This window comes from Knoellia sp. 3-2P3, from assembly GCF_029223115.1.
In the GTDB taxonomy this organism is placed as follows: domain Bacteria; phylum Actinomycetota; class Actinomycetes; order Actinomycetales; family Dermatophilaceae; genus Pedococcus_A.
On the sequence record NZ_JARGZE010000003.1, the window covers coordinates 336,267 to 393,937 of the forward strand.

At 72.7% G+C, this 57,671-nt stretch carries 46 protein-coding genes and 1 pseudogene (1 of these 47 only partly in view); 18 read left to right on the forward strand and 29 right to left on the reverse strand.

The annotated features are described in order from the left end of the window. The 5 genes from P0Y31_RS11745 to pgm form a co-directional block, all read left to right on the forward strand. On the forward strand, positions 1-950 hold the end of the coding sequence (locus P0Y31_RS11745; RefSeq protein ID WP_275869852.1) for an alpha-1,4-glucan--maltose-1-phosphate maltosyltransferase. Its footprint begins 1,102 nt before the window's first position; 950 of the gene's 2,052 nt are visible here — the last part of the coding sequence; its start codon lies off the left edge, out of view; it ends in the stop codon at positions 948-950. A gap of 6 nt (positions 951-956) precedes the next feature. Then, the gene (gene treS / locus P0Y31_RS11750) at positions 957-2,663 is read left to right on the forward strand and encodes a maltose alpha-D-glucosyltransferase (RefSeq protein ID WP_275869548.1); all 1,707 of its coding nucleotides are present in this window, start codon (positions 957-959) and stop codon (positions 2,661-2,663) included. Continuing rightward, entirely contained in the window at positions 2,656-4,089 is a 1,434-nt protein-coding gene (locus tag P0Y31_RS11755; RefSeq protein ID WP_275869551.1) for an aminoglycoside phosphotransferase, read from the forward strand. The genes treS and P0Y31_RS11755 overlap by 8 nt, the downstream gene beginning before the upstream one ends. Positions 4,090-4,331: 242 nt before the next feature. Beyond that, positions 4,332-6,560 (forward strand): 1,4-alpha-glucan branching protein GlgB, encoded by a 2,229-nt coding sequence (gene glgB, locus P0Y31_RS11760; RefSeq protein WP_275869853.1) that lies wholly within the window; start codon positions 4,332-4,334, stop codon positions 6,558-6,560. Between the two features lies 1 nt (position 6,561). Continuing rightward, positions 6,562-8,211 (forward strand): phosphoglucomutase (alpha-D-glucose-1,6-bisphosphate-dependent), encoded by a 1,650-nt coding sequence (pgm, locus tag P0Y31_RS11765; RefSeq protein WP_275869553.1) that lies wholly within the window; start codon positions 6,562-6,564, stop codon positions 8,209-8,211. Here the strand turns inward: pgm and P0Y31_RS11770 are convergent. Beyond that, positions 8,208-8,624 carry a hypothetical protein gene (locus tag P0Y31_RS11770; protein WP_275869556.1) on the reverse strand — a complete coding sequence of 139 codons (417 nt, stop codon included), beginning with the start codon at positions 8,622-8,624 and terminating at the stop codon, positions 8,208-8,210. The two genes, pgm and P0Y31_RS11770, sit on opposite strands and share 4 nt — an antisense overlap. A 55-nt stretch (positions 8,625-8,679) precedes the next feature. Here P0Y31_RS11770 and P0Y31_RS11775 point away from each other — a divergent pair, with 55 nt between their 5' ends. After that, the gene (locus P0Y31_RS11775; protein ID WP_275869558.1) at positions 8,680-8,850 is read left to right on the forward strand and encodes a hypothetical protein; all 171 of its coding nucleotides are present in this window, start codon (positions 8,680-8,682) and stop codon (positions 8,848-8,850) included. Here the strand turns inward: P0Y31_RS11775 and P0Y31_RS11780 are convergent, their stop codons facing one another. The 4 genes from P0Y31_RS11780 to P0Y31_RS11795 all read right to left on the reverse strand — a co-directional run bounded on the left by P0Y31_RS11780 (position 8,851) and on the right by P0Y31_RS11795 (position 13,112). Beyond that, entirely contained in the window at positions 8,851-10,164 is a 1,314-nt protein-coding gene (locus tag P0Y31_RS11780; RefSeq protein ID WP_275869559.1) for a hypothetical protein, read from the reverse strand. A gap of 140 nt (positions 10,165-10,304) precedes the next feature. Continuing rightward, positions 10,305-11,285: a tetratricopeptide repeat protein gene (locus P0Y31_RS11785; protein ID WP_275869561.1), complete on the reverse strand. Its 981-nt coding sequence runs from the start codon at positions 11,283-11,285 to the stop codon at positions 10,305-10,307. 34 nt (positions 11,286-11,319) lie between these two features. After that, on the reverse strand, positions 11,320-12,348 hold the full coding sequence (locus P0Y31_RS11790; RefSeq protein ID WP_275869563.1) for a hypothetical protein: 1,029 nt from the start codon (positions 12,346-12,348) through the stop codon (positions 11,320-11,322). Further along, positions 12,345-13,112, reverse strand: coding sequence for a hypothetical protein (locus P0Y31_RS11795; protein ID WP_275869565.1), 768 nt, complete (start codon positions 13,110-13,112; stop codon positions 12,345-12,347). Before P0Y31_RS11795 ends, P0Y31_RS11790 begins: the two co-directional genes overlap by 4 nt. 139 nt (positions 13,113-13,251) lie before the next feature. Between P0Y31_RS11795 and P0Y31_RS11800 the strand changes: the two genes are divergently transcribed. After that, positions 13,252-13,908, forward strand: a complete 657-nt coding sequence (locus P0Y31_RS11800) for a TetR/AcrR family transcriptional regulator (protein ID WP_275869567.1) — start codon at positions 13,252-13,254, stop codon at positions 13,906-13,908. A gap of 131 nt (positions 13,909-14,039) precedes the next feature. Here the strand turns inward: P0Y31_RS11800 and P0Y31_RS11805 are convergent, their stop codons facing one another. From P0Y31_RS11805 to P0Y31_RS11825, 5 genes are all read right to left on the reverse strand, one after another. Further along, positions 14,040-15,800 carry a methylmalonyl-CoA mutase family protein gene (locus P0Y31_RS11805; protein ID WP_275869569.1) on the reverse strand — a complete coding sequence of 587 codons (1,761 nt, stop codon included), beginning with the start codon at positions 15,798-15,800 and terminating at the stop codon, positions 14,040-14,042. A 145-nt stretch (positions 15,801-15,945) separates the two neighbouring features. Then, a complete protein-coding gene (locus P0Y31_RS11810) occupies positions 15,946-16,461 on the reverse strand; it encodes a MarR family transcriptional regulator (protein ID WP_275869571.1) in 516 nt (171 codons plus the stop codon). A gap of 9 nt (positions 16,462-16,470) precedes the next feature. Next, the gene (locus P0Y31_RS11815; RefSeq protein WP_275869573.1) at positions 16,471-17,175 is read right to left on the reverse strand and encodes an ATP-binding cassette domain-containing protein; all 705 of its coding nucleotides are present in this window, start codon (positions 17,173-17,175) and stop codon (positions 16,471-16,473) included. After that, a complete protein-coding gene (locus tag P0Y31_RS11820) occupies positions 17,172-18,029 on the reverse strand; it encodes an ATP-binding cassette domain-containing protein (protein ID WP_275869575.1) in 858 nt (285 codons plus the stop codon). Before P0Y31_RS11820 ends, P0Y31_RS11815 begins: the two co-directional genes overlap by 4 nt. Then, entirely contained in the window at positions 18,026-21,157 is a 3,132-nt protein-coding gene (locus tag P0Y31_RS11825) for an FtsX-like permease family protein (protein ID WP_275869577.1), read from the reverse strand. Before P0Y31_RS11825 ends, P0Y31_RS11820 begins: the two co-directional genes overlap by 4 nt. A gap of 146 nt (positions 21,158-21,303) precedes the next feature. Between P0Y31_RS11825 and adhE the strand changes: the two genes are divergently transcribed. Continuing rightward, the gene (adhE, locus tag P0Y31_RS11830) at positions 21,304-23,952 is read left to right on the forward strand and encodes a bifunctional acetaldehyde-CoA/alcohol dehydrogenase (RefSeq protein ID WP_275869579.1); all 2,649 of its coding nucleotides are present in this window, start codon (positions 21,304-21,306) and stop codon (positions 23,950-23,952) included. Positions 23,953-23,970: 18 nt separating this feature from the next. Here adhE and P0Y31_RS11835 read toward each other — a convergent pair whose 3' ends face one another. The 14 genes and pseudogenes from P0Y31_RS11835 to P0Y31_RS11900 form a co-directional block, all read right to left on the reverse strand. After that, positions 23,971-24,279, reverse strand: coding sequence for a thiamine-binding protein (locus P0Y31_RS11835; protein WP_275809512.1), 309 nt, complete (start codon positions 24,277-24,279; stop codon positions 23,971-23,973). Between the two features lie 93 nt (positions 24,280-24,372). Then, positions 24,373-25,431: pseudogene (locus P0Y31_RS11840) on the reverse strand (GNAT family N-acetyltransferase); the annotation flags it as partial. Between the two features lie 20 nt (positions 25,432-25,451). After that, positions 25,452-26,054, reverse strand: coding sequence for a GNAT family protein (locus P0Y31_RS11845; RefSeq protein ID WP_275869581.1), 603 nt, complete (start codon positions 26,052-26,054; stop codon positions 25,452-25,454). Between the two features lie 92 nt (positions 26,055-26,146). After that, the gene (locus P0Y31_RS11850) at positions 26,147-27,682 is read right to left on the reverse strand and encodes a serine/threonine-protein kinase (RefSeq protein WP_275869583.1); all 1,536 of its coding nucleotides are present in this window, start codon (positions 27,680-27,682) and stop codon (positions 26,147-26,149) included. Positions 27,683-27,803: 121 nt separating this feature from the next. Next, complete coding sequence (gene meaB / locus P0Y31_RS11855; RefSeq protein WP_275869585.1) at positions 27,804-28,766, reverse strand: methylmalonyl Co-A mutase-associated GTPase MeaB; 963 nt, start codon at positions 28,764-28,766, stop codon at positions 27,804-27,806. Between the two features lie 2 nt (positions 28,767-28,768). Further along, positions 28,769-29,974 carry an acetyl-CoA C-acetyltransferase gene (locus P0Y31_RS11860; RefSeq protein WP_275869587.1) on the reverse strand — a complete coding sequence of 402 codons (1,206 nt, stop codon included), beginning with the start codon at positions 29,972-29,974 and terminating at the stop codon, positions 28,769-28,771. Between the two features lie 99 nt (positions 29,975-30,073). Then, entirely contained in the window at positions 30,074-30,601 is a 528-nt protein-coding gene (locus P0Y31_RS11865) for a pilus assembly protein TadG-related protein (RefSeq protein WP_275869589.1), read from the reverse strand. Continuing rightward, a complete protein-coding gene (locus P0Y31_RS11870) occupies positions 30,598-31,107 on the reverse strand; it encodes a TadE/TadG family type IV pilus assembly protein (protein WP_275869591.1) in 510 nt (169 codons plus the stop codon). The genes P0Y31_RS11865 and P0Y31_RS11870 overlap by 4 nt, the downstream gene beginning before the upstream one ends. Then, a complete protein-coding gene (locus P0Y31_RS11875; protein ID WP_275869593.1) occupies positions 31,104-31,454 on the reverse strand; it encodes a TadE family protein in 351 nt (116 codons plus the stop codon). Before P0Y31_RS11875 ends, P0Y31_RS11870 begins: the two co-directional genes overlap by 4 nt. A 125-nt stretch (positions 31,455-31,579) precedes the next feature. After that, on the reverse strand, positions 31,580-31,789 hold the full coding sequence (locus P0Y31_RS11880) for a hypothetical protein (protein WP_275869595.1): 210 nt from the start codon (positions 31,787-31,789) through the stop codon (positions 31,580-31,582). Positions 31,790-31,828: 39 nt separating this feature from the next. Beyond that, positions 31,829-32,782 (reverse strand): type II secretion system F family protein, encoded by a 954-nt coding sequence (locus P0Y31_RS11885; protein WP_275869597.1) that lies wholly within the window; start codon positions 32,780-32,782, stop codon positions 31,829-31,831. Then, entirely contained in the window at positions 32,779-33,648 is an 870-nt protein-coding gene (locus tag P0Y31_RS11890; RefSeq protein WP_275869599.1) for a type II secretion system F family protein, read from the reverse strand. The genes P0Y31_RS11885 and P0Y31_RS11890 overlap by 4 nt, the downstream gene beginning before the upstream one ends. Before the next feature lie 3 nt (positions 33,649-33,651). Next, entirely contained in the window at positions 33,652-34,875 is a 1,224-nt protein-coding gene (locus P0Y31_RS11895) for an ATPase, T2SS/T4P/T4SS family (RefSeq protein WP_275869855.1), read from the reverse strand. A 449-nt stretch (positions 34,876-35,324) separates the two neighbouring features. Then, positions 35,325-37,412: a S8 family serine peptidase gene (locus tag P0Y31_RS11900; RefSeq protein ID WP_275869601.1), complete on the reverse strand. Its 2,088-nt coding sequence runs from the start codon at positions 37,410-37,412 to the stop codon at positions 35,325-35,327. Positions 37,413-37,932: 520 nt separating this feature from the next. Between P0Y31_RS11900 and P0Y31_RS11905 the strand changes: the two genes are divergently transcribed. Together P0Y31_RS11905 and P0Y31_RS11910 are read left to right on the forward strand one after the other, a co-directional pair. Continuing rightward, complete coding sequence (locus P0Y31_RS11905; RefSeq protein WP_275869602.1) at positions 37,933-38,715, forward strand: hypothetical protein; 783 nt, start codon at positions 37,933-37,935, stop codon at positions 38,713-38,715. Positions 38,716-38,843: 128 nt separating this feature from the next. Continuing rightward, on the forward strand, positions 38,844-43,262 hold the full coding sequence (locus tag P0Y31_RS11910; RefSeq protein WP_275869604.1) for an FtsK/SpoIIIE domain-containing protein: 4,419 nt from the start codon (positions 38,844-38,846) through the stop codon (positions 43,260-43,262). Between the two features lie 31 nt (positions 43,263-43,293). Here P0Y31_RS11910 and P0Y31_RS11915 read toward each other — a convergent pair whose 3' ends face one another. Continuing rightward, positions 43,294-43,701, reverse strand: coding sequence for a hypothetical protein (locus P0Y31_RS11915; protein WP_275869606.1), 408 nt, complete (start codon positions 43,699-43,701; stop codon positions 43,294-43,296). 376 nt (positions 43,702-44,077) lie between these two features. On the opposite strand from P0Y31_RS11915, the gene P0Y31_RS11920 reads away from it, so the two are divergent. Continuing rightward, positions 44,078-44,326 (forward strand): WhiB family transcriptional regulator, encoded by a 249-nt coding sequence (locus tag P0Y31_RS11920; protein ID WP_056882623.1) that lies wholly within the window; start codon positions 44,078-44,080, stop codon positions 44,324-44,326. 96 nt (positions 44,327-44,422) lie between these two features. Here P0Y31_RS11920 and P0Y31_RS11925 read toward each other — a convergent pair whose 3' ends face one another. The 3 genes from P0Y31_RS11925 to P0Y31_RS11935 are packed head-to-tail and all read right to left on the reverse strand — an operon-like array spanning position 44,423 to position 51,553. After that, positions 44,423-45,910 (reverse strand): PAS domain-containing sensor histidine kinase, encoded by a 1,488-nt coding sequence (locus P0Y31_RS11925; protein WP_275869608.1) that lies wholly within the window; start codon positions 45,908-45,910, stop codon positions 44,423-44,425. 38 nt (positions 45,911-45,948) lie between these two features. Further along, positions 45,949-46,644: an MOSC N-terminal beta barrel domain-containing protein gene (locus P0Y31_RS11930; protein ID WP_275869610.1), complete on the reverse strand. Its 696-nt coding sequence runs from the start codon at positions 46,642-46,644 to the stop codon at positions 45,949-45,951. A gap of 22 nt (positions 46,645-46,666) precedes the next feature. Then, positions 46,667-51,553, reverse strand: coding sequence for an NAD-glutamate dehydrogenase (locus P0Y31_RS11935; RefSeq protein WP_275869612.1), 4,887 nt, complete (start codon positions 51,551-51,553; stop codon positions 46,667-46,669). 242 nt (positions 51,554-51,795) lie between these two features. On the opposite strand from P0Y31_RS11935, the gene P0Y31_RS11940 reads away from it, so the two are divergent. The 6 genes from P0Y31_RS11940 to P0Y31_RS11965 all read left to right on the forward strand — a co-directional run bounded on the left by P0Y31_RS11940 (position 51,796) and on the right by P0Y31_RS11965 (position 55,225). Beyond that, positions 51,796-51,951: a DUF6131 family protein gene (locus tag P0Y31_RS11940; protein WP_275869614.1), complete on the forward strand. Its 156-nt coding sequence runs from the start codon at positions 51,796-51,798 to the stop codon at positions 51,949-51,951. A gap of 102 nt (positions 51,952-52,053) precedes the next feature. Beyond that, the gene (locus tag P0Y31_RS11945; RefSeq protein WP_275869615.1) at positions 52,054-52,368 is read left to right on the forward strand and encodes a hypothetical protein; all 315 of its coding nucleotides are present in this window, start codon (positions 52,054-52,056) and stop codon (positions 52,366-52,368) included. Further along, complete coding sequence (locus P0Y31_RS11950) at positions 52,365-52,886, forward strand: hypothetical protein (protein ID WP_275869617.1); 522 nt, start codon at positions 52,365-52,367, stop codon at positions 52,884-52,886. The genes P0Y31_RS11945 and P0Y31_RS11950 overlap by 4 nt, the downstream gene beginning before the upstream one ends. Positions 52,887-52,896: 10 nt before the next feature. Further along, a complete protein-coding gene (locus P0Y31_RS11955) occupies positions 52,897-53,667 on the forward strand; it encodes a 5-oxoprolinase subunit PxpA (RefSeq protein ID WP_275869619.1) in 771 nt (256 codons plus the stop codon). Further along, positions 53,664-54,329, forward strand: coding sequence for an allophanate hydrolase subunit 1 (locus P0Y31_RS11960; RefSeq protein WP_275869621.1), 666 nt, complete (start codon positions 53,664-53,666; stop codon positions 54,327-54,329). The genes P0Y31_RS11955 and P0Y31_RS11960 overlap by 4 nt, the downstream gene beginning before the upstream one ends. Then, positions 54,326-55,225 carry a biotin-dependent carboxyltransferase family protein gene (locus tag P0Y31_RS11965; RefSeq protein ID WP_275869622.1) on the forward strand — a complete coding sequence of 300 codons (900 nt, stop codon included), beginning with the start codon at positions 54,326-54,328 and terminating at the stop codon, positions 55,223-55,225. The genes P0Y31_RS11960 and P0Y31_RS11965 overlap by 4 nt, the downstream gene beginning before the upstream one ends. A gap of 336 nt (positions 55,226-55,561) precedes the next feature. Here the strand turns inward: P0Y31_RS11965 and P0Y31_RS11970 are convergent, their stop codons facing one another. After that, on the reverse strand, positions 55,562-56,887 hold the full coding sequence (locus P0Y31_RS11970) for an HNH endonuclease signature motif containing protein (protein ID WP_275869624.1): 1,326 nt from the start codon (positions 56,885-56,887) through the stop codon (positions 55,562-55,564). 249 nt (positions 56,888-57,136) lie between these two features. On the opposite strand from P0Y31_RS11970, the gene P0Y31_RS11975 reads away from it, so the two are divergent. Further along, positions 57,137-57,637, forward strand: coding sequence for a DUF2505 domain-containing protein (locus tag P0Y31_RS11975; RefSeq protein ID WP_275869625.1), 501 nt, complete (start codon positions 57,137-57,139; stop codon positions 57,635-57,637). Positions 57,638-57,671: the final 34 nt, after the last annotated feature.

A 57,671-nucleotide genomic window follows, 5' to 3' on the forward strand; every position in this document is an offset into this window, starting at 1 on the left:
ACCAGGACATCTACCCGCTGAACTTCGACAACGACCCGCAGGGGTCCTACGCGGAGATGCGCCGGATGGTCCAGGTCTGGATCGACCACGGCGTGAAGATCTTCCGCGTCGACAACCCGCACACCAAGCCGGTCGAGTTCTGGCAGTGGATCATCCAGGACGTCGCCAAGGACCACCCCGACGTCATCTGGCTGTCGGAGGCGTTCACGAAGCCGGCGATGATGCACACCCTGGCCAAGGTGGGCTTCCAGCAGTCCTACACGTACTACGCCTGGCGCAACCAGAAGTGGGAGCTCGAGGAGTACTGCCGCGAGCTGGCCGGCGACGCCGCGGCATACATGCGCCCGTCCTTCTGGCCGACCACGCACGACATCCTCACCCCCTACATGCAGTTCGGCGGCCCCACCGCCTGGAAGCTGCGCGCCGCCCTGGCGGCGATGCTCGTGCCGACCTACGGCATCTACGCCGGCTACGAGCTCGTCGAGCACGTGGCCCGGCCCGGCGTCGAGGAGCAGATCGACAACGAGAAGTACCAGTACAAGGACCGCCGGTGGCAGGACTACGAGCCGGGCGGGCCCAAGGAGGGCCAATCCCTCGCGCCGTACCTCACGCGGCTCAACGAGATCCGCAAGGCGCACCCGGCCCTGCACTGGCTGCGCAACCTGGTCTTCCACCACGTCGACGACGCCAACATCATGGCCTTCTCGAAGCGTCGCACCCTGCCCGACGGGAGCGAGGACGTCATCGTGGTCGTCGCCAACCTCGACCCGCACAGCACGCGGGAGTCCACCGTGCACCTGAACATGCCGGCGCTCGGCTTCGACTACGGCGACACGTTCGCGGCGCACGACCTCATCACGGATGAGTCCTGGCACTGGGGGGAGCACAACTACGTCCGGCTGGGCCCAGCCGGGGAGCCCGTCCACGTCCTCGCGATCCGGAGGTTCTAGCCAGTCATGCAGGGTCTCAACCTGTCCCAGCCCGGGCTCAAGCACGACACCGAGTGGTTCAAGACCGCCGTGTTCTACGAGGTGCTCGTGCGCGCCTTCGGCGACTCCAACGGCAGCGGGTCCGGCGACTTCACCGGCCTGATCAACCGGCTCGACTACCTCCAGTGGCTCGGCGTGGACTGCCTGTGGCTGCCGCCGTTCTACGCCTCGCCGCTGCGCGACGGCGGCTACGACATCGCCGACTACACCGCCGTGCTGCCCGAGTTCGGCACCCTCCCCGACTTCCAGGAGCTGGTGTCGCAGGCCCACGCCCGCGGCATCCGGGTCGTCACCGACCTGGTGATGAACCACACCAGCGACCAGCACCCGTGGTTCCAGGCCTCCCGCGCCGAGCCGGACGGCCCCTACGGCGACTTCTACGTGTGGTCCGACAGCGACGAGGGCTACCCGGACGCGCGGATCATCTTCATCGACACCGAGGTCTCGAACTGGACGTTCGACCCGGTGCGCCGGCAGTTCTTCTGGCACCGCTTCTTCTCCCACCAGCCGGACCTCAACTTCGAGAACCCGGCCGTGCAGGAGGCGATGTTCGACGTCGTCCGGTTCTGGATGGACATGGGCATCGACGGCTTCCGGCTCGACGCGGTCCCCTACCTCTACGAGGAGGAGGGCACCAACTGCGAGAACCTGCCCCGGACGCACGAGTTCCTCGCCAAGCTGCGCGAGATGGTCGACCGCGAGTACCCCGGGCGCATCCTGCTCGCCGAGGCCAACCAGCCGCCGGCCGAGGTCGTCGACTACTTCGGCACCGAGGAGGCGCCGGAGTGCCAGATGTGCTTCCACTTCCCGGTGATGCCGCGGCTCTACTACGCGCTGCGCGAGGAGAAGGCGTCGCCGATCATCGACGTCCTCGCCGACACCCCGCCCATCCCCAAGGGCACCCAGTGGGGCACGTTCCTGCGCAACCACGACGAGCTCACCCTCGAGATGGTCACGCCCGAGGAGCGGGCGGCGATGTACGGCTGGTACGCCCCCGACCCGCGGATGCGGGCCAACGTCGGAATCCGCCGCCGCCTGGCGCCGCTGCTGGACAACAGCCGCCCCGAGATCGAGCTGATCCACGCGCTGGTGCTGTCGCTGCCGGGCTCGCCCTGCCTCTACTACGGCGACGAGATCGGCATGGGCGACAACATCTGGCTCAACGACCGTGACGCGGTCCGCACGCCGATGCAGTGGACGCCCGACCGCAACAGTGGCTTCTCCGTGGCCGAGCCCGGCAAGCTCTACCTGCCGGTGATCTCCTCGCTCGTCTACCACTACAACAACGTCAACGTCGAGGCCCAGATGGCGCACAGCTCCTCGCTGCTGCACTGGGTCCGCGCCATGCTCGGCGTGCGCCGGCAGCACCCCGTCTTCGGCCTCGGCGACTTCGAGGTCTGCCCGTCCGACAACGACGCCATCCTGTCGTTCGTGCGCATCCACGAGCCCGACGACGGCTCGGCCGGCGACGCCGTGCTGTGCGTCAACAACCTGTCGTCGCGACCGCAGGCCACCGAGATCCGGCTGCCCGAGCAGTTCAAGGGCGCCCAGCTCGTCGACCTGTTCGGCGGCACGGGTTTCCCCAAGGTCACCGACGACGGCACGACCACCCTGACGCTCGGCTCGAGGGACTTCTTCTGGCTGCGCCTCGACACTGGTGCCGCTCGTGGCTGAGATCCACCAGGCGACCCTGGAGCCGACGAAGCTCGAGCTGCTCCCCGAGTGGATGGCCCAGCAGCGCTGGTATGCCGCCAAGGGCCGCGTCCCGAGGCTGCGTCGCCTGTGGTCGTGGCGGCTCGACGACCCGGCGGGCGAGGTGGGCATCGAGACCCTCCTCGTGGTGGACGAGTCCGGTCCCGAGCCGGTCGTCTACCAGGTGCCCCTCACCTACCGGGGCGCCCCGCTCGAGGGCGCCCACCACGCGCTGGTCGGCACGACGGAGCACAGCGTGCTCGGCCGGCGCTGGGTCTACGACGCCCCCCACGACCCCGTCTACGCCCGAGCGCTGCTCGAGCTGGTGCTCGGTCGCGCCGAGCCGCAGGCGGGCTCGGTCTCCCACACGCCCGAGCCGGCCGTGGTGGGGACGCCGCACCCCTCGTGGACCGCGCAGACGACGGTGCGCCAGACCCGGGTGCTCACCGGTGAACAGTCGAACACGTCGGTCATCTACGACTGCGTGGACGAGGACGGCGCGTCAAAGCCGTTGATCCTCAAGGTGTTCCGCACGCTCCAGTCGGGCGATAACCCCGACGTGGTCGTGCAGGGCGCGCTGGCCGAGGCCGGCACCGAGCGCGTCCCGGGCATGGTCGGCAGCATCAGCGCCACGTGGCCGGCGACGGTGGAAGGTGAGCCCGAGGCGCACGGCCACCTCGCGTTCGCGCAGGAGTTCTACCCCGGCACCGAGGACGCCTGGCGCGTCGCCCTGCGTGCCGTCGCCGCGGGCCACGACTTCAGCGACGAGGCCCGCGACCTCGGTGCCGCCACGGCCGAGGTGCACGCCCTGCTCGCCCGGGCCCTGCCCACCGAGCCGGTCTCCCCCGAGGCCGTCGCGCAGACCATCGCCAGCATGCGCTCGCGCTACGTCGCCGCGGCTTCCGAGGTGCCCGCCATCGCGGCCTACGACCAGGAGATCGCCGAGGTCTTCGACCGAGCGGCCCGGGCGCCCTGGCCGGTGCTGCAGCGCATCCACGGCGATTACCACCTCGGGCAGGTGCTCCAGGTGCCCGGTCGCGGCTGGGTGCTGCTCGACTTCGAGGGCGAACCCCTGCGGCCGCTGGCCGAGCGGGTCAGCCCCGACCTCACCGTGCGCGACATCGCCGGCATGCTCCGCTCGTTCGACTACGCCGCCGGCTCGTGGGAGCAGTCCCACCCCGACGGCTCCGCACGCGAGTGGGCCGAGGCCACCCAGGCGGCCTTCCTCGACGGGTATGCCGCGGCCGCCGGGCGGGACCCGCGCGAGGACGCCGACCTGCTGGCAGCCTTCCAGCTGGACAAGGCGCTGTACGAAGTGGTCTACGAGGCCCGCAACCGACCCACATGGCTGACGATCCCCACCGACGCCGTGGTCCGACTTCTCGACGAGGCCAGGAAGGCAACCTGATGAGCCCGATGCTGCCCAAGCGACCGAAGAAGGCCAAGCCGGAGGACGCGAGCTCCACCGAGCCCACGCCGCAGGGCACCGAGCCCGCGAACGAGACGGTCTCGCCCGAGGACGTCCTGCCTCCGCTCGGCGGGACCTCGGCCGCCGACGAGCCGCCCGCCCCGACCCCCGCGGACGCCGTGCAGGACGCGCCAAGCGACCCGGAGCCGCGGCAGGACCAGCCCGCTCCCGCACCGCCGGACATGTCGGGGGCGATCGAGGCCCTCGCGACCGGGCGGCACCAGCAGCCGCACGACCTGCTCGGCCAGCACCTCGAGCACGGCGGGCTGCGCCTGCGGGTGTTCCGCCCCATGGCGCGCAGCGTCGCCGTCCAGTTCGAGGACGGCGAGCGGCTCGACCTGCACCACGAGGCGCACGGCGTCTGGACCGCGGTCCGTGAGGGCTGCGACCGCACCCTGGACTACCGCGTCCACGTCGCCTACGACGACGGCATCGAGCACGAGCAGGACGACCCCTACCGCTTCGCGCCCACCCTCGGCGAGGTCGACCGGCACCTGATCGGCGAGGGCCGCCACGAGCAGCTCTGGACCGTGCTCGGCGCCCACGTGCGCGAGTACGACGGCCCGCTGGGCGCTGTGCGCGGCACCTCGTTCGCCGTCTGGGCGCCCCACGCCCGCGCGGTCCACGTCGTCGGCGACTTCAACGGCTGGGACGCGATCCGCCACCCGATGCGCCTCCTCGGCGAGTCGGGCGTCTGGGAGCTGTTCATCCCGGGCGTCGGCGAGGGCACGCGCTACAAGTACGAGATCCGCGGCTCCGACGACGTCGTGCGGTCCAAGGCCGACCCCATGGCCCAGGCTGCCGAGGTGCCGCCGGCGACCGGCTCCGTCGTGACCCGCTCGCAGTACGAGTGGGGCGACGACGCCTGGATGGAGCGACGCCGGGCCAACGACTCCCACAGCGGTCCGATGAGTATCTACGAGGTCCACCTGGGCTCCTGGCGCAAGGGGCACAGCTACCGAGACCTAGCGGAGCACCTGGTCAACTACGTCTCCGACCTCGGCTTCACCCACGTGGAGTTCATGCCGGTCATGGAGCACCCCTACGGCCCGTCCTGGGGCTACCAGGTCACCGGTTACTACGCCCCCACGGCCCGCTTCGGCACGCCCGACGACTTCCGCTACCTCGTCGACCGGCTCCACCAGGCCGGCATCGGCGTCATCCTCGACTGGGTGCCCGCGCACTTCCCGCGCGACGCCTGGGCGCTGGCCAAGTTCGACGGACAGGCGCTCTACGAGCACCCGGACCCGCGCCGCGGCGACCAGCCCGACTGGGGCACCCACATCTTCGACTTCGGCCGCATGCAGGTGCGCAACTTCCTCGTCGCCAACGCGATCTACTGGCTCGAGGAGTTCCACATCGACGGCCTGCGGGTCGACGCGGTGGCGTCGATGCTCTACCTCGACTACTCCCGCGAGGAAGGGCAGTGGCTGCCCAACCAGTACGGCGGCCGCGAGAACCTCGAGGCGATCGGCCTGCTGCAGGAGACCAACGCCACCACCTACAAGCGGGTGCCCGGCATCGTCACCGTGGCCGAGGAGTCGACCTCGTGGCCCGGTGTCACGAAGCCGACCGACGCCGGCGGCCTCGGCTTCGGCCTGAAGTGGAACATGGGCTGGATGAACGACACCCTGCGCTACATCGGGCAGGACCCCGTCCACCGGCAGTACCACCACAACCTGCTGACCTTCTCGCTCATGTACGCCTACAGCGAGAACTACGTGCTGCCCATCAGCCACGACGAGGTCGTCCACGGCAAGGGCTCGCTGCTGCGCAAGATCCCGGGCAGCCGCTACGACCAGCTCGCCACCCTGCGCGCCTACCTCGCCTACATCTGGAGCCACCCCGGCAAGCAGCTGCTCTTCATGGGCAGCGAGTTCGCCCAGGAGGCCGAGTGGGCCGACGGCCGCGAGCTCGACTGGTGGCTGCTCGACCACCCGGCTCACTACCGGGTCCACAACCTGGTCAAGGAGCTCAACCGCGTCTACCGGTCCAACCCCGCCCTGTGGGCGCTGGACTCCTCGCCGGCCGGCTTCGAGTGGCTCAACGCCGACGACAACGCCGGAAACACGTTCTCCTACCTGCGTTTCGGCACCGAGGATCGGCAGACCGGCCCCGTCGTGGCGGTCGCGGTCAACTTCAACGGCATGGCGCGCGAGAGCCTGCGGCTCGGGGTCCCGCGCCCCGGTCGCTGGAAGGTCGTCCTCGACACCAGCGGCTATGACGAGTTCGGCACCCCCAGCCAGGCCGACACCGTCCTCGAGGCGCAGCAGCAGCCGTGGGACAACCAGCCCTGGTCCGTCGAGGTGCGGGTGGCGGCCCTGTCGGCCGTGTGGCTGGCCCCGGTCGCCGAGCCGGCCCTCCCCGGGTCGGCGCAGGATCAGGACGCGCTGACCACCGGGGAGGGCTGACATGTCCGATGCAGCGTCACGCGCCGGGCAGCCGGCCCAGCCGTCCGACCTGGTGGACATCGCCCACCTCGTCACCGCCTACTACACGCTGACCCCCGACCCGGAGGACGTCGACCAGCAGGTCGCCTTCGGCACCTCGGGCCACCGCGGGTCGAGCCTGAGGACCGCGTTCAACGAGGCGCACATCCTGGCGACGACGCAGGCCATCGTCGACTACCGGCGCGAGCAGGGCTACGACGGGCCGCTGTTCGTCGGCCGCGACACCCACGGCCTGTCCGAGCCGGCCTGGGCCTCCGCGCTCGAGGTGCTGGCCGCCAACGACGTCACGGTGCTCGTCGACGACCGCGACGGCTACACGCCGACCCCGGCCGTCTCCCACGCGATCCTCACGGCGAACGGCGGCCGCACCACCGGCTCGGGGCTCGCCGACGGCATCGTCGTCACGCCGTCGCACAACCCGCCGGCCGACGGCGGCTTCAAGTACAACCCGCCGCACGGCGGCCCGGCCGACACCGACGCCACCAAGGCCATCGCCGCGCGCGCCAACGCGCTGATCGCGGGTGGCCTCAAGGACGTGCGCCGGATGCCGTTCAGCCGGGCCCGCGCGCACGCGCAGCCCTACGACTTCCTCGGCACCTACGTCGACGACCTGCCGAACGTGCTGGACCTGGGGCGGATCAAGGACGCCGGGGTGCGGATCGGCGCCGACCCGCTCGGTGGCGCCAGCGTCGCCTACTGGGCCGAGATCGCCGAGCGCCACGGCATCGACCTCACCGTGGTGAACCCGCTCGTCGACCCGACGTGGCGCTTCATGACCCTCGACTGGGACGGCAAGATCCGCATGGACTGCTCGTCCCCCTCGGCCATGGCGTCGCTGATCGACAAGCGCGACCAGTACGACATCGCCACGGGCAACGACGCCGACTCCGACCGGCACGGCATCGTCACGCCCGACGCCGGCCTGATGAACCCCAACCACTTCCTGGCCGTCGCGATCCGCTACCTCTTCGGTGGCGCACGTCCGGGCTGGCCCGCGGGCGCCGCCATCGGCAAGACCCTGGTCTCGTCGTCGATGATCGACCGGGTGGCCGAGGAGGTCGGCGGCCGCCTCGTCGAGGTGCCCGTGGGCTTCAAGTGGTTCGTGCCGGGGCTCCTCGACGGCAGTTTTGGCTTCGGCGGGGAGGAGTCCGCCGGGGCGTCGTTCCTGCGCAGGGACGGCCGGGTCTGGACCACCGACAAGGACGGCATCATCCTCGCCCTCCTCGCCTCGGAGGTCCTCGCCGTCACCGGCAGGACCCCCAGCCAGCACTACGGCGAGCTGACCGCGAAGCACGGCGACCCGGCATACGCGCGCATCGACGCACCGGCGAACCGGGAGCAGAAGGCGAAGCTGGCCGCGCTCTCCCCCGGGGACGTCACCGCCGAGACGCTCGCCGGTGAGCCGATCACGGCCAAGCTCACCGAGGCGCCCGGCAACGGGGCCGCGATCGGCGGCCTGAAGGTGACGACCGAGTCGGCGTGGTTCGCGGCCCGGCCGTCGGGCACCGAGGACGTCTACAAGATCTACGCCGAGTCGTTCCGCGGCCCCGAGCACCTGGCCCAGGTGCAGGCCGAGGCCAGGGAGGTCGTCAGCGCCGCGCTGGGAGGCTAGAGCGTCCAGCCCTTGGCGGCGTAGGCCTCACGACCACGCGCGGTCAGGTCTGCGAGCTCGTCGAACAGGCCGTCGTCGACCCGGGTGAAGTTGAAGCAGGACTTGCCCTGCATGCGCCGGCTCAGGTCGGGCGAGAGCGCGGCGGCGAGGTCGGGCTCGGTGTAGACCGGCATGAGGTAGTAGCTGACGTAGCGCTTCTGCTGCTTCACGCCGGCGAAGAACATCCCGTCCGGGTACTTCTCGTGCGGCGCCCCGAGCAGCATGTAGGAGTCCTCGGGCGAGGGCGCGTCCTCCTTGCGGGAGGTCGGCCGGTTCGCGTCGGTGGGGTTGGTGCTGGCGGTGAACGCGTCCTCGTGGACGGCCAGCCGCCGGCGGAGCTCGGCGAACACCGCGGGCAGGTCTGCTGGGGGCATGCCGCCAGCCTAGCCGCGGCGGAATATAGACCTACGTCAATTGGTTGATCCCTGCATGAGCCGCGAGAACCGAGACCCCAGCACCCCCGCCCGCGCCTTCCCCCGGTCCTCCTCCTCGGGCCCGAACCTGGCCACCCTCGACCAGCTCCGCGCGGTCCGCCGCCGGCGCGCCCTGCCGACGCACGCGCTGCGCCGCCCGGTCGCCGGCGAGAAGGTCGCCTGCTGACTACTCCGCCGGCACGGCAGGGGCAGGGCCCCCGACCGCGGCCTCGTCCGCCGCGGACTCCCCCGCCCCGAGACGCGACCGCTCGTCCCTGAGCCACAGCCGCACCAGGCCGCCGAAGTGCCCTTCGAAGCGGTCCCACTCGTGCGGCGGGTAGGTCTGCTGGATGGTGCTCGTGAGCAGCTTGCGGAAGTCGTCGGAGTCCACCCACTCGAGCACCATCTCGTCGACGTGCGGCAGCGCCGTCGCGCAGAACTCCTGGTAGCGCTCCGTCTCGAAGTAGTCGTCGGCCAGGCGCTGGTAGGCCGCGAGCTTGCCGGCGTAGTGGAGCGAGGCGTCGTCGGCCACCGCGAACCAGGGGCCCGTGTCGACCTGCGTGCGGGGCTTGCGGTCCGTCGCCAGGCAGTAGACCGACCAGCGCAGCAGCGCCTTCATGGCCCACGGGAAGTAGTAGTGCAGTGAGGTGACCGCCACGTCGGGGCAGGCGTTGGCGTAGTCGATCGGGTAGACCACGCCATCCTTGACGAGCATCTCGCAGGAGTTGAACTCCCAGCGGAAGAACGCGTTGACCGTCTGGGCGATGGTGACCGCCTCGGAGCCCACCTGCTCGCTGAGGAAGCCGTGCCGCACGGCATACCGGTTGTGCATCGGCTCGTCCGGCTGGAACTGCATCACCATCGTCTCGGGGCCGATGGTGAGAGCCCGGGCAAAGACCTCGAACCCGTCGACGGCCTTCTGCAGGTGCATGAGCATCTCGCCGGAGTCGTCGTAGGAGCGGTGCAGGTCGTCGCGGTTCCTGATCATCGACACCCCGCGCCAGGCGCCGCCGTCGAACGGCTTCATGAACATCGGGTAGCCGAGGTCGTCGGCGATCCGGTCGAGGTCGAAGCCCTTGTTGTACTTGGCCGACGTGAAGGCCCAGCGGGCGTTGTCGACGGGGTTCTTGTAGGGCACGAGCACCGTCTCCGGCACGTGCATCCCCAGTCGCATCATGGCGCAGTAGGCGGAGTGCTTCTCCATGGACTGGAACGTGAACGGGCTGTTGAGCAGGTAGACGTCGTCCATCAGCGCGACCTTCTTGAGCCACTCGCGCGGGTGGTAGTACCAGTGAGCCAGCCGGTCGATGACCAGGTCGTGCCGAGGCCTGTCGCGCAGGTTGAACGGCTCGATGGTGACCCGCTCCGTGCGCACCTGGTGGGCGCTGCCGTCCGGGGCGCTGACCACTCCCAGGCGGCTCGCCAGCGCCTCGAACGCGGTCGGCCAGTCCCCCTCCGCTCCCAGCAGCAGTCCGATCAGGTGCTCGTGCGTCGCAGGCATGGGGGTCTCCCGTCCGGTGTCAGCCGTCGAGGATCATCCTGTCGCGCCCCAGCATTTCCGCAAGAGATCGGCGGCCGGGGGGGCTCTGAGGTGGGCGTCGGTGACCAGGCGTGGCCTCCGACGCCGGCGCCGCGCCCGCCTCAGAACAGCGCGCTCATGAGCGAGCCGCGCGCCTTGCGCACGCGCTCGTCGTGCGGCCCCACCACCGCGAAGAGCTCGAGCAGGTGCGTGCGCACGCGCTCGCGGTCGTCGCCGCTGGTGGCCTTGACCAGGTCGATCAGGCGCAGGAAGGCGTCCTCGACGTGGCCGCCGAGCAGGTCGAGGTCGGCCACCAGCGTCTGTGCGTCGATGTCGCCCGGGTTGTCTGCGGCGGCCTGGCGGGCCTGCTGGAGGTCGACACCGGCGGTGCGCTGCATGAGCCCCACCTGCGCCAGGCCGAGCTCGGCGTCGGAGTCGGCCGGGTTCTGGGCCAGCGCCTTGCGGTAGGCGTCGGCAGCGGCATCGAGGTCGCCGCGCTCGATCGCGTCGTAGGCCTCCTGGTGCAGCGGCGGCAGCGGCGGCTCCTCCGGCTCGGCGTCGGCGGGCTCGCCGACCTCGATTCGGCCCGTCACGCCGTGCTGGACGGCCAGCGCGAGCAGCTCGTCGATGATCGGGCGGATCTCCTGCTCGCCCTGGACGCCGGCGAAGAGAGGCACGGGCTGCCCCTGCACGAGGCCGATGGTGACCGGCACCGACTGGATCTGGAAGGCGCGCAGCAGGCCGGGGTTGTCGTCGACGTCGACCGAGACGACCTGGAAGCGGCCACCGTAGCTGTTGGCCACCGCGACGACGGTGTCGAGGTAGGACCCCGACTCGGGGAGGCGGGCGGACCAGAGCACCACCACGGCCGGCACGCTGACCGAGCCGCTCAGCACCTCGGAGAAGTTGGCGTCCGTGCCCTGCACCACGAGGTTCGAGCCGGCGGCCCCGGGCCCGCCACCCGCGCGCTGCCCACCGGCCTCGGCGGCACCCGGCGCGCCCGCTCCCGAGCCGGCGGCTCCGGCGCCTCCCCGGGGAGCCTGGAGTCCGGACAGGTCGACCGCGCCCCGCAGGGCGCTGGGGTTGAACGGCTGCTCAGTCATGGGGCCGATTCTGCCGCAGGTCGGACCGGGGTGGTCACTCGCCCTTCGCGGAGACCAGCGTCTCGTCGACGGCGACCAGGCTCGCGGTGCCGGACTTGGGCGGCACGGTGAACACGACGGTCTCGTAGGTGCGCATCTGGGCCTGGTCGTCCAGGGCCTTCTTCCCGATCAGCTTCTGGAAGTCCTCGCTGGGCGTCAGGGACTTGCCGCTGGGCTTCAGGGCGATCGTGTCGGTGCGCTCGAGGAGGCCGAAGACCACTGCTCCCCCGTCCTTGAGCGAGATGGCGACCGTGCTCTCCGGCTGGGGCACGTGCTTCTGCGTCAGCGTCGCCAGCTTCGAGAGGGACTTCGCCTGGGACCTGGCGTTCGCCCGGACCGACTGGGCGAAGACATCCGAGCGGTTGACGTGTGGCGCAGCCGTGGCCTTGGGGTAGCCCAGGCTCGCGGCGTACTCGGCCAGCAGCGCCTCCGGGGTGATCGCCAGGCCCTTGCCAGAGGGGTTCAGCGGCGAGCCCTGGTCGAGGCTGTCGAGGGCAGCCACGCTCGTGCCCGGCTGCATGGGAGCGCTGGATGCCAGCTTGAACGGCTCGGTGGCGCTCTCGGAGACCAGCAGGTTGAGGGCGGTCCTGCCGTCCTCACGGCTGCTCTGCACGAGCATGACGCGCGGCCACGCGTTCCCACGCGAGATGCCGAGCACCTTCGGCGCCTCCGGCTTGGTGACCGGCTCGGTGGCGGTGGAGCCTGCCCTGGCGAGGCGGCTGTCGGCGTTGGCGACGGTGAGCGCGGCGCCGGTGAGCGCCTTGGCCCGCAGCTCCTTGGCCTGGGCGCCCGACGCCTCCCGGGCGCGGGCGGCGTCGGTCAGCACGCGGGCCGCGATGGCCTCGGCGGACTCCGCGCTGACCGGCGCGGTGTCACCCACCTCGCGGGGCGCGTCCTGCACCCCGACGAGGGCGTCGCCGACGCCGCATCCGGCGAGCGCGAGCGTGGTCAGGGCGCCGGCAGTCAGGCCGGCCACTGCACGGCGCGTCGGCCGCTGGGAAGCGATGCGGTTCAGGGGTTTCATGGGCGTCCCTCCTCGGAGGTGGGGCGGGCGGCTGCGGTCGGGGCGTCCGGCAGTACGGCGGTCGGGGCGTCCGGCAGTACGGCAGTCGGGGCGTCCGGCCGGTCCGCGGTCGGGGCAGGGGCGTCGGGCCGGGCATGCTCAGCGGCTCCGCTCCGCCGGCGTGCGGAGCCCGGCTGCCACAGGAACCCGACACCCGCCGCGGTCATGAGCAGCCCGAGCAGCAGTGCTGTGAGGGCCTCCACCGACCAGGCCTGCCGCTCCCACTCGACGGTGAGCTCGGCGAGGTCGGCGGGCTTGCCCGACGCGGTCGCGATGACGACGGCCTCGGGCGCGTCCTCCTGCCGCACCTCCATGCCGGCGCTGCCCTTGCCGCTGGCCTGCTGGCGCCACACGTCCGCGGAGGCCAGCTCCGGGGCGGACCCCGAACCCCGCTGCCCGGTCTCGAGCTGCCAGCCACCGACCGAGACGCCGGTGACGGAGGTGGCCGCGGCCTTGCCCGCGAGGGAGGCGGCATCGCTCGGGGTGCCGCGGCCGATCCAGACCTCGCCCCCGTCCTTCGCCCGGGCGGTGATGGACACCGGGCTGTCGACGCGGTTGAGCACGGCGGGGTCGAGCACGACGATGCGGCTGCTGGAGGGCGTGGCCGTGAAAGTGGCCGTGCCGGAGAGACCGAGGTGCGCGAGGAGCCACAGGCCGACACCGGCCAGCACGAGGCCCGCGGCGGTCAGCACGCCCAGCGCGGCCCGCTTGGACACTGGTGACACTGCAGGTTGCTTCCTTACGTGAGAGGGCCGGCCGCCATGCAGGTGGGGGCGGTCGGCATCCCTCCACCATGACCCAGACCGCGCCGGAGGGCCAAATCGCGGCCCTCGTTTGCGTGCGGCTGGTGGCATCATCGGCGGGATGACGTCACGTGAGCCCTCTTCCCGCGCCCGGCGCCCGGGCCGCCCCCGCGAGGCGGCGACCGAGCACGCCATCACGCGTGCGGCGCGCGACCTGCTCGCGGAGCAGGGGCTCGGGGGGCTCACCATGGAGCAGGTCGCCGCGCGGGCGGGCGTGGCCAAGACCACCGTCTACCGGCGCTGGCCCTCGAAGGTGGAGCTGGCCGTGCACGCCGTCGCGGTGACCTTCGACACCATCGACACCGCCGACCGCGGCTCGCTCGCCGCCGACATGCGGGCGGGCATCGAGGAGGCGGCGCGGCTGCTGCGCGACCCCTCGACCGGCGGTGCGTATGCCGCCCTGCTGGCCGAGTCGGCCCGCGACCCCGAGGGGGTGGGCACCGTCGTGCGCGCCCAGCTCTCGACCCGGCTGCACGCCCTGGTGGCGACATCGGTCGAGCGCGCCGTCGCCCGCGGCGAGATCCGGCCCGAGATGGCCGACGTCGACCTGCTCGCCGACGTCGTGGTCGGGGCGGTGCTGCACCGGTCGCTGGCCACCGGGGTCCCGGATGAAGCGTTCGTCGACGGGCTCATCGAGCTGCTCGCCGACGTGGCCTACGCCCGGCTGCTCCTCGCGAAGCGGCAGGCCACCAACCCGCTGCGGCCCCCGGTGAGCTGACTCGGGGCGCATCCGGCGCGAGGTGACCCCGCGGCATACCCCTGCCCTTTGCTTCGCCGAGATGGACCTCAGCCCCACGACACGCCGGGGCGCGGTGGGGCTGAGGGCCATCTCGGCGAAGGGGGCAGGCGTCAGAAGCGGGCGGGCTCCCGGTAGACGCCCCACTCGTCGCGCAGCGCGTCGCAGATCTCGCCCAGGGTCGCCTCGGCGCGCACGGCGTCGAGCATGGCGGGGACCATGTTGTCGCTGGTGCGCCCGACCTCGACCATGTGCTGCAGCGCGGCCCGCACCGCCGCCTCGTCGCGGGCGGCCTTGCGCTCCTTGAGGGTGGCCACCTGCTCGTGCTCGACCTCATGGCTGACGCGCAGGATCTCGAGCTCGTGGCTGACCGAGTCGGTGTGGCAGTTGACGCCGACCACCTTCTTGTCGCCCTTCTCGAGCGCCACCTGGTACTGGAACGCGGCCTCGGCGATCTCGGACATGAACCAGCCCTCCTCGATACCGCGCAGGATGCCCTTGGTCATCGGCCAGTTGCCGCCGTCGCGGACACCGGTGTTGCTGCGCACGAGCTCCGCCAGGGCCTCGGTGTCCTGGCTGGTGAGGTCGCTGCCGCCGAGGGTGATAATGCGGTCGAAGATCTTGTTGGCCTCGGCCTCGATGGTGTCGGTGAGCTGTTCGATGTACCAGCTGCCGCCGAGCGGGTCGGCGACGTTGACGACGCCGGTCTCCTCCATGATCACCTGCTGGGTGCGCAGCGCGATCTCGGCGGCCTGCTCGGTCGGCAGGGCCAGGGTCTCGTCGAGGGCGTTGGTGTGCAGGCTGTTGGTGCCGCCGAGCACCGCTGCGAGCGCCTCGACGGCGGTGCGCACGACGTTGTTGTAGGGCTGCTGCGCGGTGAGCGAGACGCCCGCGGTCTGGGTGTGGAACCGCAGCCACTGGGCCTTCTCGGTCTTCGCCCCGTAGACGTCGCGCATCCAGCGGGCCCAGATGCGTCGGGCCGCGCGGAACTTGGCGATCTCCTCGAAGAAGTCGACGTGGCTGTCGAAGAAGAAGGACAGGCCCGGCGCGAACTTCTCGATGTCGAGGCCGCGCGACAGGCCGAGCTCGACGTAGCCGAAGCCGTCGGCGAGGGTGAAGGCGAGCTCCTGCGCGGCCGTCGAGCCGGCCTCGCGGATGTGGTAGCCGGAGACCGAGAGCGGCTTGTAGGCCGGGATGTTCTCGGCGCAGTACTCCATGAGGTCGCCGATCAGGCGCAGGTGCGGCTCGGGCTCGAAGAGCCACTCCTTCTGCGCGATGTACTCCTTGAAGATGTCGGTCTGCAGCGTGCCGTTGAGCACCCCGAGGTCGACCCCCTGGCGCTCGGCGGCGACGAGGTACATGCAGAAGACCGGCACGGCAGGCCCGCTGATGGTCATCGAGGTGGTGATGTCCTCGAGGGGCAGCTCGTGGAACAGGACCTCCATGTCCTTGGCCGAGTCGATCGCGACCCCACAGTGGCCGACCTCGCCGAGGCTCATCGGGTCGTCGGAGTCGCGGCCCATGAGGGTCGGCATGTCGAACGCCACCGAGAGGCCGCCGCCGCCGCGCGCCATGATCATCTTGTAGCGCTCGTTGGTCTGCACGGCGTTGCCGAAGCCGGCGAACTGCCGGATGGTCCAGGATCGGCCGCGGTAACCGGTCGGGTAGAGCCCGCGGGTGAAGGGGAACTCCCCCGGCCACCCGATCGACTCGGGCACCTCGGCGCCGTCGGCCGGGCCGTAGACCGGGGCGACCTCCATGCCGGAGAGCGTGGTGAAGTCGGCGTCGCGCACCTGGCCCTTGGCCGCGGCGGCGTCGTAGCGGGCCTGCCAGCGGGCGGCACCAGAGGTCTCGGGAGCGGGGGTCTCAGCCATGCCGCCAATTTACTAGGACGTCCAACTAAATGTCACGGCCGCCGCCCCAACCGGGTCGTGCCACCCCGATGGGCGCCACAACTTTCTCGGGTCACCCGATAAAGGTGCAGGAGCGCCGGAGGCGCGGGTATGCCGCGGCGCTGGGTCAGGCCTCGAAGTCGTGGGCTCCCACGCGCACCTTGCGCAGCAGCTCGAAGAGCTGCTCGTGCTCGGCGGGGCTCAGCATCCCGAGGCCGAACCGCGCCTCGACCAGCTCCCTGGTGGCCGCCTCCATGGCGTCGCGGCCGGCCGGGGTGATGACGGCCAGGGTGCCGCGGCCGTCCTGCGGGTTGGGCACCCGCTCGACGAACCCCTGGGCGGCCAGGCGCTGCACGATGTTGGTCGCGCTGGTCGGGTGCACCATGAGCCGCTGGCCGATCTTGCCCATGCTGAGCCGCCCCTCGCGGCTGAAGGCGAGCAGCACCAGCGCCTCGTAGCGGGCGAACGACAGCCCGTGCCGGCCGACCAGGCCGTCGAACTCGGTGAGCAGCAGCTGCTGCACGCGCATGATCGAGGTGGCGCTGGCCATCGCCAGCGGCTGGGAGGTGCGGCCCCAGCGCTGGGTCCACAGCTGCGCCGCCCGGGTGATCGGGTCGAAGGGCAGGCGGATCGGCTTCGGCACGGCGACAGGCTAGTGCGGCGCCGACCGCACGAGCGTGAGTCGTCCATCATCGAGGTGGAGCTCGCTGTCCGCCTGTGCGGCCGCCTCCGGGTCGTGCGTCGCCATCACCACGGCCGCCCCGCGGTCGGCCTGCGCCCGCAGGAGGGCCAGCACCTTCTCGCGGTTGTCGTGGTCGAGCTCGGAGGTCGGCTCGTCGGCGAGCAGCACCCGCGCCTGCAGGGCCAGCCCGCGAGCGACCGCGACGCGTTGCTGCTGGCCGCCCGAGAGCTCCTCGACGAGGTGGCCACCCGACTCGTGGAGGCCCACGGCGGCGAGCGCAGTGTCGGCGCGCGCCACCGCCTCGTCGTCCCCGACGCCGGCCGCCACGAGCGCCATCACGACGTTCTCGTGGGCCGACAGGATGGTCGCCAGCCCGTTGCCCTGCGGGATGAGCGCGGCCGACCGCGCCGCACCGTGGTCGCGATCACGGACCACCTCCCCGCCGATGCGCACGACGCCCCCGGCGAGCGGCACGGCTCCGGCGACCGCCCACAGCAGCGAGGACTTGCCGGCCCCGGAGTGCCCGGTCACCGCGACGAGGTGGCCGGGGCGCGCGACCAGGCTCGCGCCGCTGACCGCCACGACCGGCCCGTAGGCAACACTCACGTCCTCGACCTCCACCAGCGCGCCCGCCACCTCCGTCGACGCAGCCGGGGCACCTGCTCCCGCACTCATTCGCCCTGACCGTCCTCTCGGTGGATCGTCCACACACCGCCCTCCTCGTGCACCCGCACCAGGGCGCCCGGGGGGAAGGCCTCCATGGCGTGCGGCGGAAGCGGCAGCGACCCGTCGGCTGCGACCACGGCGAACTCCTGCCCCGCCCGGCCCTCGCCGCCGACCCGGCCGTCGCGGATGGTGACCGTGCGCGGCATACGGGCTGCCACCTCGGGGTCGTGCGTCACCACGACGACCGTCGTGCCCATTTCGGAGTTGATCTGGGCCAGCGCGTCGAGCACGGTGTCGCGCGCCTCGTGGTCGAGCTGGCTGGTCGGCTCGTCGCCGAGCAGCAGACCCGGGCGGGTCGCCACCGCGACAGCGACCGCAGCGAGCTGCAGCTGGCCCGGTGTCAGGGTGCCGAGCGGAGCGTTCGAGCGCTCGTAGAGCCCGACCAGCTCGAGCACCTCTGCGGCAGTGGGCAGCTCGCGTCGGCGGGACCGGGCCGCCGCCTGCGCGAACTCCACGTTCTGCCGGGCGCTCAGGTAGGGCAGCAGGTTGCGGGCGGCACCCTGGAGGACCAGGCCCACGTCGGCGGAGCGGAACTCGTCGAGCTCCTCCTCGCTCATGGTCGACAGCTCGCGCTCACCCACCCGGATGCGCCCGGCGCTGGGCCGGAGCAGGCCGCCGAACAGGGTCAGCAGCGTCGACTTGCCGGCCCCGGAGGGCCCGAGCAGGCCGACCATCTCGCCCGCGCCGACGGTGAGGTCGACGCCCGAGAGCGCCGCGACGTCGTGCCCCTCCGCGCGGTAGATGTGCACCAGCCCGGTCGTGCTGACCGTCAGGCCCGCCGGCGCGTTCAGGGTCGTGCTCACAGCAGCTCCCGGATCCGGGCGAGGGTGAAGCGCCCGCCGAGCGAGCGCGCGACGACGAGCCCGACCGCGCCGAGCAGCAGCAGCGCGAGCAGCGTCGCAGCAGCGACGGCGGGCCAGGCGGGCGACAGGTCGAGGGCGGGCACCGGCGCCGGCCGGTTGAAGAGCGGGATGAGGGGCATCGCCAGGTGGGCGCCGAGCAGTCCGCTGACCGCGCCCACGCCGACCCCGACGCCCACGACGACGAGCTGCTCGCTGCGGGCGGCACGCCTCAGCACGGGCAGCGGGACCCCTGCCATCCGCATCGCTGCGAAGTCCCTCGCCACCGCGCGCCAACCGGTGGCGGCGACCACCACCACGGCGAGCGCTGCCATGAGCAGCGCCAGGGCGCCGGTCACGAGCGCGAGCTGGAGCCCCCAACCGGCGGCCGAGCGGTCGTAGGACTGCTTCGCCTCGGCGTAGGAGCGCACGCTGAGGACGTTGATCCCACTGTCCGACAGGCCCTTGCGCACCTTCTCGACCAGAGCCGGCGAGTCGCTGCCCAGCCATGCCTGCAGGCTGCCCGAGCCGGCGAGGCGCCCTCCCAACCGGCCGAGGGTCTCGTAGTTGACGAGCACGCCACGCTCGCCCAGCACGGGCAGGGCCGGCGCCTCCTGGGTCCGGGTCATCGTGGTGGGCAGCCCGGCCAGGCCGGAGGCTGTGAACTGCTGCACCGTGCCGCCCGGTGGCACCGGCCCGGCGAGGATGGCCGGCACGCTGGCCGGGACGTCGGCGTGGGCGAGGCGGAGCACCACACCGGAGCTGACCACGTCGAGCACGAGCCGGTCGGCGCTCGAGCCGTCCGCCGCCCGGAGCTGGTCGTCAGGGGCGGCATCGACCTTCAGCGCGGGCTGCCACCGGTCGGCCTCACCGATGTCCAGCGCTCGCCCGTCCAGGGCCATGCCCGACAGCGCCAGCTGCCCCCGCGCCACGGCCGTGCTCTCCTGGCGGTTGGCCTCCCACGGGTTGCCGCGCGGGCCCGAGGGCGTGAGGTCCGCCCGCACGGTGAGCGAGTCGAGACGGCACCCGTTCGGACACAGAACGGGGGCGGCGAGCTCCACCGGCCGCCGGCTGCCCAGCGGCACCACACCCAGGTCGCGGGTCAGGCGCTGGCCGTCAGGGGTGGTCACGACGATGCCGAGCAGCACCCGTCCGGCCGGTGCCGGGGCTCCCCCACCGGCCTCCGTCACGGTGAGGGACGGCTCGACGGTCACGCTCAGCGTGCTGCCGTCGAGCCGCGCCGGCTCGACGGCCGGTGGCGCCAGCGCCGCCAGCTCCAGGGCCTCCTGGTGCGGTGGCGGGAAGGCGACCTCCTCGAAGCCCCGCGGCACGACGGCGATGGTGGCCGTCGCCGACACGTCGCGGGGGCGCACGATCGCCACCGGCGTCACGTCGCCCCCGGTGGGGTCCACCGCGGCGAGCGCGCGGTGGAGCGAGGCAGGCTCCACCGCGTCGGTGAGGAGCACCACCGGCGCCCCCGCCTCGAGCTGCGCCCTCGCCTCCCGGTTGCGGTCGGCGACGGTGACGGCGTTGGCGGCGAAGACCGCGAGCGCCGTGGCCACCGTGATGATGGTGAGCACCTTGCGCACCGCGGGGCGTCGGGCGAGCTGGTATGCCGTGAGCGCCGGTCCCACGCGTCCGCGGCGCACGTGCGTGGCGCCCGCGGAGGCGGCGGCGCGGACGACGACGTGCGCCACCACCAGCCCGGCGGCCAGGGACAGCAGAGTCGGCGTCACCAGCGCGAGCGGTCCGGCGTCCGAGGTCGTGGCGAGGCCGACGAGCCCGGCCGCGGCCAGGGCGGCGACCACGATGTCCACCACGGGAAGCCGCCGGCTGGCGCGGGCCTGGGCCACCCGGCGCAGCAGCGAGGAGATGGGTTCGCTGAGCACGGGTTGCGCGGCGAGCCACACCGCGCCGAGGCCGACGGCGGCCGCGGCGAGCAGGGCGAGGAGGACGCCGAGGGGGAACTCGAACGGGACGCCCGGTGGAAGCAGCACCCGTCGGGCGGCCTCGTTGATGCCGACCGCGAGGGCCAGGCCCAGCGGCAGGCCGAGCAGGACGGTCAGGCCCAGCTCGCTGACGACCAGCCACCTCGCTCCGTCGCGGCTGCGCCCGCGCAGGCGGGCGAGTGCCACCTCGGGGCGGCGCTGCTCGACCGCGGCCGCGGCCACCGACAGCAGCACCACCGCGGCGAGGAGGGCGAGCTGGGCCATGAGCAGCGGCACCACGAGCCGCACCTGCTGCTGGCCGTCACGGATGCCGGCGAGCAGCGTGGCCATGGGGCTCTCGACCTCGATCGAGCCGGAGTCGGCCCGGGTCTGCGCGATGGCAGTCGCCGCGGTGGGCACGTCGTCGAGGGTGAGGCCTGCGCGGTCCAGGGGGTACTGCACGGTCAGGCGCGCGTTGCCCCACGCCCCGTCGAAGGTCTGCGCTGCGGTGATCCACGAGTCGAGGGCCGGCGTGTCTCCGCCGTCGATGGTGCCGCCCGAGCGGCCGTCGAGCTTCAGGCGCATCCAGTAGGCGCCGTCGGGCACCTGCTCGTAGACCCCGACCACGGTGAGGGCCTGCGGAACCGCTCCCGTCGGGGCGTCCCGCTCGGTCACGGTGAAGCGGTCACCGGGCGCCCACGTCCAGAAGGCCGCCTCGGCCGTCGTCACCGCGATCTCGCCCTTGGCTGCCGGGCACGCGCCGGCGGTGATGCGGACGTGCTCGCACATGCCGTCGCGGTAGATGAGGTCCAGCGGCGCACCGGGCCGGTTCGGGAAGACCTGGAAGACCACCTGGCCGTTGTAGGTGCCGATGCCGGGCTGGTGCAGCTCACGCACCCCGGCGGGGACGACCTCGGACAGGCGGGGCAGGGCCAGGTCGGGGGCGGTGGGTGTGCGGGTGGCCTTGACCGTCAGGGCGGTGTCGGCAGGGTCCGCCTCGAAGACGGCCTGGCGCAGCAGACCCTGTTCGAGGGCCCGGGTGTAGAGCGGGGCGAGCGCGGCGCAGGTGGCGATGAGTGCCGAGAGGAGCATGAGGGCTGCTGCCTGCGCCCGGCGGTAGCGGATGGCCGCCCACACGTCGACGAGCCTCCTTCGCAGATCCACCGTCCGACCAGCCAAACCCTAGGGCTCGCGGGCTCCGCGAGGACGGGGTTTCCGGGCCACGGTCTGGCAACGATCGAGGGTGGGCGCACCGCCCAGCGGGGCGAAGGGCCCTGTCCGCCGGAGCCAGCGCTGGCGAGGCTGGACCCATGACCACGACGAGTCCCACCCCTGCTGTGTCCGCAGCCACCGGGCCGGTGCCGCCCGCGCCGACGTCACCGGGCCAGGGGTCGCCCCTGCTCGACCCCGAGCGCCGGGCCCAGGTGGACGCGGTGGTCGACGCTGCGGCCGAGGCGGCCCGTCGCTTCCGGGAGCTCGACCAGGAGCAGGTCGACCGCATCGTGCTCGCGATGGTGCGCGCCGGCGTGCGCGCCGCCCCGCAGCTGGCCCGCAGCGCGATCGAGGAGACCCACTTCGGCGTCTTCGAGGACAAGGTGGTCAAGAACTACGTCGCGACCGAGTTCCTCTACGACTACCTCAAGGACAAGCGCTCGGTGGGCGTCATCGACGAGGACGTCGAGCGCAACATCGAGTACGTCGCCGACCCGATCGGCGTGGTGCTGGCCATCACGCCGGTCACGAACCCCACCTCGACCGTGCTGTACAAGGCGATCGTGGCGGCCAAGACCCGCAACGCCGTGCTGTTCCGCCCCTCCCCCATGGCCACCCGCTGCGCGGCCGAGGCCCTCGAGGTGGTGCGCGAGGCCGCCGAGTCGGCCGGTATGCCGCCGGGTGCGCTCCAGATCATCCCGGACGCCGCCCGCGAGGTGACCCACTACCTCTTCAAGCACCCCTTGGTCGACTTCATCTGGGTGACCGGCGGGCCGAAGATCGTGGCGCTGGCCAACGCGGCCGGCAAGCCCGCCCTGAGCGTCGGCCCGGGCAACGCGCCGATCTACCTGCACCACACCGCCGACATCCGGGGCGCGGTCGTCGACATCCTCATCTCCAAGACCTTCGACGCCTCGGTGATCTGCCCGGCGGAGCAGACCTGCATCATCGACGAGCCGGTCTACACCCAGACCATGGCCGAGTTCGAGCGGATGGGCGCGCACCTGCTCACCAGGAAGCAGACCGAGCAGCTCGCAGAGTTCGCCTTCGGCTGCGCCGACCCGGTCAACCTCGCCGCCCTGGGCCAGCCCGCCCCCGAGCTCGCCCGGCGCGCCGGCTTCGAGGTCGACGCGTCGGTGAAGGTGCTGCTCGCGCCGCTGCCGAGCGACCTCAAGGCGCTGTCGGCCCACCCGCTGCTCAGGGAGAAGCTCATGCCCGTGCTGGGCATCGTGCGCTCCCCCGACTCCGGGCACGCGATCGCCGCCGCCGTCATGGTCACCGAGCACGGCGGTCTGGGCCACACCTCCGCGATCTACGCGAACGACGACGAGGTCATCGCGGCATACGGCAAGGCCCTGCGGACCGGCCGGATCCTCGTCAACGCGCCGACGGCGGTCGGCGCCCTCGGCGGCGTCTACAACAACCTCACGCCCACGTTCTCGCTGGGCTGTGGCACCTGGGGCGGCTCGTCCACGACGGAGAACGTCAACTACCGGCAGCTGCTCAACGTCAAGGTGCTCTCGCGCCGGCGCACCCCGCCGCAGTGGTTCCGCGTCCCGTCCCAGACGTTCTTCAACGCCGGTGCCCTGGAGAACCTGAGGGAGCTCGAGACCAGCACCGCGGTGGTCGTCACGGACGCCCTGTGCGAGGAGCGCGGGGTCGTCGACCAGGTGCGGGCGATGCTGCGCGCCGAGCACCTGCACGTCTTCAGCGAGGTCGAGCCCGAGCCGGGCGAGGACGTCATCCGACGAGGTGTGGAGCTGCTCCGCCGGGTGCAGCCCGACCTCCTCGTGGCCGTCGGCGGCGGGTCGGTCATCGACGCTGCCAAGACCATGCGCCTCTTCCACGAGCACCCCGAGACCGACCTCGACGAGCTCACCCTGCCGTTCCTCGACCCGCGCAAGCGCGTGGCCGACTACCCCAAGGACGCGCGCCACCCGGTGCTGCTCGTCGCGGTGCCCACCACCTCCGGCACCGGATCCGAGGTCTCCCCGGCAGCCATCGTGACGGTGGGCGAGCGCAAGGAGACCCTCGTCGACTACGGCCTGGCGCCCGACATGGCGATCGTCGACCCGCTGCTGGCCGTGTCGATGCCGCCGCGGGTGACGGCCGACAGCGGGGTCGACGCCCTCACCCACGCGCTGGAGTCGGCGGTCTCGATCTTCGCCTCCCCCTACACCGACGCGTTCTGCGTCCAGGCGGCCCGGCTCATCTTCGACGCCCTGCCGAAGGCCTACCGCAACGGCGCCGACCTGCAGGCGCGCACCGACATGGCCAACGCGGCCACTCTTGCGGGCCTGGCGTTCTCGAACGCCTTCCTCGGCGTGAACCACGCCCTCGCCCACGCGGTCGGGGCCCGCTTCCACATCGCCCACGGCCGGGCCAACGCGATCTTCCTGCCGCACGTGCTGCGCTACAACAGCAGCCTGCCCACGAAGTTCATGCCCGCACCCGGCTACTCGGCCTACGTCGCCCCCGAGCGCTACGCGATCCTCGGCCGGGTGATCTTCGGCGGTCGGGACGCCGAGACCAGCCGGCAGCGCCTCTTCGACGCCGTCGACGTCCTGCTGCGAACCGTGGAGATGCCGCGGACGCTGGCCGAGGCCGGAGTCGACGAGGCCGAGTTCGAGGCCGCCCTGCCGGAGCTGGCGTTCACGGCCTTCCAGGACCTCGACAACCGCACGAACCCGAGGATGCCGCTGCTGGCGGAGATCACCGAGCTGCTCCGCCGCGGCTACCACGGCTAGACCGGCTCGGGGCGGCGCTCAGGCCTGCGCCTCGATCGCCGCCTCCAGCCGCTCGACCTTGCCGGTCAGCTCGCCCGTGTGGCCCGGACGGATGTCTGCCTTGAGCACCAGGCTGACGCGCGGGCCGTGGGCGGCGACGGCGTCGACGGCCGCCTTCACGACGGCCAGGCACTCGTCCCACTCCCCCTCGATCGTGGTGAACATCGAGTCGGTGCGGTTGGGCAGGCCGGACTCGCGAACCACCTTCACGGCGGCGGCGACAGCCTCGCTGACCGAGCCGGTGGAGTCGGCGGCGACGGACGGGGCGACGGAGAAGGCGACGAGCATGCCCACACCGTATGCCGTGCGCGCCGGTCGCGTGCGCCGGTCACGTGCGCCACGTGGCGCGCGCGCCGCGGCGGCCGCGCGGCATACCGGAGGTCAGGAGGCGTCGACACGCAGGAAGCACGGCGACACCTCCACCGGCCGGAAGCCGAGGCGCTCGTTGATGCCCACCATGTGCGCGTTCTGTTCGGCGTTGCACGTCGAGACGCGGGTGCGGGTGGTGCCCAGCTCCTCGCCGAGGCGCGCCTGCAGCTCCTTTAGCCCGCGAGCCTTGACCGCCATGCCGAGCCGGTGCCCCCGGTGGTCGCGCCGCACCAGGGTGCCCCACTGGTAGACGTTCGGCGGGTCGTCGCGCGGGATCACCAGGTCGTTGTAGGCCACCACCTCGCCGTCCGACGCCACGGCGAGCGTCGAGATCATCGTGCGGCCCTGCCGGCACAGCTGAGCCTCGCGCTCGCGCAGCACGTCGCGGTCGATCCGCTCCTCCTCGAAGTCGAGGGTGCCGGTGGGGGCATCGACGCCGAGCTGCGACTTCGTGCGGCACAGCGAGTCGACGAGGTCGTCGGGGATCGGGCCGTCGAAGGACACGATGCGGTAGCCCTCGTGGTGCGCCGCCGAGTCGGCGATGAGCCGGTCGAGCTCGGCCTCGTCGACGGGAAGCGGCAGGTGCCGGCGGATCTCGGTGTTGGCGAGCGTGAAGCCGTGCTTCTCGGCGAACTGCCGGTAGGGGTGGTCGTCGCGGCGCTCGAACGGGTAGGACGTCTCGATGATGTGGTGGGTGCGCCCCTCCGCCCGACACCGCTCGAGCAGGTGCTCGAGCACCACCGACCCGATGCCCCGGCGGCGTCGCTGCGGCTCGACCCAGGGCATGACCCAGGCCAGGTGCCGGTTGTCGTGCTTGGGCAGCGACGCCATGCCGGCACCGACGATCTCGCCGCCGTCGACGGCCACGAAGCCCCAGACGTGCTCGGCCGGGTCACCCTCGGTGAACAGGATGCGGGCCTCCTCCAGCGACCACATGCCGGCGAGCGGCCGCTCGAAACGCTCGGCGCCGTCCATGACCTCGTGGAAGCGCCTGAACTCGGCATCGTCGTCGAGCTCGACCGGGCGGATCTGCATGGCTCCCACGGTAGGGAGCCGCTTGCGCTGTCCGCCAACGGTTTTCCGCGCTCACCTCAGGTAGGCAGCTGCGGCCTGCCCCGGTGCTGCTCCCACTCCGGCGCCAGCACCGACATCAGCACGGAGTCGACCCACTCGCCGTCGAAGCGCAACGCGTCTCGGCGCACTCCCTCCCGGACGAAACCCACCTTCTCGTAGGCCCGCTGGGCCCGTGGGTTGAAGGCGTAGACCTCGAGGCTGACCCGGTGCAGCCCGACCGCCTCGAAGGCGTGGGCGAGGAGCAGGCGCGTGGCCTCCGTGCCGAGGCCCCGGTCGCGGCCGCGCGGGCCGATGAGGATGCGGAAGTTGCAGGAGGCGTTCTCCGGCTCCCACTCGTTGAGCACGGCCTCGCCGACGCACTCACCCGTGGCGGCGTCGACGATCGCGAGGTCGAGCCGGTCGTCCTGTTCGCCCCGCGTGGAGTACCACTCACGCAGCCGCTCCTCGCCGAAGGCTGGGTCGGGCACCGCGGTGCTGCTGTTGACGCTGCCGGTCAGGCGCCCGACCTCGGGGTCGGCGATGGCCTCGGCCAGCGCCGGGAGGTCGGCGTCCAGGAACGGACGCAGGACGGCCCGTTCCCCCGTCAGGGTGGGCTTGTCGGCGAAGGTGACCGCGGCCATGGGGCGCACGGTAGTGGGCGCCTCACCGGCGAGCCACAGGTTTGCCCCAGGCCCGCGGTCAAGGCCGCAGGCCGCAGGCCGCGGTCAGGGGATCAGTCCCCGCCGCCGTTCGCCTCCCGGTCGATGAGCAGCCTGTCCCCGTCCTGCACGAGGGTGAGCACCTTCTTCTCGGTGCTCTTGTCGCCGTCGCCCTTCTGGTAGACCAGCGTGACGTTGGCGGTGAGCTCCTCGGCGTCGGCCTTGACGTTCTTGACGTCCACGGAGTCGATGCCGCTCCAGAACTCCTCGTACCCGTCGCGACCGCCCGCCTTGGCCTGCATGCGCGGGGTGAGCTGCTCCCACGTCGCGTCGCGGTTGCTGGTGACCTCGGCGAAGTAGCCGCGGACGAACTGCTCGATCTGCCGGTCCGACACCGCGGCGTCCTCGGTGGTCGTCGTGGTGGTGGTCGGCGGCTCGGTGGTCGTCGTGGGAGGCTCGGACGTGGTGGGGCTGGGTTCCTGCGTGGTCGTGGCCGGCGCGGTCGTCGACGGCGTGCTCCTGGGGCCTGCGGTGCCGGTTTCGTCACCGAGCTGGCTGAAGAGGTAGCCCCCGCCCAGGGCGAGGAGCAGCAGGGCCGCGACCAGCAGCGGCACCCAGCGCCGCGAGCGCCGGGTGTCGTCCCCGCCGTTCTCCGGCACCGGTGCGGGCAGCGGCGTCGGGTCCGGGGTGGGCGGTCCGTATGCCGCCGCGCCACCGGCCGCGGGCATCGCCCGGGTGGGCTCCTGGGCGGTGGGGATGACCTCGGTCGCCGCGGCCGCGGCGGCGCCCGCCAGGGGCATGGTGAGGTCTCCGCTGCCGATCTGGCCCAGGCGGGCAGCAGCGGTGGACATGTCCCAGCGCTGCGCCGGGTCGATGTGCATCATCGCCTCGATGGCGCCGCCGAGCTCGCCGGCCTGATGCATCGGCTGCGGCTCGCCCCTGGCGATGTCCTGCAGGAGGGCGATCGGGTTCGACCGTGGCGCGAAGGGCGGGCGGCCCTCCACCGCGGCATACAGCGTGGCACCTAGCGCCCAGACGTCTGAGGCTGCGTCGGGGTCCTCGCCCCGGGCCAGCTCGGGCGAGAGGTAGCCCGGCGTGCCGGTGACGAAGCCGGTCTGGGTCAGCGCGTCGTCGCCGAGGCCGCGGGCGATCCCGAAGTCGCTGATCTTCGGCCTGCCGGACCGGTCGATGAGCACGTTGCCGGGCTTGATGTCCCGGTGGACGATGCCCCGCTCGTGCGCGCGGGACAGGGCGGAAGCCAGCTGCGCACCGATGTCGGCCGCCCGGCGCGGGTCGAGGGCCCCCTCGCGGGCGATGAGGTCGGCCAGGGTCTCACCCTCGACGTACTCCATGACGAGCCAGGGCGCGTTCTCGTGGTCGACCACGTCGTAGACGGCGACGGCGTTGGGGTGGTTGAGGGCGGCCGCGGAGCGGGCCTCGCGCATCGCGCGGCGGGTCTCGTTGGCCGACTCCCCCGGCAACGCCCCGATCTGCTTGACGGCGACGTCGCGGCCGAGCCGGTTGTCGCGGGCGAGCCACACGGTGCCCATGCCGCCGCGCCCGATGGCGCGCTGCACCTCGTATCGACCGGCGATGAGCTGCGGGTCCATGGAGTCCTTTCTGTGACCGCTTGGTCGACGGGTAGACCGTTCGGTCGACCCCCCACCCTACGGGGAACCGGGCAAACGGATCATCTCCGCAGGTGGCGGGCGCCCTCAGCGCCGGCTGCGCTCAGGCGAGGGCCGCCACGACCTGGTCCGCCGCGGCATACGGGTCGGTCTTGCCGTCCACGACATCGGCGGCGAGCTCGTCGACGCCGTTGCCGTGCCGGAGGTCGCCCATCTTGGCGCGCAGCTGCTGGAGGGCGATCGACTCGATCTCGTCGCCCGCGCGGCGCACCCGGCGGTCACGCAGGGTGCCGGTCTCCTCCATCCAGGCGACGTGCTTGTCGAGGGCCTCCATGACCTCGTCCACGCCCTCGCCCTTGGCGGCGACCGTCTTGACGACCGGTGGGCGCCACAGGCCGGGCTCGGTGCGGTCGCCGAGGCTGATCATGTGGCGGATGTCGCGCACGGTGGCGTCGGCGCCCTCGCGGTCGGCCTTGTTGACCACGAAGACGTCCCCGATCTCGAGGATGCCCGCCTTCGCGGCCTGGATGCCGTCGCCCATCCCGGGCGCGAGCAACACGATGGTGGTGTCGGCGAGGCCGGCGATCTCGACCTCGGACTGCCCGACGCCCACCGTCTCGACGAGGATCACGTCGCAGCCGGCGGCGTCGAGCACGCGCAGCGCCTGCGGGGTGGTCCACGACAGACCGCCGAGGTGGCCGCGCGAGGCCATCGAGCGGATGTAGACCTCGGGGTCGAGGGCGTGGTCCTGCATGCGCACGCGGTCGCCGAGCAGCGCGCCGCCGGAGAACGGCGAGCTGGGGTCGACCGCCAGCACGCCGATCCGCTTGCCGCGGGCCCGGAAGGCGCCGACGAGGGCATTGGTGCTCGTGGACTTGCCGACCCCGGGCGAGCCGGTGATGCCGATGACGTGGGCGGTGCCGCTGTGGGGCGCGAGCGCGGCCATCACCTCGCGCAGGGCCGGGTGGCCGTCCTCGACGAGGGAGATGAGGCGGGCGACGGCCCGGGGCGAGCCTGCCCTGGCCGACTCGACCAGGGCAGGGACGTCGACGGTGCGAGCGGCCAAGGTCAGCCGTTCTGCTTCGGGACGCGGACGATGAGGGCGTCGCCCTGGCCGCCGCCGCCGCACAGCGCGGCCGCGCCGACGCCGCCACCACGGCGCTTCAGCTCGAGCGCGAGGTGCAGGGCGATGCGCGCGCCGGACATGCCGATCGGGTGGCCCATGGCGATGGCGCCGCCGTTGACGTTGACCTTGTCGAGGTCGAGGCCGAGCATCTTGGCCGAAGCCAGGCCCACTGCCGCGAACGCCTCGTTGATCTCGACGAGGTCGAGGTCGGCGGGGCTGATGCCCTCCTTGGCGCAGGCCTTCTCGATGGCCAGGGCGGGCTGCTGCTGCAGGCACGAGTCGGGGCCGGCGACGATGCCGTGGGCGCCGATCTCGGCGATCCAGCTCAGGCCCAGCGCCTCGGCCTTGGCCCTGCTCATGACCACGACGGCCGCGGCACCGTCGGAGATCTGCGAGGCGGAACCGGCGGTGATGGTCCCGTCCTTGGCGAAGGCCGGGCGCAGCTTGCCGAGCGAGTCGGCGGTGGTGTCGGCCCGGATGCCCTCGTCGGTCTTGAACTCGAGGGGGTCACCCTTGCGCTGCGGGATGGACACGGCGACTACCTCGTCGTCGAACAGGCCGTCCTTCCACGCCTTGGCAGCCAGCTGGTGGCTGCGGGCCGAGAACTCGTCCTGCTCCTCGCGGGTGAACGCGACGTCGCCGGTGTTGGCGTCCTCGGTCAGCGAGCCCATCGCCTGGTCGGTGAAGGCGTCCCACAGGCCGTCGAAGGCCATGTGGTCGCGCACGGTGACGTCGCCGTACTTGTAGCCCTCGCGGGACTTCTCGAGCAGGTGCGGGGCGTTGGTCATCGACTCCTGGCCCCCGGCGACGACGATGTCGTACTCGCCCGCGCGGATCATCTGGTCGGCCATGGCGATCGCGTTGATGCCGGAGAGGCAGACCTTGTTGATGGTCAGCGCCGGAACGCTCATCGGGATGCCGGCCTTGACCGCGGCCTGGCGGGCGGGGATCTGGCCGGCGCCGGCCTGCAGCACCTGGCCCATGATCACGTAGTCGACCTGATCGGGGCTGACGCCGGCCTTCTCCAGGGCGCCCTTGATCGCGAACCCGCCGAGGTCGGCGCCGGAGAAGCCCTTGAGCGAGCCGAGCAGGCGGCCCATCGGCGTGCGCGCACCCGCGACGATCACTGAGGTGGGACGGTCAGACATGAGATGAGCCTCCAGCGCCGTTGGTCGAGATTCCGCTCGCAACTCTAGCCGCGGCACACCGGCCGTCGCCTGTGGCCCTCGCCACCTCCGCGCCGAACCTCACTGGAGGTCGGAGCGGGCCGTCGACTCGACGGTGAGGGTGACCGAACCGCCCAGCCCACGCAGCACGCCGCCCACGAGCGGCAGCTCGGCCTCACCGACCAGCTGGACCACCGCGCTGCGGCCGTCGGGCGACCCGGTGCCCTCGGCGACCCGCCACTCCAGCATGCCGACCGGGAGCGGTCTCTCGGCGAGGTAGGCCTCGGCGGTGGCGCGAACGGTCTCGTCACTGACGGGGACGGCATCGCCCAGCCCGCCCTCGTAGGCCCTCGCGTCGAGCGAGTCCGCCGCGTCGAGGGCCGCACCATCGGCGGCGTCGAGCAGGCGCATCCGGCTCAGCTGCACCGACGTGACGGCCACCGTGCCCACTATGAGCATGGCCGCCACGAGCGTGAACCCGAGGATGAGCAGCGTGACCTGACCGGACTCCCGCGAGGCGCCCACGCGGACGAGGCGTGCGCGCAGCCCTGCCACGGCCGAGTGCCGGGCGCCGGTCGCCCGAGGGGGCCGGGACGACGGAGTGCTCATGGCCGGCCCCGGAACCGGTCGACCACCGCGACGTGGGAGGCGCTCAGCGGGACCTCGAGCGGGATGACGTCCCGGGCGAACGACGGGACCAGCGGCAGGGGCACGGTGACCACCGTGGTCACCTCGACGCGCCCCTCCGCTCGCAGGCAGGGCGTCCCGTCGCACGCCAGCGAGAGCCGGCCGGTGTCGCCGAAGCCCTGGTCCTCGAACGCGATCGCGGCCGCCGCCTCGGCGCGCCGCTCGGCGTCGGCCTGGGTGGTGGCGGTGGTGTACGCACGCCCGGCCTCACGCGCCGCGGCTGACACGGCATACGCACCCGCCTGCAGCCGTCCCAACGTCATGACGAGGTAGATGAGCGGGATCAGCATCAGCACGGCCAGGAAGACGAACTCCACCACGGCACTGCCGCCCTCCCCCGGGTGAGCGGTGACCCGCCCCGCCGCCCACCGGCGCGCGGGCAGCGCCGTGAGCCGGCATCGGCGCGCGCCTCGTACGGACCGTGTCACTGCCCCTCCAGGAACGCCCGGCCCGTGACCCGCAGGCGCCCATCCGGCCCGAGCGGGCCGATGACGGGCAGCGGGGCCGCGACGTCGACCGCCACCGCCTGCACCCCGCCGACGTCGACCACACGGGCCGTGACCTGGCCGGTGTAGCGGTCGGACAGCGAGGCCCGGATGAGCTCGCGCGCCCGGTCAGCGCCGTCCGCAGGGTCGGCGTCCGCGCGGGCGCCGAGGCGGGCCCCCTCGGCGGCGCAGGAGATCAGGGTGTTGCGGATGTGCAGTGCCAGGCCCAGCTGGAAGACGGCCACGAAGAGCACGGCCACGAGGCCGGAGACCATGGCGAAGTCCGCCACGGCGCTGCCACGCTCGTGTCCGGGCGCGGGGCTCGGACTCGGGCTCGGACTCGGGCTCGGGCTCGGGCTCGGGCTCGCCATCGTCGCCTCTCCCATCCGTCGGCGGGGTCTCTGCTGGCCCGGCCTCAGGGACCGGTGACCGAGTTCATCGCCCGCTGGAAGAGGGTCTGCAGCTGGTCGTCGGCGACAGCCCACAGGACGCTGACGAGGCCCGCGGTCATGAGGGTGATGAGCACCCAGCCCGGCACGTCGCCGCGTTCTCCGGAGGCAGGGTGCCCGGTGGCCTGCTGCGCGGCCCGCCGCACCCGGACCAGTGCTCTGGTGATCGTCTCCATGGGGTGGTTCCTCTCCTGGGTTTGCTGTCGGGCTGTCGGTCAGAGGGTGAAGCGGAGCAGTGAGAAGCCGGGGAAGACGGCGAAGAGGACGGTCACCGGCAGGACCATGAAGACGACCGGGACCATCATGAGGATCTCCTTCTTGCCGCCCTCCTCCATCACCGCCCGCCGTCCGGCCTCGCGCACGTCCTGCGCCTGCGCGCGAAGCACCTCCGCAAGGGGCGTGCCACGCTGGACGGCCACGACCATGCCGTCGACGAACCGCGCCAGGCTGGGCAGGCCGGTCCTGTCTGCCAGTCCCTGCAGTGCGGTCGGCAGGTTGGCGCCTGCGCGGGCGTCGGCGAGGCAGCGGCCCAGCTCGCCGGCCAGCTCGCCCCTGGAGAGCCGACAGACGCGCTCGAGCGCCCCGACGGCTCCCTCGCCGGCACCCACGGCCAACGCCAGCAGCTCTGCCACGGTGGGGAACTCGGCCAGCATCCTCGCCTCGCGCCGGTTGGCCTCGCGGGACAGCCACTGGTCGCGCGCCACGATGCCGATGCCGGCACCACACACGGTCATCATCACCAGCGGGACGAGCGAGCCACCCTTGTTGAGCCAGATGGCCATGCCCAGACCGGCACCCCCGACCGTGCCGAGCGCACCCCAGACGACCTGCTCGGCCCGGAAGCGGTCCACGTCCGGGGCCAGCCCTGCCCTGAGGAGGCGCCGTCGCACCGACGCCGACCCGCCCAGCATCCGCTCGACGCCTTGGGCGAGGTCGCGGACCACTGGCCGCAGCAGCACCGCGAGCGCGCTGGCGCCATCGACCTGGTTGCCTGCGAGGAGGCGCGAGGGCTTGGGCGCATCCCGCAGGTAGGGGTGGAGCCGGTGCTCCAGGCGCGGCCGCCGGTGCAGGGGCAGGCCCAGCCACACCAGCGCGAGGCCCAGGCCGAGCATGAGCCCGAGGCCCGCGCCGGGCCCGGACAGCCGCTCGACGCCCAGCAGGCCCGTCATCGCAGGACCCGCTCGTCCTCAGGCAGCCGGCCGATGTGCACCATGATCCGGTAGGCGGCGATGGACACCGCGGCGCCCGTCGCCAGAACCACGGTGCCCAGGGCGGTGCTGTAGGCCTGCACCGACTCGCCCCGCGACGCCATCAGGGCCAGCACCACCCACGGGGCAGCCACGGCGAGGCGGGCGGCGTTGACGGTCCACCCCTGCCGGGTCTCGAGCTCCGCCCGGGTGCGGGCGTCCTCGCGCAGGAAGGCCGACAGGGTGCGCAGCAGCCGGCCGAGGTCGCTGCCACCGACCTCCCGGGCTATGCGCAGCGACTCCACGAGACGGTCGCCGACCGGGTCGCTCAGCCGGTCCTTGAGGCGGTCGAGGCAGTCGTGGAAGCGCCCGGTGGTCCGGTAGTCCTCGGCGAAGTCACGGAAGGCCGGCCGGAGCTCCTCGGGACCACGCTGCCCCAGCTGGGACAGCGCCTCGGGAAGGGCGAGACCGGCACGGACCGCAGAGGCGATGTTGTCGACCGCGTCGGGCCAGAGGTCACGCATGACGGCGCGCCGGCGACGCGCGCGCATCCGGACCAGGGCCAGCGGGGCGTAGCCCGCCATCACGGCGAAACACACCGCGATGGGCACCACGGTCGTCAGCGCCAGCACCGCGACGAAGACCACGACCAGGGCCGTCACACACGCGAACACCAGCGTCCGTGGACGCATCCCCTCGTAGCCCGCCTGGACGAGGTCGTCCCGGAGCCGGTCCGCGAGGCCCGAGCGGCGAGCCGTCGGTGCGGCCGCGGCATCCGGCACCCAGCAGGACCACCAGATGAAGAAGACGCCGATGCCGAGCAGAAGCCCGAGGAGGAGACCGCGCACCGGCTACTCCTGGGCCAGGAGGGCCGACACGTCGTACCCGGCGCGCTCGAAGCGGTCGAGGTGCGGTGGGAAGCCGTCAGCACGGCGCAGCACCCCGTCGCTCTGGACGAAGAGGTCGGCGATCTCGACGACGTCACCCTCCACGCGCCCGGGCACCGCGGCGATCTCGCGGACGCGTCGCACGCCGTCGTGCTCGAGCGCGGCGTGGACGACCAGGTCGATGGAGCCTGCGACGGTCGGCACCACGAAGCGGCTGCTGACGTTCTCGCCGGCGAGCAGGGGCAGCGTGCACATCTTCGTGACGGCCTCCCGCGCGGTGTTGGCGTGGATGGTGCACATGCCGGGCAGGCCGCTGTTCAGGGCGATCAGGAGGTCGAGGCTCTCGGCCTGCCGGACCTCGCCGACGACGATGCGCGACGGGCGCATCCGCAGCGCCTCTTTCACCAGCCGCCGCAGGGGAACCTCCCCCGTGCCCTCGAGGCTGGGCTGGCGGCACTGCATCGCGGCCACGTCACGCAGCGGGATCTTCAACTCGAAGACCTCCTCGCAGGTGACCACCCGCTCCCGGGCAGGGATGGCGGCGCCCAGGCAGTTCAGCAGCGTGGTCTTGCCGGCCTGCGTGCCTCCGGCCACGAGGATGTTGAGCCCGCTGACGACCGCGGCCTCGAGGAAGCGGGCCGCCTGCCGGGTCAGCGTGCCCAACGCGACGAGGTCGTCGAGGTGGTCGGCCTTGACGACGAACTTGCGGATGTTGACGTGCCAGTGGGCCCGCGTGATGTCGGGAATCACCACGTGCAGCCGCGACCCGTCCGGGAGCACGGCGTCGACGAAGGGCGAGGAGAGGTCGACCCGCCGGCCCGAGGTCTTCAGCATGCGCTCGACGAGGTCGCGGACGTCGTCGTCCGTCAGGATCGTGTTGGTCAGTTCGGCGACGCCGCCCCGTGCCACGAAGACCCGCGACGGCTCGTTGATCCAGATCTCCTCGATCGTGGGGTCGTCGAAGTACGGCTGCAGCGGACCGAACCCGGCGACCGCGTCGAGCACCGACTTCACGGCCCCCTCGACACTCGGCAGGGTCGGCAGCCCACCGTGCAGCGAGCGCTCGTCGTAGTCGGCGACCGCCTCGCGCACCAGGCGGTCGACCTCCCGGGTGTCCCGAGCCGGGTCCAGACCGGTGCGACGGATCAGCTCGCGCACCTCCGACTCCACGTGGCCCACGGCCTCCACGAGCACCCCCTTGCCGAACGCACCTGACGACACCACCCCGACCCTCGCCGTCCTCGCCAAGCAGGCCGGCTCACGCATCGTAGGGGGAATGCCCCGGTGCGTGCCCTTTGTCCACAGGCCGAAGAATTCGTTACCGGCCGATGAGGGCGGTGACGGACACCTTGGCCAGGGCCACGAACGCGGGCTGCCCCAACTCGAGTGGCTTCGACAGTCGCGGCAGCTAGGGCCGGGCCGCCAAGCTGACGCTTGGCACGGGGAGACATGAAACGCACCCGGCTACTTACCAGCGGCAGCTTCCGCCGCTCTTCGGCAACCACGTCCAGCTGCCGCCTCGCCTCGGCACCTGCCCGGTTGGTGAAGCCAAGCTCCGGCAAGCGCTCCGGCTCTGCGAGCACCAGGGCGCCCCGTTGCCGTAGTTGCGCTCGGGCACGGCGCCGTCGTGCGCCTGGCTACCTCCGCGGCGTGATTACCGTCGCGATGTTGGAGTAGCCCGACACCCCGGCGTCATTCCACGCCAACACGCGGTAGCGGTACGTCACGCCCCCCCTCAGCCCTGAGTTCGTGTATGCCGTGGAGCCGGCGGGGAGGGAGGCGACCGTCGCGAAGTTGGTGCAGCTTCCGCCCCTGCACCGCTCGACCCGGAAACCACTCTCGTTGCCGGAGGTGTCCGTCCACGCCAGGCGCACCAGGCTCTTGGACAGCGCCGTGCCAGTCAGCCCGGTCGGCGCCGAGGGCGTGGCGAGGGCCGGCTCGGGGGGGCTGGATCCATCCAGGCCCCCGAACACGTCGGCACGGAAGGTGCCGGAGCCGGAGAAGGACTCCACCCGCAGGGTCCACGTCCCGGCGGCGGCGCTGGAGATGGCGAGCGACTCGAAGCGCCCCGGTGCAGCGCAGTTGCCGTTGGACGCCTCGAGCATGCAGCGGCTGACCGCCACAACGGTCCCCGTGGGGTTGACGAGGTAGGCGTCGAGGTCAGGCGCCCACTCGTACCCAGCCCAGCAGGCATCGCCGACCGGCAGGGCGCACGTGGCGGCGCCGTTGGTCGTCTGCAGCGTCACGGCCAGCGGACGCCCGGCCGTGCGGACCTCGATCGCGACGTCGCGCGTGGCGCCCGAGCCGACCGAGCCCTCGACGAGCTGGTGGCCCGGCCAGGCTGACGCGCCCGCCGCCGCGCCCCCGAGGGCCGCGAGGAAAGCACGGGTGTCCACCAGCCCATGGCCCCACTCGTTGTCCGCGCCCGCTGCGCCGGCGTCGCGCGCCGTGGTCTGCAGCGCGGACTTGATGGCGGCCGGGCTGCTTCCCGGCGCAGCCTCCAGGCCCAACGCCACCGCGCCTGCGACGAAGGGCGTCGCCATCGAGGTGCCGGAGTACGCGGCGTACGAGGTGGGGGCGTTGGCCTTCGCGGCGACGACACTCAGGCCTGGTGCCACGACGTCCGGCTTGAGCCGCGCGGCGGGGTTGGCCGTGGGACCCCGCCCGGAGAACCCGGCGAGGTACAGCCCGACGTCGGTGTCGAGCCCTCCCGCCACGGTGGTCTCGTCCGACGCGGCACCGACGGTGATGACGTTGGTGGCGACGCCTGGTGCAGTGATCGTGCCGGGGGCGTCCCCGCTGTTCCCTGCGGCAACCACGACGACCTTGCCCGCGGCGGCTGCGGCGTTGGCCATCTGGCTGCCGATGTCCGATCCGTCCCCGCCCGGGCTGCCGAGCGACATCGAGATGACGCGCACGTCGCTGCGGCCGGCACACCACTCGATGGCAGCGGCGACGTCGGCGTCCGAGCCGGACCCAGACGAGTTGAGCACCTTGGCGCCGATCAGTGACGCCGCTCGGGCCACGCCGCCGTACTGTCCCGCCACCGCGGACCCCGTGCCGTCGCCGGCCGCGATGCTCGAGACATGGGTCCCGTGCCCGTGGTCGTCGTACGGCGCGGCCTGGCCGTTCACCCAGTCCCTCCAGCCGACCACCCGCCCGGCGAGCTGCTCGTGGTTCGGGTCGATGCCGGTGTCAACGACGCAGATGCCCACCCCGTCCCCGTCGAGAGTCCCGTCTCCCCCGCTGTATGCCGCCCGCGCGGCCGTCACGCCGTAGCCCTCCTCGCCGGCGACGTCGGCCGCGGTGGCCACTCCGTCCAGCTCCACCCGGGTGACCCCGGAGAGGGCTGCCAGCGCCGCCACGCGACTCGCTGCGACCGACCCGGAGAACGCCCGCACCAGCGAGTAGCTGTGGTCCACGGTGAGCGACGGATCCGCGCGCCGGGCATCGGCAGGGGTGGCACCCTGCACGATGACCCGGACCCGGTCGCCCGGGCTCCGGGCCGCGAGCGCAGCCTCGAGGTCGTCGGCGAGCTTGTTGCCGTCCCGGTCGCCCTTGCCGGCGGCGCGGGGGCCTGAGCCGGAACCAGTGGCGTGGGGACTGGGGGCGCCCGCCCCCGGTGCGGGTGTAGGCGCAGCGGTCGCCGTGTCGGACAGCGCCGGGGCGAGCGCGACGAGCGCGACGGCACACCCCGTGAACAGGTGACGCAGGAACTGGGACATGGCATTCCCCTTCGGCCGGCACCTGACGCGCTGAGGCGCGGCCCGAAGGCCACGTCTCTGCAGGATCGGCCATGAGAGCAGATGCCAGCATCCGCCTTCGGATGGAGCAAGTACTCAGCCGCTTGGCCGATGGCGGGGCCTGGGGGGGCTTCGTGCCGGCGCGACGCGATGCCTGGTCACCACGTGCAGCCGCGACCCGTCCGGGAGCACGGCGTCGACGAAGGGCGAGGAGAGGTCGACCCGCTTCGTAGGGGTAATGCCCCGGTGCGTGCCCTTTGTCCACAGCGCGGTCGCGGTTTCGACCTGACGCCGGGCAGCGGGTAAGGTCCCCGGGTCCAGCTGACCGCCCCGCCTCTCGCGGTGGCAACAGCCGTGGCGAGGACGAGGTGCCCCCGGTCCCCGGGCACCGGTCCCTCCCCTGCCCCCGCCGGGTGCGTGCCCGCACCTCCGGCGGCCCATGCCGCCTGCCCTCCCTCGGGGGCGCCAGCTGGGCGGTCAGATCCCCGCACCGGAAGTACACATGCCCGCCTCACCCTTCACCCGCTCGCTCGTCGCTGCCGCCGCAGCACTCGTCGCCGCCGCCTCCGCCTGCGCGGGGCCGGCGGCCCCCGCTGGTCCTGCGAGGCCACCGGAGGGCGATGCCCGGCTCGCCGCCGAACTGGCGGCCCAGTACCGGGAGACCGGCCAGGTCAGGGAGGCCAGGGACGAGGCGGTCCGCGCCGAGGCCAGGTCGGCGGCGGTGGCACAGGCTCAGCGGGCACGGGTCGGAGCGGCGCGAGCAGCACGCAAACAGGCCGAGGCACGCGCCCAGGCGGCCAAGGCGCGGGCCGCCCGCTCCGCGGCCCGCGCAAAGGCCGAGCCCGCAGCCTCCGCGGCACCGGCTCGCACCTCCTGGCCGGCCCTCAACCGCGCCATCGCGTCCATCCCCGGCTACCGCGACGGCATCGCCATCTGGCAGGTGTCGTCTCAGTACGGCCACTACGGCATCACGGACGCCAACCGGCCCGGCGCGGCGCGGATCTTCATCTCGCCCAACGTGCCCGCCGACCGGCTGTACTCGGTCGCCGCCCACGAGTACGGGCACGCCGTGGTCATCGCCAACTACGGGACCGGGTACGGGCCCTACACGGAGTACAGCCGCGACATGGCCAACTGGTTCGGGGGCGACCGCGTCACCGGCCTCGAGCGGGCGGCCGACTGCATGGCACGGCTCCTCGGGGCGTCCTGGCTGCACTACACCAGCTGCGCCGACCCCACCTGGCAGAAGGGAGCCCGCATCCTGCTCGCCGGAGGCCGGCTCTGACCCGTCCGCGCTGACGCCGGCGCCGAGCGGCCTGCATCCTACGGCTCCTCGCGGAGCGCCCGTCCCGTCCTCCACAGGCGGTGGACAACCTCGATCGGCCGGTTACCGCCCCTCCTAGCGTCGCTCCCATGCACCTTCAGATGACGGTGGTGTGGGCCGACGGGGGGCGGGGCCCACTCGAGGTCCTCGTGGACGCACCCGCGGGGGCCACCGTCGCAGACCTCCGTCGCGCGCTGCAGGGCCACGTCGGCCCGCACCTCGCCGAAGGACAGTGGCGGCTGCGGGCCGCCGGGACGCCGGTGCGCGACACGGATGCGGTGGGTCAGGGCGCCCTGCTCGACGGCGCCGTGCTGACGGTGCTCCCCGGCGGCGGGGACCAGCAGGCACCCGGCCCGGGTGGCGGACACGGCAGTCGGCCCGGGCACGCCAGCCCCCTCACCCTGGCCGTGGTCTCCGGCCCCGACGCCGGACGGGAGTTCACGCTCACCTCCGGCTCGGTCCGGGTCGGCCGGGGCTCCGGCGCCGACCTCACCGTGGCCGACCCCGACCTCTCCCGGACCCACGCCCTCCTCACCGTCGGCGCCGACGGGGTCCACGTGGTCGACCACGCCTCCACCAACGGCACGCGCGTCGACGGCCGACCTGTGCCCGACCAAGGCCTGCTGCTCAGCACCTCCGAGACGGTCGCCATGGGGTCCAGCCGGTTCCGGGTGCGCACCCCGCACCGGCAACCCGCAGCGGTGACCCCCGCACGGGACGGGACCCGGCTCGTCAACCGCAGTCCGAGGATGGCCCGGCAGGCGCAGCCGGCCACCTTCACGATCCCCGCGGCACCGCCCCGCCCGCACCGGCCCCGCCTTCCGTGGGTGGCGATGCTCGTGCCGCTGCCCATCGGCGTGCTCCTGGCGCTGCTCTTCTCCCCTGCCATGCTGGCGTTCGCGCTGATGACCCCGGCGCTCATGGGCGCCACCGCGATCACCGACCGCGTGCACGGAAGGCGTTCGTATGCCGCGCAGCTCGCCGAGCACGAGGCGGACGTACGGCGCGTGCGCGCCTGCGCCGCAGTCGCCGTGGCGGAGGAACGGCGGGCCCGCCAGCGGGTGCTGCCCGACCCCGCCGAGGTGCTGGCGCTGGCCAGCACGCCGTCCACCCGGCTGTGGGAACGGCGCCGCTCTGACCCCGACGTCCTCGAGCTGCGGCTCGGCACCTGGACCGCATGCGCGCAGGTCCGGCTCGTCAGTGCAGGACAGGACGCGCCGCCGGAGCACCTCGAGGCACCGGACTCCCCGTGTGCGGTGCCGCTCGGCACTCTCGGTGTCCTCGGGATCGCGGGTCCCGCAGCACAGACTGCAGCCGTCGGCCGCAGCCTCGTCGGCCAAGTGGCCGCGCTGCACTCCCCGCGGGATGTCGACATCTGGCTCCTGGCCGCCCGGCGGGCGGACTGCGCTGCGTGGCAATGGCTCTCGCGCCTGCCCCACAGCCGCGTCCGCGACACGCAGCGACGGATCGCCTGCCTCGAGACGGGTGAGTCCGCCGTCGCCGCGGCGGTCCAGGAGCTGCGGGTCGCCGTGGACCATCGCCGCCAACAGCGCCAACCCGGCCAGCCGTGGACCGGCGAACGCACCCTCGTCATCCTCGCCGGTGCAGGCCTGCTGCGTGAGCAGCCCGGCGTGGCGGGGCTGCTGGAGCACGGACCGCCGGTGGGCCTGGTCTTCCTCGCCCTCGACGAGGAAGCGGGGCGGCTGCCGAGCGAGAGCGCGGCGGTGGTCGAGGCCCTGACGGCGGGCACGAAGGCCACGCGGTGGCGGCTCACCACCCACGGCGACCCCCAGGGTCACTCCCTCGTGGTGGACCAGGTCGGGTCGTGGTGGGCCGACCGCCTCTCCCGCGCCCTCGCACCTCTGCGCGACTCCACGCCCGAGGACACCGAGAGCGGGTTGCCGCACGAGGTCGGGCTGCTCGACCTGCTGCCCTTCGACGCGCGGGACCCGCACGCCGTGCAGCGGCAGTGGGCTGCCCAGCCCGCCACCACGCAGGCACCCGTCGGCGTCGCGGCCGGCGCGACACACACCATCGACCTCCGCCGCGACGGTCCCCACATCCTGGTCGGCGGAACCACCGGGTCGGGCAAGTCCGAGTTCCTCCGCACCCTGGTCGCGGGCCTGGCCGCCGGCAACCGCCCCGACCGGCTCGCGTTCGTGCTCGTCGACTACAAGGGCGGAGCGGCTTTCGGCGAGTGCGCAGCCCTCCCCCACACGACCGGCCTGGTCACCGACCTCGACGCCCACCTGACCGCGCGTGCCCTCATCTCCCTCGGTGCCGAGCTACGGCGCCGCGAGGCGCTCTTCGCGGCCGTGGGCGCGCGTGACCTCGACGACTGGGAGCGGCGACGCGGATCGGAGCACCCGTCGGTGCCGCGACTCGTCATCGTCATCGACGAGTTCCGCGTGCTGGCAGAGGAGTTCCCCGACTTCATCGCCGGGCTGGTCCGTGTCGCCGCCGTCGGACGGTCGCTGGGCGTGCACCTCGTCCTGGCGACGCAGCGTCCCGCCGGTGTGGTCTCCGCCGACATCAAGGCCAACGTCAGCCTCCGCGTCGCGCTGCGGGTCCGTGACCGGGCCGACTCCGACGACGTCATCGACAGCCCCGCCGCTGCGAGCATCAGCGAGGCAGCACCCGGCCGCGCCTTCGCGCGCAGCGGCAGTGAGCCGCCGCAGCTGTTCCAGACGGCCAGGGTCGCCGGCGCCGCGTCATCACAGCTGAGGGAAGCACCGCTCAGCGTCCTGCCGATCGACTGGGCCGCCGGTCCCCCGCAACCCCCTGCAGTCCAACAGCGGCGCGGCGCCGACCCCGGTGACCCTCGCGCCGGTGCGAGTCCCGACCGGCGCGACGGCCGGGACCACCCGGACGACTCGGACCTCTCGGTCCTGGTCACGAGCCTGGGCACAGCCGCCGCGGCCATGGCCATCGCTCCTGTCGCGCCGCCCTGGCTGGCCCCGCTCCCCGAGCACCTCACCGCGGACAACCTCCCCGCGGTCGACGCGCTGGGCGAGTGGGTGGTGCCGCTGGGCCTCGCGGACCGCCCGGCCGCGCAGCGCCAGGAGCCGCTGCTGTGGGACCTCGCCGAGGCGGGCCACTGGGCGGCGGTGGGCACCACCGGCAGCGGCCGCACCGGCTTCCTCCGCCTGGTGGCGGGCGCGGCGGCACGGCGGCTCACCCCCGCGCAGCTCCACCTGTATGCCGTGGACGGCGGCCTCGGGGGCCTGCGTGGCCTCACGAGCCTGCCCCACACCGGGGCCGTCGTCTCCCGCGACGACCGCGCACGGCTCGAGCGCCTGGTGCGCCGGCTGGAGGCGGAGGTCGACAGGCGGCAGCACCTGATGAGCCGGCACGGCCACTCGTCGCTCGCGAACTGGCGCGCGGCCGCAGCCCGCGACTCCGACACGACCCCGCCCCCTCCGGCCACCATGCTGCTCCTGGTCGACGACTGGGACCTCGTGGTGCACGAGCTCGACGCCGCGGACCACGGCCTGCTCAGCGACCGCCTCGTCACCCTCCTGCGGGTCGGCGCCGCCGTCGGCCTGCGCGCGGCCGTGACAGGAGACCGCACCGTGCTCTGCGGGCGCACCGCCTCCCTGTTCGCGCGGCGTCTGGTGCTGCGACTGGCCGAGCCGGGGGATGTCGTGCTCGCCGGGCTGGGACGCGACGCGCTGCCCACGGTGCAGCCGCCGGGTCGCGCCGTGGCGGCCCCCGATGGCACGGTCGTGCAGCTGGCCGAGCCGCCGGCACCGGCGACGGTGCCGGCGGGCACGGCGGAGCAGCTGCCCCCACCGCTGCGTCCGCTGCGGGTCGAGCCGCTCCCGGCACAGGTCGACCTGGACGGCCTCGGCCCCGTGGGCGAGCTGCGCGCCGGTCAGGTCACGGTCGGCATCGGGGGCGACGACCTGCGGCCGGTGGGACTGGACCCGCACCGCGACGGTGGGCTCTGGCTGGTGGCCGGGACGCCCCGCAGCGGCAAGTCGACGGCGCTGCGCACGCTGGCCACCTCCCTGCTGCGGGCCGGGCGGCAGGTCGCGCTGGTCACCACGCGGCCCGGTCCGCTCGACGGGCTTCGCGGCACCCGTGGCGTCGCCTGTTGGGCCTCGCCCGACGACGTCGCCTCCCTGGAGTCGGCCCACCGACGGGACCCGGACCTCGCCGTGCTCGTCGACGATGCCGACCAGCTGCTCGACACCCCGGTCGAGCCCGTGCTGCGTGACCTCGCCCGTGCCGCCCGTCAGGGGTCCGGGCTCGTGACGTGCTCAGCCGGCACGAGCACGCTGCTCACGCAGTACCGCGGCGTCGCCGTGGAGGTCGCCCGCAGCCAGACCGGTCTCCTGCTGGGCGCGCGCGGTGTGGGGGACGCCGAGCTCTTCGGGCTTCCCGGCCGGGGCCCCGCGCCGGCCGACCGCGTGCCGGGGCGGGGCCTGCTCGTGACGGCCGCAGCGACGGTCGAGGTCCAGGTGGCGACGGTGGCCGAGCCCGCTCGGGCTTCGCAGACGGCCTGAGCCCACGACCGCTGCGGCGGTCATGCCTTGGTCACGACTCCGGGTTGGAGGTGCCGGCCGCGACGGCAGAGGCGATGCCGGTCAGCGCGACGGCAGCGACGACGAGGGCGATGAGCCCGCGCCCGCTCTGCACGAGCCCCCAGGCGACCGGCAGGAGCAGCAGGTTCCACACGACCGTGGGGGTCTTCGGCCAGTCCGCACCGGCGACCCAGAACCGGGCGATCGCCAGGAGGCCCACGGCGAAGACCGCGACGAGCACGACCTCCATGACCACGCGTGTGGGGCTGTCGGATCCGGATGACGCCAGCTCGACGAGGGAGAAGACGCAGAACCCCAGCAGGAACAGCCCCTGCAGCGCGCACACCGCACTCGCCACCACCCGGGAACGGTCCACGCTGTGGGACGACGGGCGGTCGGAGGGGCTGGGGGCGGCACTCACGGGCGTCAGGCTAGCCGAGCGCCACCGGCCCTCCACCGCGCAGATCCGGCGGCGGCGGGTGCGGGTTGTGACCAATCCCTCAGGCAAATCGCCACGTTTCCTGAAAGAAACCCCTGTGAAAACCTCGCGTCATCTGTGAGGGTGGAACAGAAAGCCGCCGCTGTGCCGTTGGCAGAGACGTGTGTCTTCCCCGAGAATGACCGCACCCCTGCGTTTCATCCTCCCCACACCGTGGGCCTCTTCGCTAGCATGGCCGATCGGCTGTGCGACCCGAGCGGCGCATGACCCCCGCACGACGCAACGACGCGCCTTGCCAGCCGACCACCCCCACCGGCACCCCCTGCGACACCCCGCAATGACAAGGAGCACGATCTTCATGGACTGGCGCGACCGCGCTGCCTGCCTCGACGAGGACCCGGAGCTGTTCTTCCCGATCGGGAACACCGGCCCGGCGATCCTGCAGATCGAGGAAGCCAAGGCCGTCTGCCGACGCTGCGAGGTGGTCGACACCTGCCTGAAGTGGGCCATCGAGTCCGGTCAGGACGCCGGCGTCTGGGGCGGCATGTCCGAGGACGAGCGCCGCGCCCTCAAGCGCCGCAACGCTCGCGCCCGCCGCGCCGGCTGAGTCTCCCACCGCACGCCGCGCTGGGGCTTCCCCCGCGCGGCGTTTTCGCGCCGCCGACCGGCGCAACCGGCACACCCGGCATACTCGGCACCGCCGTCAGGCGGAGGAGTCCCGGCTGAGCGGCCGGAGCCGGGCGACGAACCGCACCCGCGTGCCTCGCGGGTCCGCCGGCTCCCACGTGATGCGCCCGCGCAGGTCCTGCACCAGCGACTGGACGATCTGCGTCCCGAGGCCTGAGCGGCCCGGCGCGAAGTCCGGCGGCAGCCCCGCGCCGTCGTCGGTGATGCTCACCTCGAGCACCTCGTGGCCGTCCTCGCCCGAGCGCTTCGCCGCCACCTCGATGGTCCCGCCCCGCTCGGCGAGCGCGTGCTCGGCGGCGTTCTGGATCAGCTCGGAGAGGATCATCGCGAGCGCGGTGGCGTCCTCGGCGCGGAGCAGGCCGAACTCGCCGACGATGTGCGAGTGGATCGGGTGCTCACCTCGAGCCACCTCGACCACGGCCTTGAGCCCCTGGCTGGCGATCTCGTCGAAGTTCACCCGCTCGTCGAAGCCCTGGCTGAGCGTCTCGTGCACCAGGGCGATGACGCCGACGCGGCGCACCGCTTCCTCGAGGGCCGTGCGCCCCTCACCCTCCGGCAGCCGGCGGGCCTGCAGGCGCAGCAGGGCAGCCACGGTCTGGAGGTTGTTCTTCACCCGGTGGTGGATCTCCCGGATGGTGGCGTCCTTGGTGATGAGCTCGCGCTCGCGACGCCGCAGCTCGGAGACGTCGCGGAGCAGCAGCAGCGCCCCCGTGCGCTGGCCGGCCTCGGTGAGCGGAATCGCCCGCATCGAGACGCTCGCACCTCGCGCGCCCACCTCGGTGCGCCACGGCGCCCGGCCGGTCACGACCAGTGCGAGCGACTCGTCGACCGGCGACTCGTCGCGCAGCAGGTCGGCCACCACCTTGGCCAGCAGCTCACCGATGACGTCCCCGACGTGGCCGAGCCGGTGGATCGCCGACAGCGCGTTGGGACTGGCGTACGTGACCTCGCCGTTGACGTCGAGCCGGATCACGCCGTCACCGACGCGGGGCGCGCCACGGCGCAGCCCGGTGGGGGCGGCGGCGTGCGGGAACTCGCCAGCCGCGATCATCCGTGCCAGCGCGTCCGCGATGGCCTGGTAGGTGAGCTCCAGGCGGCTCGGCGTGCGCATGGCCGCGAGGTTCGTATGCCGGGTCAGCACCGCCAGCGCGCGGCCCGCCTTCACGACGGGGATGGCCTCCTCGCGCACCGGCATGTCGTCGCGGAAGGTCGGCTCCTTGGAACGCACGATCCGCTGCCCCGAGTACGCCTGGTCCAGCAGCGCGTGACGACCCCGGTGGCTGCGCCGACCGACGACGTCCTCGAAGAACACCATCTGGCCGGTCGTCGGCCGCACGTGCGCCACGGCCAGCCAGCCCTCGACCCCGCCGGGCACCCACAGCACGAGGTCGGCGAAGGACAGGTCGGACAGCAGCTGCCAGTCGCCCACGAGCAGGTGGAGCCACTCGACCTCGGCGGGAGCGAGGTCGGTGGCTTCGGAGAGCGCCTCGTTGAGGGTGGGCACGACACGCAGCCTAGTGATGGCGCTGCGGCCGCCAGGGGTCAGCCCGTGACCTGGTCGCCCTCGCGCAGCAGGCCCGGCTCCACGACGTCGGCGTAGACCCCGGCGCACATCTCCCGCTCGGCCCCGACCACCTTGAGCAGCCCGTCGAGCGCCGGGAGGCCCACCTGCTCGAGGTCGACCATGCGGCAGCGCTCGATGCGTTCGACCGGCCTCAGCACGACCTCCCCCACTCGCACCTCGCGCCCCAGCCATCCCTCCTCCTCGAAGGGCTCAGCCGTCTCCACCACGAGGTTCACCCGCAGGTGCCGAGGGTCCACCGGCCCCTCCAGCTCGCACAGCGCACCCAGCTCGCGCAGGGTCGCGGTGCCGACCAGGCTCACCTGCCCCGCGTCCTGGTGGGCGATGTCGGCCTCGGGCGCGACCTCCACCTCCTCGCCGAAGTGCTCCGACAGGGCGAGGTCGGCCGCTCCCTCTCCGGCGACGACCTGCCGCCCGTCCGGCAGCACGACCTCCACGCGGTCGCCCACGGTGCGGGCCGCCAGCGTGAACACCTCGTCCATGCGGCGGAACCGGTTGGTGCGCTTGCCGCTCGCGAGCCGGCCCTCCTCGTCGTAGACCGCCCACTCGCGGTCGCCCACCAGGCCCCGCCCGTCGAGGGCCGCCGACTCCAGGCGCTCCCCCGCCATCGACTTCACGGGGAAGCGCCACACCTCGACGAGGCGGCCCAACGTCACCACCGCCCGTCGTCCGCCACGGCTAGACGGCCGCGCCCGCCCGGATGACCGAGCGCAGCGTGCGCAGGGCCACCGACAGGGCGGCGATGTTCGGCCGCTCGAGGCGCTCGATGCCGGCCAGCGCGTTCCGGGCCCGGGCGAAGGACTCAGCGTTCGCGTGGGCCCACTGCTCGTAGCGCTCCGCCGGCGGCTTGTCCGCGTCGCTCGCGTCGATCGCGGAACGCACGAGGGACTCCAGCACGGCATACAGGTCGTCCCGCAGCGCACCGCGCGCCAGCGCGTCCCACCGGTCGTCGCGCGGAAGGTTGGTCACGCGGCCCAGCATGAGGTCGATGCCGAACCTCTCGGAGACGACGAAGTACAGCGGCGCGACCGACTCCGGCGACTCCCCCGTGTCGGTGGCGATGTCGACGATGTCGAGCAGCGAGAACTGGTCGAGCAGGCTGGCCGACCGGCGCGCGAGCTCCGCGGGGATGCCGAGGTGCTCGAACGCCAGCGCGTTGCGCTCCATCCGCTTGAGCTCGGCGCCCTTGAGCATGTCGGGGATGCGGGGGGCGAACTGGCGCACGACAGCCTCGAACCGGGCCACCTCCTTGGCCACGTCGAGACGCGAGGGCCGCGAGGTGAGGAACCAGCGGATCGACCGGTCGATGAGCCGGCGGAACTCGAGGTAGAGCTGGGTCTGCACCTCGGTGTCGACCTGGTTGTCGAGCGCCTCGACCTCCGTGACGAAGCCGGGCAGGTCGAAGATCTCGCGGGCCACCACGAAGGCACGCGCGATCTGCTCGGGCGTCGAGCCGGTCTCCTCCATGGCCCGGAACGCGAAGGTGATGCCCCCGCGGTTGACCATCGAGTTCACCACCGCGTTGGTGATGATCTCCCGGCGCAGCGGGTGCTGCGCCAGCGGTTCGGCGAACTGCTCACGGATCGGCTGCGGGAAGTACTCGGCCAGCGTCGCCTGGAACCACGGGTCGCCGGGCAGCTCGGACTCGAGCAGGTCCTCCTTGAGGGCCAGCTTGGAGTAGGCGACGAGCACCGAGAACTCCGGCGACTTCAGCCCCAGCCCCTCGCTCGCCCGCCGGTCGAGCTCGGCGTCGGACGGCAGGAACTCGAGCTCACGGTCGAGGTCGCCGCGCTCCTCGAGCCAGTGGATGAGCCGCTGGTGCACGGGCAGCATGCCGTGCTCCTGCGCCCGGGCGTTGCCGAGCAGGATGTTCTGCTCGTAGTTGTCGCGCAGCACCTGGGCCGCCACCTCGTCGGTCATCGAGGCCAGCAGCTTGTTGCGCTGCTTGAGGGTCATGTCGCCCTCGCGCGTGAGGCCGGTGAGGAGGATCTTGATGTTCACCTCGTGGTCGGAGGTGTCGACACCGGCGGAGTTGTCGATGGCGTCGGTGTTGATCCGCACGCCGTGCAGCGAGGCCTCGATGCGGCCGAGCTGCGAGAACCCGAGGTTGCCGCCCTCGCCGACGACCTTGCAGCGCAGCTGGTGGCCGTTCACCCTGATGGCGTCGTTGGCGCGGTCGCCGATCGAGGAGTGCTCCTCGCTGGCGGCCTTGACGTAGGTGCCGATGCCGCCGTTCCAGAGCAGGTCGACCGGCGCCTGGAGGATGGCCTTCATGAGCTCGGCCGGCGTCATGGTCCGGGCGCCCTCGGGCAGGCCCAGGGCCTCGGTCATCTCCGGGGTGATCGAGATCGCCTTGAGCGACCGGTCGAACACGCCGCCGCCCTTGCTGATCAGCGTCTCGTCATAGTCGGCCCAGGACGACCGCGGCAGCTCGAACAGCCGCCTGCGCTCCGGGAACGACGTGGCCGCATTCGGGTTCGGGTCGACGAAGATGTGCCGGTGGTCGAACGCGGCCACCAGGCGGATGTGCTCGGACAGCAGCATGCCGTTGCCGAAGACGTCGCCGCTCATGTCGCCGATGCCCACGGCGGTGAAGTCCTGCGCCTGGGTGTCGACGCCCATCTCGCGGAAGTGCCGCTTGACCGACTCCCAGGCGCCGCGGGCGGTGATGCCCATCGTCTTGTGGTCGTAGCCGGCGCTGCCACCGGAGGCGAACGCGTCGTCGAGCCAGAAGCCGTAGGACTGCGCGACGCCGTTGGCGATGTCGGAGAAGGTCGCCGTGCCCTTGTCGGCCGCGACCACGAGGTAGGGGTCGTCCGTGTCGTGGCGCACGACGTCTGCCGGCGCGACCACCTCGCCGGCGACCCGGTTGTCGGTGATGTCGAGGAGGCCGGAGATGAACATCTTGTAGGACGCCACGCCCTCGGCCAGCCACGCGTCGCGGTCCAGCGTCGGGTCGGGCAGCTGCTTGGCGTAGAAGCCGCCCTTGGAACCCGTCGGCACGATGACGGCGTTCTTGACCATCTGCGCCTTGACCAGGCCGAGCACCTCGGTGCGGAAGTCCTCGCGCCGGTCGCTCCAGCGCAGGCCCCCGCGGGCGACCGGGCCGAACCGCAGGTGCACGCCCTCGACCCGCGGGCTGTAGACCCAGATCTCGAAGGCCGGCCGGGGTGCCGGCAGGTCGGGCACCGCCTTGGGGTTGAGCTTGAGGCTGACGTAGGACTTCGCCCCGCCGTCCTGCGCCGACTGGTAGTAGTTCGTGCGCAGCGCCGCCCGGATGACGCCGAGGAAGGCGCGGATGATCCGGTCCTGGTCGAGGGACTTCACTCCGTCGAGCGCCCGCTCGATGTGCCCCACGACCTGCTCCTCGGCGGCGGCGCGGTCGGGACCGGCCGCACCGGCATACCGGCTCGGGTCGAACCGTTCCTCGAACAGCTCGACGAGCATCGCGGCGATGGGCAGGTTCTGCACGAGGGCGTTCTCGAGGTAGTCCTGGCTGAACGTGGACTGGGTCTGGCGCAGGTACTTCGCGACCGTGCGGATGATGACGACCTGGCGCCAGGTCAGTCCGGCGCCGAGGACGAGGGCGTTGAACCCGTCCGACTCGGCGTGGCCGTTCCACACGGCGCCGACGGCCTCCTGGAACAGCTCACGCGTGCGGTCGCGCGAGTCCCCGGTCCAGACCTTCTCGTTGTGCACACGCAGGCCGAAGTCGTAGATGTGCACGGTGACGCCGTCGGCGCGGGAGATCTCGTAGGGACGCTCGTCGACGACCTCCACCCCGAGGTGGGTGAACATCGGCAGCACCTGGGTCAGCGACAGCGGGCCGCGGCGGTAGAGCTTGAAGCGTCGCTCGTGGCTCGGGGCGCCGGGCTCCTGGTACATGTTCAGCCCGGTGGCCTCCTCGGTGTCGAGGGCCTCCATGTGGCGGATGTCGGCGACACCGACCCGGGGCGTGAAGTCCTCCTTGTAGGCCTCGGGGAAGGCCCTGCCGTAGAGGCCGGTGAGCCGGGCCGCGGCCTCCTCACCGTGCTCGGTGCGAGCCGCCTCCGACAGGTCCTCGTCCCAGGTGCGGGTGGCGTCGATCAGCTGCTTCTCGAGGACGTCCTGGTCGACCTCGGGGATGCGCTGGCCCTGCGGGACGCGCACGACGAAGTGCAGGCGGGCCAGCGCGGACTCCGAGACACGGGTCGTGTAGTCGACGCTGGCGCCCGAGAACGCGTTGCGCAGGATCGTCTCCATGCGCAGCCGGACGGCGGTGTTGTAGCGGTCGCGCGGGATGTAGACCAGGCACGACATGAACCGGCCGAACTCGTCCTTGCGCAGGAAGAGGCGGGTCTTGCGGCGCTCCTGCAGGTGGAGCACCGCGGTCGCGTTGTCGTGCAGCTCGTCCTGGTCGGCCTGGAACAGCTCGTCGCGCGGGTAGGTCTCGAGCACCTCGAGCAGGTCCTTGCCCGAGTGCGAGTCGGTGGCGAAGCCGGTGCGCTCGAAGATCGCGTTGATCTTGTCCTGCAGCACGGGGATCCGCGTCACCGACTCGGTGTAGGCGGTGGAGGTGAACAGGCCGAGGAAACGCTTCTCCCCGGTGACCTCGCCCTGCTCGTCGAAGGTCTTGATGCCGACGTAGTCGAGGTAGGTCGATCGGTGCACGGTGGCCCGGCTGTTGGCCTTGGTCACGATCAGCAGCTTGGGCTCACGTGCCACCACGCTGGCCTGCTCGCTCAGGCGCACGCCCTCGGGGCTGCTGTCGTAGCGCAGCAGGCCCAGCCCGGAGCCCTGCACGGCGGTCAGCACGTCCGTGCCGTCCTCCCGGCCGAGCCGGTACTCGCGGTAGCCGAGGAACGTGAAGTGGTTGTCGGCGAGCCAGTCGAGCAGGCGTCGGGTCTGCTCCACCTCCCCCTCGGGGATGCCCACCGGCGGGCTGGCCCTGAGCGCGTCGGCGACCTCGCTGCACTTGGCGCGCATCTTCGGCCAGTCCTCGACGGCCTCGCGCACGTCGGAGAGCACCCGGCGCAGGTTGGCGGCGATCTCCTCGCGCTCCTCTGCGTGGCTCTCGCGGTCGACCTCGATGTGCATCCACGACTCGCGCACCACGCCGAACTCGCCCTCGGGCCCGAGGTCGACACCGGAGTCACGGGTGCCGCGGCCGATGACCTCCTCGAGCTCGCCGGCAGCGTTGCGGCGCACCACGATCAGCGGGTGCACGATGAGGTGGACGGTGCGCCCCATCCGGCCCAGCTCGGCGGTCACCGAGTCGACGAGGAAGGGCATGTCGTCGGTGACGATCTGCACGACGGTGTGGCCGCTGGCCCACCCCTGCTCCTCGACCTCGGGGTTGAACACCTCGACGTTGACGGTGCCGATGGGCCGGCTCTTGGCCAGCTCCTGGTGGTGGGTCGCCGCACCAAGCAGGTCCTCGGGCGCCCGGGCGAGCAGGTCCTCGGTCGCGACGTGCCGGTAGTAGCCCTGCAGGAACGTCTCGAGCCCCTCACCCCCCGCGTGGGCCCCCAGCTCGGCCGCGGCGTGCAACAACTGATCTCGAGACTGCTCCAGCGATGCAGACATGCTTGTGGTCGTGTTCCTCCGTCGTCGGGTGGGCCCACGCCTTTGTGCGCCCGGGACGAGCCTAGCGCCGATCGCGACGGGGCAGGACGGGACCGGCGCGTCCCCGCCCGGGACGGCTGGGGCGGCCCCTCCGTCAATCGGGTGAGTCTTCGACGCGCGGATTACGGCAGGTCACACTAGGTTTCCGGAAAAGTTGGTGCCACAGTGGCACCACGTTCCTTACGGACAAAGGAGTAGAGCACGTGATCATCCTCGGCATCATCCTCGTCCTGATCGGCTGGCTCGCCAGCATCTCGATCCTCACGACCATCGGCATCATCCTCATCGTGGTCGGCCTGATCCTCGCCCTGCTCGGCGCCACCGGCCGCGCTGTCGGCGGACGCAAGTACTGGTACTGACGACGCGGGGCAGCGCCCCGCGTCCGGACACGACGGCCCTCGCCACCCACCTGTGTGGGTAACGGCGGGGGCCGTCGCCTGTGCGTCACTACAGTGACCCGTATGCCGTCGTCGTCCGTGGACCCCGAACGGCTCCTGGGGCTCGGTGCCACCCTCGAGAGCCTGCGCACCGTGGCGCGCGCCGGCGCCGAGGAGGTGCTCGGGCACTTCCCCGAGCTGGGCGACCGCCCCACCCAGAACGCGCTGGACGGACTGCTCGAGCAGCTCGCCGACACGTTGCGCGCCGTGGACGCCGAGGGCACCGAGCTGGCGGGTCGGCTGCGCATCGCCGCGACCTCACAGCGGGCGACCACCCGTCCGCCAGCCCCCGTCGCCGACGACGTCTCGGCACCGCCGCCCAAGGGGCTGTTCCGGTGACCGCCGCGCTGCACGGCGACCCCGCCTCGTGTTCGCAGGTGGGCGGCTCCCTGCGACGGCTGGCGGCCGACCTGCGCTCGGCCGGCGCGGCCTCCGGGCAGGCGCACACCCTGCTCGGCGAGGACTGGTCCGGACGCGTTGCCCGCAGCGTGGGTCGCCGCACCCGCACCCTGGTCGACGCCGCTAGCGCGGCCACGGAGGAGCTCGACCGGGTGGGCGCCCTGCTGCAGGACCACGCGACGGACCTCGCAGAGGCGCTACAGCAGGCTCGTGCCGTCGAGGAGGCGGCACAGCAGGCTGGGCTGGCCGTGGCGGACGGGAGGGTGGTGCCCCGCTGGGGTGTTGCCGGCGTCGCCGACGAGGAGGCCCTCGGTGTCCGCGAGGCCCGGCGCTCCGAGCTCCAGGCCCACCTCGACCACGCCGTGCTCCAGCTGACCCGGCGGCGCGCCCGGCTGACCGCCGCGCTCGAAGCCGCGCGCTCGGTGCTGGCCCACCACTCGGCAGCGTTGCGCGAGTAGCCTCGGAGCTGTGCAGAGCGGCCCCCGCATCGACCTCAACTCCGACCTCGGCGAGTCCTTCGGCCGCTGGGAGCTCGGCGACGACGAGGCCGTGCTCGCCATCGTCACGAGCGCCAACATCGCCTGCGGCTTCCACGCCGGCGACCCCGCCGGGCTGCTGCGCACCTGCGAGCAGGCCGCTGGGCGCGGCGTCGTGGTCGGCGCCCAGGTCGCCTACCGCGACCTCGCCGGGTTCGGCCGCCGGTTCATGGACGTCGAACCGGCGGAGCTGACCGCCGAGGTGGTCTACCAGATCGGGGCCCTGCAGGGGATGTGCGTGGCCGCCGGCACGACCGTGCGCTACGTCAAGCCGCACGGCGCGCTCTACAACGCCGTCGTGCACCACGAGTCGCAGGCCGCGGCGGTCGTCGAGGCGGTCCGCCGCTACGACCCGACGCTGGCCGTGCTGGGCCTGCCGGGCTCGGTGCTGCTCGACCTTGCCCGCGAGGCCGGGCTCCGCACCGTCGCCGAGGCGTTCGCCGACCGCGGCTACACCCCCGAGGGGACGCTGGTGCCGCGCACCCAGCCGGGCGCCCTGCTGCACGCCCCGCAGGAGATCGCCCAGCGCACCGTGCGGCTGGTCACCGAGGGCAAGGTCACCGCCGTCGACGGCACCGACATCGAGCTGAGCGCCGACTCGGTCTGCGTGCACGGCGACACCCCGGGAGCCGTCGCCATCGCGACGGCTGTCCGCGAGGCCCTCACGGCCGCCGGGGTCGAGATCAGCCCCTTCATCGCATGACCGCACCCGCCGTGCACGCGTGCGGCGACACCGCCCTGCTCGTCGAGGTGGCCGACCTCGGGCAGGTACTGGCCCTGCTCGAGGCCGTCGCCGACCGGCGTGAGGCAGGAGCCCTCACCGGCCTCGTCGACGTGGTGCCCGCCGCGCGCACCCTCCTGCTGGTCGCTGAGGGGCCGTCGCGCCTGCCGACGCTGCGCGAGCAGGTGCGCGAGCTCGTGGAGGAGTGGCGACCGCCGGAGCCCGGAGCACCCATCGCCACCCACGGTCCGCACGTGCGAATCATGGTGCGCTACAACGGCCCCGACCTCGACGCCGTCGCGTCGCTGACCGGCCTCAGCATTGCCGAGGTGGTCCGCGCGCACACGGGGATGGCGTGGACCGTCGGCTTCGGCGGGTTCGCCCCCGGGTTCTCCTACCTGGTCGGCGGTGACCCTCGCCTGCGCGTCCCACGGCACGAGGAGCCGCGCACGCGGGTGCCGGCGGGAGCCGTCGGGCTGGCCGGCGCGTTCAGCGGGATCTACCCCAGACCCTCCCCCGGTGGGTGGCAGATCATCGGCCAGACCGACGCCGTGCTCTGGGACGTCGGGCGCGAGCCACCGGCGCTGCTCCGGCCGGGTGGCACCGTGCAGTTCGTCGACATCGACGGTGAGGGTATGCCGTGACGGTCACCTCGGTCGGGCCGGCCCCGGCGCTGCACGCCGAGCTCGAGGTGCTCGAGACCGGGCCCCTCGCCCTGCTGCAGGACCTCGGCCGCCCCGGCCTGGCGGCATACGGGGTCGGGCGCTCGGGCGCGGCCGACCGCGGCGCGTTCCTCCTCGGCGCCCGGCTCCTCGGACAGGGACCAGCCCACGCCGCAGTCGAGGTGACCCACGGCGGGCTCGTGGTGCGCGCCCGCGGGAGCGTGACGGTCGTGCTCACCGGCGCCCCGGCCCTCGCCTCGGTCGACGGTCGTCCTGCGCCCCACGCCGCGCCCTTCCTCCTGCGAGCCGGGCAGACGCTTCGGGTCGGGCCGCCTGTCGCCGGGCTGCGCACCTACCTGTCGGTGCGGGGCGGCTTCGCCGTCGAGCCGGTGCTGGGGTCGCGCTCCACCGACATCCTCTCCGGCATCGGCCCCCCGCCGCTGCGCCCCGGCGACGTGCTGCCCGTGGAGCCGCCCGTGGGCGAGCCGACCGTCGACGTGGCCCCGGTGGCCCCTCCCACCGACGGCGTCGTCGTGCTGCAGGCGGTGCTGGGCCCCCGTGCCGACTGGCTGGCCGACCCCACAGCCCTGGACGAGCAGACGTGGACGGTCTCGTCGCGCAGCGACCGGGTCGGCCTGCGCCTGGAGGGGACCGCGCTGGCGTGGCACCCCGACCGGGCCGACGACGAGCTGCCGAGCGAGGGCGTCGTGCGCGGTGCGGTGCAGGTGCCCGCGGGTGGGCAGCCGGTGCTCTTCCTCGCCGACCACCCGGTGACCGGGGGCTACCCCGTGGTGGCTGTGGTCGTCGAGGCCGATGTCGACCGTGCCGCGCAGGCCGTGCCCGGCCAACAGCTCAGGCTGCGCCTCCAGCAGCCCTAGATCAGCGGCTGCCCGAGCCGCCTGGATGGTCGATCGCAGCGCGACGCGCAGCCAGATCCGGTCCAGGTCGTGTGGGTAGGTGTCGACCAGAGTGTCGGGCACGTCGCCTGCCAGACCTGTGCCCCACGCGCTGCCCGCAGTGCCGAAGTGGAGGAGCTCTTCATGTCGTCGCGCGGCGAACCCCGTGATGTGGTGCGTCAGGCGTCCCGGACCCCGCTACGGCGCGCGAAGCAGATCCGATCGTCAACAGGGGACATCCTGTAGGACCTCCGGCCCGCCGAGCGCCCCCAGGCATGCAGATGGCCCCGCCGGCGGTCGGCGGGGTGTGGGGCGGGGTCACGCTGGCTCGGTCTCGGTGTTGCAGGCGGCGCGTCTCGCGAGGAGCTCGTCGTAGGAGCCTCGGGTGAGGTCCCACTCGACCCGCTCCCCGTGCGCGTCGCGGACGACGCGACCGGCGTGGCGGCGGTTGTGCACGATGGTGTGGTGCCGCTCGCACAGCAGGGCGGCGTTGCCCAGGTGCGAGAGGCCGAGGTCTGCCCAGTGCACAAGGTGGTGGGCGTCCGCCCACTGCGGCGGGGGGTCGCAGCCGGGGTAGGTGCAGCCGCCGTCGCGGAGCCAGAGCCGTTTGGTCTGGGCGTCGGTGAAGTACCGCTTCTCCAGGCCCCAGTCCATGACCTCACCCTTGCCGTTCAGGACGATCGGGATGACGGAGCCGTCGCAGCACAGCCGCCGGACTGTTTCCGGGGCGAGGTGCATGCCGGCGTCCAACCCGCCGAGGGTCGTCGCCGCGCCGAGCCCGGCCTTGAGGTCGTCGTAGCTCATGGTCAGCAGCAGGGTCGTCTTGTTCGTCTCGCCCACCTCGTCCCCGGCCGCCACCGCCCGCCGCACCAACGTCACCAAGGCGTCGCCGCGCCTGCGGTCGCTGGAGCGCAGGTCGCGCTCCCCGTCGACCGGCTTCGGCGCCGACAGCGGCCCCAGCGCGGCCTCCAACACCGCCTTGCCCTCGACGTCGAGGGTCAGCCGGTACTCGAACGTCTCCGCGCCGGTGTCCCGCGGCTGGGACAGCGAGATGAACGCCTTGCCCAGGTTCTGCTGGTCCTGCAGTACATCGGTCAGCCCGTAGCGGGCCAGCATCGCCGGGCGCAGCTGCCGGCAGGCCCGCGGGCCCTGTTCGGCGGCCAGACCGACCAGCCCCTCCAGCACGTGCGGTTCGGCGCCCTCGGCCAGCAGCGGCCGCAGCTTCTCGAACTCGGACACGACCGCGGCAGCGGAGGTCACCGGCAGCCGCCCGGTGTCCACCGCCTCCTTCACCGGGGCGTTGACCCGCTTCTGGAACGCCTGCGCCACGCTGACGATCGCGCCCGCCCCACCGGCCCTCGTCGACGGCGCGTGATGCCTGACCCACTGCACCGTGGTCATCGCCGCCGGCCCACCGGAGGTCTCCCCACGCTCCATCGCCTCACCGACCACCGCCACCCGGCCCGCATCGCACGCCATGCCCAGCGCGTCCACCTCGCTCAACAACCCAGCCAGGCCGTCCGGACCACCGCCCGACGGCGTCTGCCACATCACCTCACCGAGCGCGGACAGCGAGGAGCGAGCAGCCGCGATCCGTTCGCGGTGCTCGGCCAAGGTCAGGCCGTGGCTCAGGTTCTCCTCCATGACCACAACATAGAGGCAAGCACCGACAGCCCAGCTGGACCCCAAAGCGACGGAACCCGCTGTGGCACAATGGTTTTGACGGCATACAACAGCACGCACCGCAAGCCCGGATTCGGCTCCTGTGGACAACGTGACCACCCACGACGCCCTGTGGACAAGCAGTGCTCGGCAGGCCGCGCAGGAGCCGGACACCCCGGCCGTGGTTACGATCGACGACGGACCCACCCGCCCCCAACGTCTGGAGTGTCAGTGAAGATCTCGCACACCGTCGAGTTCCCCGCCCCGCCCCACGAGGTCTTCGAGATGCTGGCGGAGCCGCGGTTCCAGGAGGCCAAGTGCGGTGCGACCGCGGCGCTGGAGCACGCCGTCTCGGTCGAGCTGTCGGGCGACCGCACCATCATCAAGACCGAGCGGTTGCTGCCGACGCACGGCTTCCCCGACTTCGCGAAGTCGATGGTGGGCGAGACCCTCAAGGTGGCCGAGACCCAGGACTGGGGTCCGGCGATGCCAGACGGCAGCCGGGAGGGATCCATCAAGCTGCACATCCACGGCGCCCCCATCACGCTGGGCGGCAAGCTCCGGCTCCAGCCGGGCGGTGCCGGCACCGTCCAGCACATCGACGCCGACCTCAAGGCTCACGTGCCGCTCCTCGGGGGCAAGATCGAGAAGGCCGCGGCCCCGCCGATCGAGGCCGCCATCGAGATCGAGCACCAGACCGGCGTGAAGTGGCTGAGCGGCGAGCAGGGCTGAGCCACACGGCATACCGCGTCACACCCCGCACGGC

What these genes read in the sequence shown, in the direction of transcription:
- treS (WP_275869548.1), top strand. Translation starts at nt 957, where the DNA reads ATGCAGGGTCTCAACCTGTCCCAGCCCGGGCTCAAGCACGACACCGAG.
- glgB (WP_275869853.1), top strand. Translation starts at nt 4,332, where the DNA reads ATGTCGGGGGCGATCGAGGCCCTCGCGACCGGGCGGCACCAGCAGCCG.
- pgm (WP_275869553.1), top strand. Translation starts at nt 6,562, where the DNA reads ATGTCCGATGCAGCGTCACGCGCCGGGCAGCCGGCCCAGCCGTCCGAC.
- P0Y31_RS11770 (WP_275869556.1), bottom strand. Translation starts at nt 8,624, where the DNA reads ATGCCCCCAGCAGACCTGCCCGCGGTGTTCGCCGAGCTCCGCCGGCGG.
- P0Y31_RS11775 (WP_275869558.1), top strand. Translation starts at nt 8,680, where the DNA reads ATGAGCCGCGAGAACCGAGACCCCAGCACCCCCGCCCGCGCCTTCCCC.
- P0Y31_RS11780 (WP_275869559.1), bottom strand. Translation starts at nt 10,164, where the DNA reads ATGCCTGCGACGCACGAGCACCTGATCGGACTGCTGCTGGGAGCGGAG.
- P0Y31_RS11785 (WP_275869561.1), bottom strand. Translation starts at nt 11,285, where the DNA reads ATGACTGAGCAGCCGTTCAACCCCAGCGCCCTGCGGGGCGCGGTCGAC.
- P0Y31_RS11790 (WP_275869563.1), bottom strand. Translation starts at nt 12,348, where the DNA reads ATGAAACCCCTGAACCGCATCGCTTCCCAGCGGCCGACGCGCCGTGCA.
- P0Y31_RS11800 (WP_275869567.1), top strand. Translation starts at nt 13,252, where the DNA reads ATGACGTCACGTGAGCCCTCTTCCCGCGCCCGGCGCCCGGGCCGCCCC.
- P0Y31_RS11805 (WP_275869569.1), bottom strand. Translation starts at nt 15,800, where the DNA reads ATGGCTGAGACCCCCGCTCCCGAGACCTCTGGTGCCGCCCGCTGGCAG.
- P0Y31_RS11815 (WP_275869573.1), bottom strand. Translation starts at nt 17,175, where the DNA reads ATGAGTGCGGGAGCAGGTGCCCCGGCTGCGTCGACGGAGGTGGCGGGC.
- adhE (WP_275869579.1), top strand. Translation starts at nt 21,304, where the DNA reads ATGACCACGACGAGTCCCACCCCTGCTGTGTCCGCAGCCACCGGGCCG.
- P0Y31_RS11835 (WP_275809512.1), bottom strand. Translation starts at nt 24,279, where the DNA reads ATGCTCGTCGCCTTCTCCGTCGCCCCGTCCGTCGCCGCCGACTCCACC.
- P0Y31_RS11845 (WP_275869581.1), bottom strand. Translation starts at nt 26,054, where the DNA reads ATGGCCGCGGTCACCTTCGCCGACAAGCCCACCCTGACGGGGGAACGG.
- P0Y31_RS11850 (WP_275869583.1), bottom strand. Translation starts at nt 27,682, where the DNA reads ATGGACCCGCAGCTCATCGCCGGTCGATACGAGGTGCAGCGCGCCATC.
- P0Y31_RS11860 (WP_275869587.1), bottom strand. Translation starts at nt 29,974, where the DNA reads ATGTCTGACCGTCCCACCTCAGTGATCGTCGCGGGTGCGCGCACGCCG.
- P0Y31_RS11865 (WP_275869589.1), bottom strand. Translation starts at nt 30,601, where the DNA reads ATGAGCACTCCGTCGTCCCGGCCCCCTCGGGCGACCGGCGCCCGGCAC.
- P0Y31_RS11880 (WP_275869595.1), bottom strand. Translation starts at nt 31,789, where the DNA reads ATGGAGACGATCACCAGAGCACTGGTCCGGGTGCGGCGGGCCGCGCAG.
- P0Y31_RS11885 (WP_275869597.1), bottom strand. Translation starts at nt 32,782, where the DNA reads ATGACGGGCCTGCTGGGCGTCGAGCGGCTGTCCGGGCCCGGCGCGGGC.
- P0Y31_RS11900 (WP_275869601.1), bottom strand. Translation starts at nt 37,412, where the DNA reads ATGTCCCAGTTCCTGCGTCACCTGTTCACGGGGTGTGCCGTCGCGCTC.
- P0Y31_RS11905 (WP_275869602.1), top strand. Translation starts at nt 37,933, where the DNA reads ATGCCCGCCTCACCCTTCACCCGCTCGCTCGTCGCTGCCGCCGCAGCA.
- P0Y31_RS11910 (WP_275869604.1), top strand. Translation starts at nt 38,844, where the DNA reads ATGCACCTTCAGATGACGGTGGTGTGGGCCGACGGGGGGCGGGGCCCA.
- P0Y31_RS11920 (WP_056882623.1), top strand. Translation starts at nt 44,078, where the DNA reads ATGGACTGGCGCGACCGCGCTGCCTGCCTCGACGAGGACCCGGAGCTG.
- P0Y31_RS11935 (WP_275869612.1), bottom strand. Translation starts at nt 51,553, where the DNA reads ATGTCTGCATCGCTGGAGCAGTCTCGAGATCAGTTGTTGCACGCCGCG.
- P0Y31_RS11945 (WP_275869615.1), top strand. Translation starts at nt 52,054, where the DNA reads ATGCCGTCGTCGTCCGTGGACCCCGAACGGCTCCTGGGGCTCGGTGCC.
- P0Y31_RS11960 (WP_275869621.1), top strand. Translation starts at nt 53,664, where the DNA reads ATGACCGCACCCGCCGTGCACGCGTGCGGCGACACCGCCCTGCTCGTC.
- P0Y31_RS11970 (WP_275869624.1), bottom strand. Translation starts at nt 56,887, where the DNA reads ATGGAGGAGAACCTGAGCCACGGCCTGACCTTGGCCGAGCACCGCGAA.